Origin of the sequence: Ethanoligenens harbinense YUAN-3, assembly GCF_000178115.2 — a bacterium.
Classification (GTDB): domain Bacteria; phylum Bacillota; class Clostridia; order Oscillospirales; family Ethanoligenentaceae; genus Ethanoligenens; species Ethanoligenens harbinense.
The window spans coordinates 856684-913708 of record NC_014828.1; the positions used below are offsets into that span (position 1 = coordinate 856684).

54 protein-coding genes and 4 tRNA genes (2 of these 58 running past the window's edge) are annotated in these 57025 nt (G+C 54.9%); 24 read left to right on the top strand and 34 right to left on the bottom strand.

The window, feature by feature from the left end; all coding sequences use genetic code 11:
• The 7 genes from ETHHA_RS03980 to ETHHA_RS04010 all read left to right on the top strand — a co-directional run.
• Positions 1 to 1222, top strand: the 3' portion of a protein-coding gene (locus ETHHA_RS03980; RefSeq protein WP_013484721.1) for a cation-translocating P-type ATPase. 1301 nt of this gene lie to the left of the window's left edge; 1222 of the gene's 2523 nt are visible here — the last part of the coding sequence; its start codon lies off the left edge, out of view; it ends in the stop codon at positions 1220 to 1222.
• A gap of 203 nt (positions 1223 to 1425) precedes the next feature.
• Complete coding sequence (locus ETHHA_RS03985; RefSeq protein WP_013484722.1) at positions 1426 to 1728, top strand: autorepressor SdpR family transcription factor; 303 nt, start codon at positions 1426 to 1428, stop codon at positions 1726 to 1728.
• On the top strand, positions 1706 to 2359 hold the full coding sequence (locus tag ETHHA_RS03990) for an SdpI family protein (protein WP_013484723.1): 654 nt from the start codon (positions 1706 to 1708) through the stop codon (positions 2357 to 2359). The genes ETHHA_RS03985 and ETHHA_RS03990 overlap by 23 nt, the downstream gene beginning before the upstream one ends.
• A gap of 65 nt (positions 2360 to 2424) precedes the next feature.
• Positions 2425 to 3042, top strand: coding sequence for a GDSL-type esterase/lipase family protein (locus ETHHA_RS03995; RefSeq protein WP_013484724.1), 618 nt, complete (start codon positions 2425 to 2427; stop codon positions 3040 to 3042).
• A 283-nt stretch (positions 3043 to 3325) separates the two neighbouring features.
• Positions 3326 to 4303 (top strand): FAD:protein FMN transferase, encoded by a 978-nt coding sequence (locus tag ETHHA_RS04000; protein ID WP_013484725.1) that lies wholly within the window; start codon positions 3326 to 3328, stop codon positions 4301 to 4303.
• A complete protein-coding gene (locus tag ETHHA_RS04005; protein ID WP_013484726.1) occupies positions 4296 to 5570 on the top strand; it encodes a 4Fe-4S binding protein in 1275 nt (424 codons plus the stop codon). Before ETHHA_RS04000 ends, ETHHA_RS04005 begins: the two co-directional genes overlap by 8 nt.
• Positions 5571 to 5642: 72 nt before the next feature.
• A complete protein-coding gene (locus ETHHA_RS04010) occupies positions 5643 to 6212 on the top strand; it encodes a ferritin family protein (protein WP_013484727.1) in 570 nt (189 codons plus the stop codon).
• Between the two features lie 144 nt (positions 6213 to 6356).
• Here the strand turns inward: ETHHA_RS04010 and ETHHA_RS04015 are convergent, their stop codons facing one another.
• Complete coding sequence (locus ETHHA_RS04015; protein ID WP_013484728.1) at positions 6357 to 7493, bottom strand: ABC transporter ATP-binding protein; 1137 nt, start codon at positions 7491 to 7493, stop codon at positions 6357 to 6359.
• 431 nt (positions 7494 to 7924) lie between these two features.
• Here ETHHA_RS04015 and ETHHA_RS04020 point away from each other — a divergent pair, with 431 nt between their 5' ends.
• The 5 genes from ETHHA_RS04020 to ETHHA_RS04040 all read left to right on the top strand — a co-directional run bounded on the left by ETHHA_RS04020 (position 7925) and on the right by ETHHA_RS04040 (position 12662).
• Complete coding sequence (locus tag ETHHA_RS04020) at positions 7925 to 8683, top strand: prepilin peptidase (RefSeq protein WP_013484729.1); 759 nt, start codon at positions 7925 to 7927, stop codon at positions 8681 to 8683.
• Positions 8684 to 8724: 41 nt separating this feature from the next.
• A complete protein-coding gene (locus ETHHA_RS04025) occupies positions 8725 to 10407 on the top strand; it encodes a GspE/PulE family protein (RefSeq protein WP_013484730.1) in 1683 nt (560 codons plus the stop codon).
• 103 nt (positions 10408 to 10510) lie between these two features.
• Positions 10511 to 11572: a type IV pilus twitching motility protein PilT gene (locus ETHHA_RS04030; RefSeq protein WP_013484731.1), complete on the top strand. Its 1062-nt coding sequence runs from the start codon at positions 10511 to 10513 to the stop codon at positions 11570 to 11572.
• 114 nt (positions 11573 to 11686) lie between these two features.
• Positions 11687 to 12127 (top strand): type II secretion system protein, encoded by a 441-nt coding sequence (locus ETHHA_RS14395; RefSeq protein WP_013484732.1) that lies wholly within the window; start codon positions 11687 to 11689, stop codon positions 12125 to 12127.
• Between the two features lie 121 nt (positions 12128 to 12248).
• Positions 12249 to 12662, top strand: a complete 414-nt coding sequence (locus tag ETHHA_RS04040) for a type II secretion system protein (protein ID WP_013484733.1) — start codon at positions 12249 to 12251, stop codon at positions 12660 to 12662.
• Positions 12663 to 12717: 55 nt separating this feature from the next.
• Here ETHHA_RS04040 and ETHHA_RS04045 read toward each other — a convergent pair whose 3' ends face one another.
• The 11 genes from ETHHA_RS04045 to galE all read right to left on the bottom strand — a co-directional run bounded on the left by ETHHA_RS04045 (position 12718) and on the right by galE (position 22857).
• The gene (locus ETHHA_RS04045) at positions 12718 to 13488 is read right to left on the bottom strand and encodes a sigma-70 family RNA polymerase sigma factor (protein WP_013484734.1); all 771 of its coding nucleotides are present in this window, start codon (positions 13486 to 13488) and stop codon (positions 12718 to 12720) included.
• Positions 13489 to 13521: 33 nt separating this feature from the next.
• Complete coding sequence (locus ETHHA_RS04050) at positions 13522 to 14112, bottom strand: PulJ/GspJ family protein (protein WP_013484735.1); 591 nt, start codon at positions 14110 to 14112, stop codon at positions 13522 to 13524.
• Positions 14113 to 14130: 18 nt separating this feature from the next.
• Entirely contained in the window at positions 14131 to 14508 is a 378-nt protein-coding gene (locus tag ETHHA_RS04055; protein WP_013484736.1) for a type II secretion system protein, read from the bottom strand.
• Positions 14505 to 16133 (bottom strand): polymer-forming cytoskeletal protein, encoded by a 1629-nt coding sequence (locus tag ETHHA_RS04060; RefSeq protein ID WP_013484737.1) that lies wholly within the window; start codon positions 16131 to 16133, stop codon positions 14505 to 14507. Before ETHHA_RS04060 ends, ETHHA_RS04055 begins: the two co-directional genes overlap by 4 nt.
• Positions 16134 to 16168: 35 nt before the next feature.
• Positions 16169 to 16981, bottom strand: a complete 813-nt coding sequence (locus ETHHA_RS04065) for a hypothetical protein (RefSeq protein ID WP_013484738.1) — start codon at positions 16979 to 16981, stop codon at positions 16169 to 16171.
• On the bottom strand, positions 16978 to 17535 hold the full coding sequence (locus tag ETHHA_RS04070; protein ID WP_013484739.1) for a PilN domain-containing protein: 558 nt from the start codon (positions 17533 to 17535) through the stop codon (positions 16978 to 16980). Before ETHHA_RS04070 ends, ETHHA_RS04065 begins: the two co-directional genes overlap by 4 nt.
• Positions 17536 to 17546: 11 nt before the next feature.
• On the bottom strand, positions 17547 to 18557 hold the full coding sequence (gene pilM, locus ETHHA_RS04075; RefSeq protein WP_013484740.1) for a pilus assembly protein PilM: 1011 nt from the start codon (positions 18555 to 18557) through the stop codon (positions 17547 to 17549).
• Between the two features lie 35 nt (positions 18558 to 18592).
• Positions 18593 to 19804, bottom strand: a complete 1212-nt coding sequence (locus ETHHA_RS04080) for a type II secretion system F family protein (protein ID WP_013484741.1) — start codon at positions 19802 to 19804, stop codon at positions 18593 to 18595.
• 336 nt (positions 19805 to 20140) lie between these two features.
• Positions 20141 to 20905 (bottom strand): ABC transporter permease, encoded by a 765-nt coding sequence (locus tag ETHHA_RS04085; protein ID WP_013484742.1) that lies wholly within the window; start codon positions 20903 to 20905, stop codon positions 20141 to 20143.
• Positions 20902 to 21567 carry an ABC transporter ATP-binding protein gene (locus tag ETHHA_RS04090; protein WP_341349192.1) on the bottom strand — a complete coding sequence of 222 codons (666 nt, stop codon included), beginning with the start codon at positions 21565 to 21567 and terminating at the stop codon, positions 20902 to 20904. The genes ETHHA_RS04085 and ETHHA_RS04090 overlap by 4 nt, the downstream gene beginning before the upstream one ends.
• A gap of 267 nt (positions 21568 to 21834) precedes the next feature.
• The gene (galE, locus tag ETHHA_RS04095; RefSeq protein ID WP_013484744.1) at positions 21835 to 22857 is read right to left on the bottom strand and encodes a UDP-glucose 4-epimerase GalE; all 1023 of its coding nucleotides are present in this window, start codon (positions 22855 to 22857) and stop codon (positions 21835 to 21837) included.
• A gap of 512 nt (positions 22858 to 23369) precedes the next feature.
• Between galE and ETHHA_RS04100 the strand changes: the two genes are divergently transcribed.
• The 4 genes from ETHHA_RS04100 to ETHHA_RS04115 all read left to right on the top strand — a co-directional run bounded on the left by ETHHA_RS04100 (position 23370) and on the right by ETHHA_RS04115 (position 28109).
• The gene (locus ETHHA_RS04100; protein WP_013484745.1) at positions 23370 to 24476 is read left to right on the top strand and encodes a BMP family ABC transporter substrate-binding protein; all 1107 of its coding nucleotides are present in this window, start codon (positions 23370 to 23372) and stop codon (positions 24474 to 24476) included.
• A gap of 123 nt (positions 24477 to 24599) precedes the next feature.
• Positions 24600 to 26111 carry an ABC transporter ATP-binding protein gene (locus tag ETHHA_RS04105; RefSeq protein ID WP_013484746.1) on the top strand — a complete coding sequence of 504 codons (1512 nt, stop codon included), beginning with the start codon at positions 24600 to 24602 and terminating at the stop codon, positions 26109 to 26111.
• A complete protein-coding gene (locus ETHHA_RS04110) occupies positions 26101 to 27180 on the top strand; it encodes an ABC transporter permease (RefSeq protein ID WP_013484747.1) in 1080 nt (359 codons plus the stop codon). The genes ETHHA_RS04105 and ETHHA_RS04110 overlap by 11 nt, the downstream gene beginning before the upstream one ends.
• A complete protein-coding gene (locus ETHHA_RS04115) occupies positions 27177 to 28109 on the top strand; it encodes an ABC transporter permease (RefSeq protein WP_013484748.1) in 933 nt (310 codons plus the stop codon). Before ETHHA_RS04110 ends, ETHHA_RS04115 begins: the two co-directional genes overlap by 4 nt.
• Before the next feature lie 199 nt (positions 28110 to 28308).
• On the opposite strand, the gene ETHHA_RS16205 is transcribed toward ETHHA_RS04115, so the two are convergent.
• From ETHHA_RS16205 to ETHHA_RS04140, 5 genes are all read right to left on the bottom strand, one after another.
• The gene (locus ETHHA_RS16205; RefSeq protein WP_013484749.1) at positions 28309 to 28914 is read right to left on the bottom strand and encodes a CatB-related O-acetyltransferase; all 606 of its coding nucleotides are present in this window, start codon (positions 28912 to 28914) and stop codon (positions 28309 to 28311) included.
• Between the two features lie 496 nt (positions 28915 to 29410).
• Positions 29411 to 29501, bottom strand: a tRNA-Ser gene (locus ETHHA_RS04125).
• A gap of 64 nt (positions 29502 to 29565) precedes the next feature.
• Positions 29566 to 29641, bottom strand: a tRNA-Thr gene (locus ETHHA_RS04130).
• Between the two features lie 3 nt (positions 29642 to 29644).
• Positions 29645 to 29721: transfer RNA gene (locus ETHHA_RS04135), tRNA-Asp, on the bottom strand.
• 25 nt (positions 29722 to 29746) lie between these two features.
• Positions 29747 to 29822: transfer RNA gene (locus tag ETHHA_RS04140), tRNA-Trp, on the bottom strand.
• A 787-nt stretch (positions 29823 to 30609) separates the two neighbouring features.
• Between ETHHA_RS04140 and ETHHA_RS14400 the strand changes: the two genes are divergently transcribed.
• A complete protein-coding gene (locus tag ETHHA_RS14400) occupies positions 30610 to 33366 on the top strand; it encodes a methyl-accepting chemotaxis protein (RefSeq protein ID WP_013484751.1) in 2757 nt (918 codons plus the stop codon).
• 142 nt (positions 33367 to 33508) lie between these two features.
• On the opposite strand, the gene ETHHA_RS04150 is transcribed toward ETHHA_RS14400, so the two are convergent.
• Genes ETHHA_RS04150 through ETHHA_RS04175 form a run of 6 tightly spaced genes read right to left on the bottom strand, consistent with a single transcriptional unit; the run spans position 33509 to position 37407 of the window.
• Positions 33509 to 34297 carry a Cof-type HAD-IIB family hydrolase gene (locus ETHHA_RS04150; protein ID WP_159033352.1) on the bottom strand — a complete coding sequence of 263 codons (789 nt, stop codon included), beginning with the start codon at positions 34295 to 34297 and terminating at the stop codon, positions 33509 to 33511.
• A 21-nt stretch (positions 34298 to 34318) separates the two neighbouring features.
• Positions 34319 to 34639 carry a hypothetical protein gene (locus ETHHA_RS04155; RefSeq protein WP_013484753.1) on the bottom strand — a complete coding sequence of 107 codons (321 nt, stop codon included), beginning with the start codon at positions 34637 to 34639 and terminating at the stop codon, positions 34319 to 34321.
• 36 nt (positions 34640 to 34675) lie between these two features.
• A complete protein-coding gene (locus ETHHA_RS04160) occupies positions 34676 to 35536 on the bottom strand; it encodes a PTS system mannose/fructose/sorbose family transporter subunit IID (protein WP_013484754.1) in 861 nt (286 codons plus the stop codon).
• Between the two features lies 1 nt (position 35537).
• On the bottom strand, positions 35538 to 36404 hold the full coding sequence (locus ETHHA_RS04165) for a PTS mannose/fructose/sorbose/N-acetylgalactosamine transporter subunit IIC (RefSeq protein ID WP_013484755.1): 867 nt from the start codon (positions 36402 to 36404) through the stop codon (positions 35538 to 35540).
• A gap of 36 nt (positions 36405 to 36440) precedes the next feature.
• Positions 36441 to 36941 carry a PTS sugar transporter subunit IIB gene (locus ETHHA_RS04170; RefSeq protein WP_013484756.1) on the bottom strand — a complete coding sequence of 167 codons (501 nt, stop codon included), beginning with the start codon at positions 36939 to 36941 and terminating at the stop codon, positions 36441 to 36443.
• Positions 36942 to 36981: 40 nt separating this feature from the next.
• Positions 36982 to 37407: a PTS sugar transporter subunit IIA gene (locus tag ETHHA_RS04175; protein ID WP_013484757.1), complete on the bottom strand. Its 426-nt coding sequence runs from the start codon at positions 37405 to 37407 to the stop codon at positions 36982 to 36984.
• A gap of 215 nt (positions 37408 to 37622) precedes the next feature.
• On the opposite strand from ETHHA_RS04175, the gene ETHHA_RS04180 reads away from it, so the two are divergent.
• Positions 37623 to 39377: a class I mannose-6-phosphate isomerase gene (locus ETHHA_RS04180; protein ID WP_013484758.1), complete on the top strand. Its 1755-nt coding sequence runs from the start codon at positions 37623 to 37625 to the stop codon at positions 39375 to 39377.
• Positions 39378 to 39592: 215 nt separating this feature from the next.
• Here the strand turns inward: ETHHA_RS04180 and ETHHA_RS04185 are convergent, their stop codons facing one another.
• From ETHHA_RS04185 to ETHHA_RS04220, 8 genes are all read right to left on the bottom strand, one after another.
• Positions 39593 to 40900 (bottom strand): ABC transporter substrate-binding protein, encoded by a 1308-nt coding sequence (locus ETHHA_RS04185; protein ID WP_013484759.1) that lies wholly within the window; start codon positions 40898 to 40900, stop codon positions 39593 to 39595.
• A complete protein-coding gene (locus ETHHA_RS04190; RefSeq protein ID WP_013484760.1) occupies positions 40897 to 41574 on the bottom strand; it encodes a response regulator transcription factor in 678 nt (225 codons plus the stop codon). The genes ETHHA_RS04185 and ETHHA_RS04190 overlap by 4 nt, the downstream gene beginning before the upstream one ends.
• A 5-nt stretch (positions 41575 to 41579) precedes the next feature.
• A complete protein-coding gene (locus tag ETHHA_RS16020; protein ID WP_013484761.1) occupies positions 41580 to 42887 on the bottom strand; it encodes a sensor histidine kinase in 1308 nt (435 codons plus the stop codon).
• Between the two features lie 12 nt (positions 42888 to 42899).
• A complete protein-coding gene (locus ETHHA_RS04200) occupies positions 42900 to 43871 on the bottom strand; it encodes a sugar ABC transporter substrate-binding protein (RefSeq protein WP_013484762.1) in 972 nt (323 codons plus the stop codon).
• A 156-nt stretch (positions 43872 to 44027) separates the two neighbouring features.
• A complete protein-coding gene (locus ETHHA_RS04205) occupies positions 44028 to 44597 on the bottom strand; it encodes a manganese efflux pump MntP (RefSeq protein WP_013484763.1) in 570 nt (189 codons plus the stop codon).
• 96 nt (positions 44598 to 44693) lie between these two features.
• Positions 44694 to 45287: a P-loop nucleotide/nucleoside kinase family protein gene (locus ETHHA_RS04210; RefSeq protein ID WP_013484764.1), complete on the bottom strand. Its 594-nt coding sequence runs from the start codon at positions 45285 to 45287 to the stop codon at positions 44694 to 44696.
• Positions 45288 to 45551: 264 nt separating this feature from the next.
• Positions 45552 to 46964, bottom strand: a complete 1413-nt coding sequence (locus ETHHA_RS04215; protein ID WP_049776543.1) for a glycoside hydrolase family 32 protein — start codon at positions 46962 to 46964, stop codon at positions 45552 to 45554.
• Between the two features lie 44 nt (positions 46965 to 47008).
• Complete coding sequence (locus ETHHA_RS04220) at positions 47009 to 48436, bottom strand: sucrose-specific PTS transporter subunit IIBC (protein ID WP_013484766.1); 1428 nt, start codon at positions 48434 to 48436, stop codon at positions 47009 to 47011.
• Positions 48437 to 48779: 343 nt separating this feature from the next.
• On the opposite strand from ETHHA_RS04220, the gene ETHHA_RS04225 reads away from it, so the two are divergent.
• Positions 48780 to 49763 (top strand): LacI family DNA-binding transcriptional regulator, encoded by a 984-nt coding sequence (locus ETHHA_RS04225; protein WP_013484767.1) that lies wholly within the window; start codon positions 48780 to 48782, stop codon positions 49761 to 49763.
• A gap of 33 nt (positions 49764 to 49796) precedes the next feature.
• Here the strand turns inward: ETHHA_RS04225 and ETHHA_RS04230 are convergent, their stop codons facing one another.
• Positions 49797 to 50495 carry a tetratricopeptide repeat protein gene (locus ETHHA_RS04230; RefSeq protein WP_013484768.1) on the bottom strand — a complete coding sequence of 233 codons (699 nt, stop codon included), beginning with the start codon at positions 50493 to 50495 and terminating at the stop codon, positions 49797 to 49799.
• Positions 50496 to 50802: 307 nt separating this feature from the next.
• On the opposite strand from ETHHA_RS04230, the gene ETHHA_RS04235 reads away from it, so the two are divergent.
• Positions 50803 to 51375: a xanthine phosphoribosyltransferase gene (locus ETHHA_RS04235; RefSeq protein WP_013484769.1), complete on the top strand. Its 573-nt coding sequence runs from the start codon at positions 50803 to 50805 to the stop codon at positions 51373 to 51375.
• A 57-nt stretch (positions 51376 to 51432) separates the two neighbouring features.
• A complete protein-coding gene (locus ETHHA_RS04240; protein ID WP_013484770.1) occupies positions 51433 to 52095 on the top strand; it encodes an HAD family hydrolase in 663 nt (220 codons plus the stop codon).
• A 192-nt stretch (positions 52096 to 52287) separates the two neighbouring features.
• Here ETHHA_RS04240 and ETHHA_RS04245 read toward each other — a convergent pair whose 3' ends face one another.
• Positions 52288 to 52848, bottom strand: coding sequence for a helix-turn-helix domain-containing protein (locus ETHHA_RS04245; protein ID WP_013484771.1), 561 nt, complete (start codon positions 52846 to 52848; stop codon positions 52288 to 52290).
• A 152-nt stretch (positions 52849 to 53000) separates the two neighbouring features.
• Here ETHHA_RS04245 and ETHHA_RS04250 point away from each other — a divergent pair, with 152 nt between their 5' ends.
• Positions 53001 to 54758, top strand: a complete 1758-nt coding sequence (locus tag ETHHA_RS04250; protein ID WP_041687151.1) for an adenine deaminase — start codon at positions 53001 to 53003, stop codon at positions 54756 to 54758.
• A 293-nt stretch (positions 54759 to 55051) separates the two neighbouring features.
• Complete coding sequence (locus ETHHA_RS15790; protein ID WP_013484773.1) at positions 55052 to 55213, top strand: hypothetical protein; 162 nt, start codon at positions 55052 to 55054, stop codon at positions 55211 to 55213.
• Between the two features lie 531 nt (positions 55214 to 55744).
• Here ETHHA_RS15790 and ETHHA_RS15435 read toward each other — a convergent pair.
• Entirely contained in the window at positions 55745 to 56026 is a 282-nt protein-coding gene (locus ETHHA_RS15435) for a hypothetical protein (RefSeq protein ID WP_137143841.1), read from the bottom strand.
• 434 nt (positions 56027 to 56460) lie between these two features.
• Here ETHHA_RS15435 and ETHHA_RS04260 point away from each other — a divergent pair, with 434 nt between their 5' ends.
• Positions 56461 to 57025, top strand: partial view of an AGE family epimerase/isomerase gene (locus ETHHA_RS04260; protein WP_041686643.1) — the start only. Its footprint extends 644 nt past the window's final position; the window shows 565 of its 1209 coding nt (coding positions 1-565); the start codon lies at positions 56461 to 56463; its stop codon lies off the right edge, out of view.

The window sequence follows — 57025 nt, forward strand, 5'->3', positions numbered from 1 at the left end:
AAGCGAGGAAATGTCCCGTCGGGGCCTGCGCGTTATCGCGGTAGGCGCGGCGCATCCCCGTACGGAAAGCGAGATTCCGAACCGGCTGGCAGATTGCGCCCTCACATTCCTGGGGCTGGTCGGGCTCGCCGACCCGCCCCGGGAGAGTGTCCGGAAAGACATTGCCCGCTGCCGGAAAGCAGGTATCCGCGTCGTGATGATTACCGGGGACAACGGCATGACCGCGGCGGCCATAGCGGAAAAAGTCGGCATGCCGCACAACGGCAGAATGGTCACCGGCGATAGGCTGGAGGCGATGACGGACGGGGAACTGCAGGAAACGGTCCGGGAAGTCAGCATCTTTTCCCGCGTGGTGCCCGCGCACAAAATGCGCATCGTCAAAGCGTTCCGGGAAAACGGCGAAGTGGTCGCCATGACAGGGGACGGCGTGAACGACGCCCCTGCGCTGAAATACGCCGATATCGGCATCGCCATGGGCAAGCGCGGGAGCGAGGTCTCCCGCGAGGCTGCCGACCTGATCCTGATGGACGACAACTTTTCCACCATCGTAGATACCGTTGAGGACGGCCGCAGGATTTATGACAACATCCGCAAGGCGATGGGCTATGTATTCACCATCCATATTCCCATTGCGCTGGCATCTTTGCTTGCCCCCATGCTCAGCATCCCCGCGACCGGCCTGCTGTTGCTGCCGCTCCATGTGGTGCTGCTGGAACTCATCATCGACCCGACCTGTTCCGTCGTTCTGGAGCGCCAGCCTGCGGAAAACGATATCATGGAGCGCAGGCCGCGCGATCCCAAGGGAAAACTCATCGGCGCCGGGCTGCTGGCCAAAAGCATTCTGCAGGGGCTGGCAATTTTCGCCGCGTCTTTTGGCACCTACCTCACGGTGCTGGCACAGTCCCCACAAAACGTGCCGCTTGCCCGCACGATGGGGCTTGCGATTATCATGCTTGCCAATCTGTTCCTGGTGCAGGTGAACAGTTCGGAGCGGGAGCCTGTGTTCCGCTCGGCCAGGCGGCTCGCAAAAGACCGAGTGATGTGGATCGCAAACATTGCCGTTCTTGCCGGGCTGTTCGTCATCCTTTACACGCCGCTCCATGGTTTTTTGGAGCTTTCAGCCCTCTCGGCGGCGCAGTTTTTGATGGTCGTCGGTATCTCCGCCGTGTCCGTGCTGTGGTATGAAATCTGGAAAGGCATTCAACGGGTGCGCGGACGATAACGCTTTATGGAACGGTAACCATTTGCAGCCGCCGGTTTGAAAAAACCGGCGGTTGTTTTTGTTGTGAAGGTATGGGCCCGCACGGCCGGCGACTGCCCGGATGCGGGATGGAAAGGGCGTGTTCCCATTGACTTTTGGTGATACGAGGCATATACTTGAGAGAGTAATTAGAGTTTTTGCTAAATATAAAACAAAGGGGCAATATGTCGCTAAACACACTGTTTAAGGCGCTGGCAGACCCGACGAGGCGCAGGATCATTCTCCTGCTGCAGCAGGGCGACCTGAACGCGGGGGAGATTGCCGGTCATTTTGCAATCAGCAAACCGAGTATTTCCCGCCATCTGCACATTTTGAAAGAGGCGTCTCTGGTCTCCGATGAGCGCAGAGGCCAGAACGTGATCTACTCGCTCAACACAACGGTCTTTCAGGATGTCATCAACTGGCTCTTCAACGCGGCCAATATTCAGGAAAAGAGTGATAACCATGAAAAAGATCCTCAAAAGTGACTGGTATATCCTGCTGATCGTGGCGGTTGGGTTTCTGTTGGGCGCGATTTTCTACCAAAAGATGCCGGCCAGGGTGCCCGTTCACTGGGATGCCCAGGGGCATGTAAACGGATATGGAAGCCGGTTCATGGGCGCGTTCTTTTTGCCTCTGCTCAATCTGGGCGTCTACCTGCTGATGGCGGCGGCGCCGTATATCGACCCGCGCGGTTCCAATTACCGGAAGTTCAAAGGCAGCTACCAGGCCATCAAATGCCTGGTGATGGTGGCCCTGCTGTTCATTTATATCTGCACGTCCCTCGCCGCCATCGGCATGCGGATCAATATCGCGATGGTCGTCTCAGTTGCGATTGCGTTCCTGTTTATCGTGCTTGGCAACGTGATGGGGCGCATCCGATTCAATTACTTTGTGGGTATCCGGACACCGTGGACGCTGGCCAATGAGGAAGTCTGGCGCAAGACCCATCGCTTTGCTGCGCCTGTCTGGGTTTTGGGTGGCATTGCTATTCTGCTGTTTGCCATTTTGAGCGGAGGCATGGCCATCTGGTCCGTTATCGTGATTGCGTGTGCCGTTGCGCTCATCTGTGTTGTCTATTCCTATCTGGTGTTCCGGAAGATCGACAAGCACCGGTAAGTGCGCTTGGCCGGGGCAGAGGCAGCAAAACCGTTTTGTGTTTTGACCATATGGAGGACTTTTTTATGCCGCACGTTGAGAAAGGTTGCATCTCCGGGCAGCCGCAGGATGTGCCCGCCGTGGCGTTGGTCGGCGACTCGCTGGTGGAATATTTTCCTATAGATGAACTGTATCAGGGGCCTGTCCGTCTCTACAACCGCGGCGTTGCGGGGGACACCACGTATGATATTCTGGCGCGGTTGGATGGAGCGGTCGCTTCCCTCCGGCCGGACACCGTCATTATTCTGGCGGGGGTGAACGACCTGATGCCGTTTGTGCCGCATAATACCAAGGAGGAGATCGTGTCCCGCATCGTGGAGATCGGGAAACGGACCGTGGCGGCCATGCCGGGTGTGCGTATCTGTGTGCAGTCGCTCTACCCCGTGCATGAAGCGGATGGACAGGGACTCTTGAACGCCGCGGGCAACGCGGCTATCCGCGCCATCAACAGGCTGCTGCGGGAGCAATGCATCGCCAATGGGTTCACCTATATCGATGTCCACTCCCATCTGCTGGACAATGCCGGGCAGTTGGACGCGCACCTGACGCTGGACGGTCTCCACGTCAACAGGGGCGCCTATGAAATCATTCTGGAACTGCTCCGGCCGTATTTTGCCAACGTCGGGGACGAACCGGTGACATAAGTGACGTTCGGTTTTGTCTTTGAAGCACACCGGATCCGCGTTTTCGCGGGGCTGGTGTGCTTTTTTGCAGAGCGGGGAGACTGGAGAATATCCTGTAAGCGTTTTTGCCGGGCAGACATGAAATGTTTACGATTTGTCTATGGAATTCTCATGTGTTTTTGATAATTGTCGTTTATACTGATATCAAATCAATTGTTGAGCGGAGAAAAAGCGCTTCGCTTAGATGCTCCGATCGGAATAAAGATCCATTGCCATATACAGCATGCGGAAAGGGGGACTGACCATGCAGGGGTTTTCTCAACAAAGGGACGCGCTGCACTGCCGTTTCCTGTCACTGGGCACCCTGAATGAGATTGATTTGTTTGCGGAAGCGGCGGACGCACTGGCGATGGCGGAAAAACGGGTGCGGGAAATCGACGATTGCATGTCCGTTTTCAAGCCGGACAGCGACATCTTCCGATTGAATGCTTTTGCCGGACGCAAAGCGGTGGAGCTGCATCCGGAAACACTGGCGCTGCTCGCATTGGCCAAAACCATCCACGCAGAGTCGCGGGGGGCGTTTGACATCACGGTGCGCCCGCTGACGAAACTATGGGCGATTGAAAAAAACAGGGAGACCGTCCCGGCCGAGCGCGAAATCGCCCGTGCGCGGAAGCTGGTGGACAGCCGGAAGCTGGTCTGCGATGCAAAACATGCGCGCGCTTTTTTAAAGAGATCGGGGCAGGCGGTCGATCTTGGCGGTATCGCCAAAGGCTATGCCGCGGATGAAGTGAAGCGCATCCTGTCGGAAAACGGCGTGCAAAACGCGCTCATCAATCTGGGTGGAAACATCGCCGCTGTCGGCACGCGGCCTGATGGGAGCCCATGGCATATCGGCATACAGAATCCGGCGGCGGCGCGGGGCACCTATATAGCCGTGCTCTCCATTGCCGACTGCTCGGTCGTCACATCGGGCAGCAACGAGCGGTTTTTCATACGGGACGGCGTGCGATACCATCACATTCTTGACCCGCGCACCGGCTGGCCCGTGCAGAATGGGCTTTTGAGCGTCACCGTGGTGTGCAGGCGGTCTGTGATAGCGGACGCGCTGTCTACCGCCCTGTTCGCAGGGGGAATGCGGTATCTTCCGCTTTTGCGCCAATATGACGCCGAAGCGGTGATCGCCACCGAACGTGGAGAACTGTATGCTACGCCGGGGCTTTCCGGCCGGTTGGAGATCGTATCGGACCAAACAGAAAAAAGGAGTCAGCGTCATGCCTAATCGAATATCCAGAATCCCGGTCATCCGCATCGTTCGCGCCGTTTCACAGGTTTTGTTTTTCATATTCCTGCCGGGCGTTTATTTCAGTGCCTTCAGCGGCGTGCAGCAGATCGTTCAGAGCATTCTGAACCACAGCTTCAATCCGGCGGTTTTGCTGCCGCAGATCGTTGCCACGGTGGCCGTCATTCCGCTGACGATGGTGTTGGGGCGGTTCTTTTGCGGGTGGATGTGCGCGTTTGGTTCGATGGGTGACTTCATCTATGAGATTTCCTCAAAAATCTGGAAACGCAAACCCCGCATCAGCGAGCGGCTCGACCGTGTGCTCAAGCTGGTGAAGTATGTTTGGCTGGCGGTTCTGGTTGTGGTGGTGTGGGCGCTGGGCTCCAAACTGTTTGCGTCTGCCGACCCGTGGGATGCGTTCGGCATGCTGTTCACGTTCGGGAAAGCGCCGGCGCTTTCTCTGGTGCTTACCACGTTGCTGCCTGCGTTTTTCCTGCTGGTGGGGATCATGGTCGGCTCGGTGTTCGTCCACCGCTTTTTCTGCCGGTATCTTTGCCCGCTGGGCGCCATTTTTGCCATCGTATCCAAAGTACGGGTGACGCATATACAAAAAGAAAGGACATCCTGCGGCAAGTGCCGCGCATGCACCAACGCATGCCCCATGGGCATTGCGCTGTATCGCAGCGACAAGGTCCGGTCCGGGGAATGCATCGCATGCATGGCCTGTGTTGCCGTCTGCCCGCGCAAAAACGCCACGCTTGCCATTTCGGAGAGCAGTGTGCGGCCCGCGGCCGCCGGTGTGATGGCGGCCGCCGTGATGGCCGGCACGTATTATGCCGGCACGTTTTCCACCAATCTGCTGAGCAGCAATACCGCGACGGCGGCTGGTGCGGCATCTTCCGATCAGGGGAGTACCGCGGGCAGCGCGTCCCTGGAGGGTTCACAGACTGCACCGTCGTCTTCCTCCTCGGCAGCCGCGTCCTCCCAGACATCTTCCGGCTATAAAGATGGTGTCTATCAGGGCACGGGCACAGGCTTCCGCGGCGGCACCACGACGGTTTCCGTCACTGTGCAAGACGGCAGGATAATGAGTGTGAGCACGGTTTCCACACAGGATGACACGTCGTTCTACAGCCGCGCGTATCCGACCATCACGCAGGCGATCATCCGTTCACAGTCCGCGCAGGTCGATGCCGTTTCCGGCGCTACCTACAGCAGCCGCGGCATCATGGAGGCTGTTGCCAATGCGCTGAGCAAGGCGCTGTAAAAGCCGCCCGGTCTGAGCGGACACCGGGATGCGGGAGCGGGCATATACTGGAAGCGAAAGCGAGGAGAGTATATGATGGATTATCCGAATCCGTATGCCCCGTATCCGGGCGAACCATTTCCGGCCGATACGCAGGGAGGCACCATCCCGATCATTCCGGTTGTACAGCAGTATGCCGCACCCGTTCAGAACCAGCCGTTCGATCCGGTTTTTGTCTATCCGCAGAACCTGCCTGGCGCACTTTCGCTGATCGGGCAGGCGGTGGCGGGCGAATCGGAGGATGCACAGTTTTATGAATGGCTGCTCCAGCGTGCGCCTTCGCCCGAAGACCGGCAGATCATCACCGGCATCCGCAACGATGAGCTGCATCACAACGGCTGGTTCCGCCAGCTCTATCTGGAGCTGACCGGCAGGCCGGTGCCGTCTATGCCGGGTGAAACGTTCATGCCCCCCGCAAACTATTGCGACGGGCTCCGTCGGGCCATTCAGGGGGAGCAGCACGCCGTGCAGAACTACCGCAAGATCTTGTTTGCCCTGCAAAACCGCGTACATATCAATGTGTTGACAGAGATCATCACCGACGAGCTTCGTCACGCCGTTCTGTATAATTACCTGTATGCCAAAAACAGCTGCAAGGCATGATATACCGCATGCTCCGAAGGCCGCCCTTTCGGGCGGCCTTTTTTATGCCTGAAAACAGAAAAAACGGCATCAAAGCCGTTTTTTGATACAAGCCATATAAACCATACAAACGCGGGAGCCGGTGTGTATCTAATGTTGGGGCATTCAGTTGATGATGGTTTCTCCGCTCTCTTTATCAAACAGATGCACTCGGTTCGTATCGAGCGCGATCTTGATCGTGCTCCCGGTTTGGGCCGTTGTGCGGGAAGAAACGCGGGCGGTGGCGTTCTGGCCGACGACCGTCAGATACAGATACGTCTCGGCACCCATCATTTCGGTCAGATCGACATGCGCGTCCACAACCGCGTCTTTTGCCGCGGTGAGGAAGATTCCTTCTTCGTGCAGGTGTTCCGGACGAATGCCCAGGATAACTTCCTTCCCGATATAGGGCGCAAGATCGGTGCCTTTGATTTTTCCGTCGGGCAGCGGGATCGAATAATCGGGCTTGCCGCTTTCTGTCGAAGAACCCAGATTGACGTAAACATGCCCGTCTTTTTTCTCCAGAACAGCGTCGATAAAGTTCATTTGCGGCGAACCCATAAATCCGGCCACAAACAGATTCACCGGATTTTCATACAGATTGGCAGGAGTATCCACTTGCTGGATAACGCCGTCTTTCATTACGACGATGCGGTCCCCCATCGTCATGGCTTCGGTCTGGTCATGCGTTACGTAAATGAAGGTCGTGCCGAGACGTTTGTGCAGTTTGGAGAGCTCGGAGCGCATCTGTGTACGCAGTTTCGCATCCAGGTTGGAAAGGGGTTCATCCAGAAGAAAAACTTTCGGTTCGCGGACGATTGCGCGACCCAGCGCAACACGCTGCCGCTGGCCACCGGAAAGTGCTTTGGGTTTGCGGTCCAGCAAGTGCGAAATATCCAGCGCTTTTGCCACATCCTCGATCCGCGATCGGATCTGATCTTTGGGCATATGGCGCAGCTTCAGGCTGAACGCCATATTGTCATAAACGGTCATGTGGGGGTAAAGCGCGTAGTTCTGGAACACCATGGCAATATCACGGTCTTTCGGGGGGACATCGTTGACGAGCTTGTCACCGATATACAGTTCACCCTCCGAAATTTCTTCCAGACCGGCAATCATGCGCAGCGTGGTGGATTTGCCGCATCCTGAGGGGCCAACGAGAATGATGAATTCCTTGTCCTGGATCTCAAGGTTGAAATCATTGACGGCAACTACATTTCCGGCATATTTTTTATAAATGTGCTTTAACGATAAACTGGACATAACAAAACCTCCAATAATCTACACGAGTGAAATAAATGGTTGTTTGGAAAAGTTCAGCGTGTTTCGTGTATGAATATATGATAGCAAATATCCGGTCGGATAGGTAGATGTCATTTATCCAAACTTTATTTTTGGATTTATGAAAATTACACATCAAAAAACATAGACTTTATATAAAACATTTAAATAAATCAAGGAATATTTGGACATTTTCGTAGAAAGGCTTAGGAGTGGGCGCGCATGGCGATATGGACAAAGCACACGGTATGCGCCTGGTTTCCGGAAATCCAAACCCTTCGATTTGTTGCAAAATGAAATGAAGTGTAAAATAGATGTTGAAAGTTTTTTCAAAATGGGATACTATATGGTTGCATTCTATAAAAAAATTGTGGAATCTGGCAGAATTTTGCTGTTGACAGAAAGGGGCCGTGATGGCGGGCTTGCTTGCTGTTTTTATGTTTCTATTCGGGCTTTGCATCGGCAGCTTTTTGAATGTGTGCATCTACCGCATCCCCAAAGGAGAATCCATTGTATTCGGCCGGTCGCATTGCCCCGCTTGCGGTGCCGCCATCCAGAACCGCGACCTCGTTCCGGTTTTCAGCTGGCTGGCGCTTAAAGGCCGCTGCCGGAATTGCGGTGCGCGCATCCCCGTCCGCTACCCCGCGGTGGAGCTGCTGGGCGGGCTGCTCTTTCTGGCTGTTTATGGCGCGTATGGCTTGACACTTTCGGCGGCAGTCTATGCGGCTTTCATCTGCGCCCTTGTTGTGACCGCGTTCATTGATTACGACCAGTCCATTATACCGAACGGCATTGTGCTGTACATATTGGCGGTGGGCGTGCCGGCCATATTTTTTACGCAGGGCACGGGCCTAATTGATCGGGTCATCGGTTTTTTTGCGGCCAGCGTGCCGCTGCTCATCGCGTATTTTGTGACGCGGGGCGGACTGGGCCTCGGGGATGTCAAACTGATGGCGGCCGGGGGTTTTCTGCTGGGATGGAAGCTGATCCTGCTCTCGTTGGCGGTGGGAAGTATCGTGGGTGCGGTCGTGGGCGTTTCGCTTGTTTTGCGGGGACGAAAGTCCATGCGGTCGGCCGTCCCGTTCGGGCCGTTTCTGTCTTTGGGGATGTGCTTTTCCGCGCTTTACGGCAATGCGGCGCTGCATGCGTATATCGGTCTGTTTGTCCGGTAGCGGCACCCCCTGTTATTCTGGAAGTGTAAGGACGTGACAATATGGCGATGAAAAATCTGCGCATAGGTGAAATGCTGCTGGAAGAAAACCTGATCACACAGGCACAGCTCGATGCCGCACTTGCACGCAAAAAAGAAGGGGACCACAACAAGCTGGGCGACATTCTGGTGGAAATGGGCAGTGTTTCGGAAAAGGAACTGACCCGAATGCTGGGCACGCGGCTGAAAGTGCCGGTCGTAGACTTGGTGGAGACGGGCATCGACCAGCATGTTCCAGACCTGATACCCGAGGAACTGGCTAAAAAATACATGGTCATTCCCATCGCGCAGGACGGACAGATTCTCACGGTCGCCACCAGCGACCCGATGAATTTCTATGCCATCGATGACCTGCGGCTGGCCACTAATCTGGAAATCAAGCCGGTATTGGCCACATCCACAGACATCAAAAACGCCATCAGCCATTATTACAGCCGCAAGCTGGCGGAAGAAGCGGCCGAGGACGTCAACCGTGAATTCAACTTCAACAGTATGGTTGATGCGGGCAATCTTTTGGGGGAGAAAGTTGATAATGCGCCGGTCGTCCGTCTGGTGGCCTCCATCATCCAGCAGGGTATCAAGTTTGGAGCCAGCGATCTCCATATCGAGCCGTCGGAGACGGAAACCCGCATCCGCATGCGCGTGGACGGTGTGCTCAAGCCGCTGATGTCGCTGGCGGCCGCGGCGCATGCCTCGGTGGTGACCCGCATCAAGATCATGGGCAATATGAACATTGCCGAGCGGCGCGTGCCGCAGGACGGCAGGGTGGAGATCGTCATCGACGGCCGGCCGGTGGACATGCGCCTCTCCGTGCTGCCCACCGTGACGGGTGAAAAAGTCGTCATTCGTATTCTGGGCGGACAGGACGCGGTGCGCTCGGTCAATGATCTGGGTCTGTCGGCGGAAAACCGCGCGCTGTTTGAAAAAATCACCCGCAGCCCCAATGGTATTCTGCTCGTTTCCGGCCCCACCGGCAGCGGCAAATCCACCACCCTTTACTCCATCCTCAACCAGCTCAACCAGCCCGGCGTCAACATCATTACGGTCGAGGACCCGGTCGAGTACCGCATGCCCGGTGCCAACCAGGTGCAGGTCAACCCCAAAGCGGGCCTGACGTTTGCAAGCGGCCTGCGCTCCATCCTGCGGCAGGACCCCGATATCATCATGATCGGCGAGATCCGCGACGCCGAGACGGCGCAGATCGCCATCCGGGCGGCCATTACCGGCCATCTGGTGCTCTCCACCATCCACACCAACGACGCGGCCTCGACCGTTACCCGTCTGGTGGATATGGGCGTGGAGCCGTTTCTTGTGTCGTCCGCCGTCATCGGCATCATTGCGCAGCGGTTGGTGCGCAAGATCTGCCCACGCTGCAAGCAGCCGTATACTCCAAGCGACAGTGAGTGCCGGCTGCTGGGCATCCCCGTGCAGAGCACGCTTTACCGGGGGACGGGCTGCAATTACTGCGACCACACCGGCTATAAGGGCCGCACCGCCATCCATGAGATTATGGCAATCAGCCATGACGTGCGTGAACTCATCGACAATGAAGCCGCCACCGACGAGATCCGCGCGCAGATCGTCCGCGACGGCACCATCACGTTGCAGGAGTGCTGCAAGCAGCTGGTCTTAAACGGTGTGACCACCAGGGAAGAACTGCTGCGCGCCACCTACAGTATTGGGTGAGCGGTTTTCATACCCTCTCGTATCCAGTGTACGCGTCTGAAGCTCCGGAATGCCGGAGCGGGAAAAAGGAAACGACAGTGAAGAAGAGAAAGAGGAATGCAGCATGAAACGGGTCGATGAATTGCTTTTTAAAGCGATGGACTGCAAAAGCTCCGATCTGCACCTCACGGTGGGGGTGCCTCCCATGGTGCGGATCAACGGCCTGCTCCGGCCACTGGAAGGCTATGATGTTCTGCTGCCCGAAGACACGCAGGAAATTGCCGCTTCCATGCTTACGGAAGCGCAAAACCAAGAGGTGGAAACAAAAGGCCAAACGGATTTTTCGTATGTGATACAGGATGTCGGACGTTTCCGTGTCAATATCTACAAGCAGCGGCGCAGCTATTCCATCGCTATCCGCGTGCTGGCGGCAACGATGCCGACCATTGAAAGCCTGGGCCTGCCGGGCACGCTCAAGGAGCTGGCGCTCAGGCCGCGCGGCCTTGTGCTCGTTACCGGGCCGACGGGCAGCGGCAAGTCCACCACGCTGGCGGCCATGGTGGATTATATCAATATGAACCGGCGCTGCCATGTGCTGACCATCGAAGACCCGATCGAATACCTGCACAAGCACAAGAACAGCATCGTCAACCAGCGCGAGGTCGGCGACGATACCGATTCTTTTGCCGGGGCGCTGCGCTCCGCTTTGCGTGAGGACCCGGATGTCATTCTCGTGGGCGAGATGCGCGATCTGGAGACCATCTCCACTGCCATCTCCGCTGCCGAAACCGGCCACTTCGTGCTTTCCACGCTGCACACCAACGGCGCCGCGCAGACGGTCGACCGCATCATCGATATGTTTCCGCCCTTCCAGCAGCAACAGATACGCGTACAGCTTTCCTCGGTGCTGCAGGCGGTCATCACGCAGCAACTGCTGCCCAACGTGCTGCACGACGGGCGGGTGGTCGCCATGGAGCTGATGCTCTGCAACGACGCTGTGCGCAACATGATACGCGACAACAAGTGCCACCAGATCGTTACCGCGTTGCAGACCGGCATCAAGCAAGGCATGATGCCCATGGATTATTCGCTCAGCCGCTTGGTGAAAGCAAACCAGATCACGCAGGCGGAAGCGATGTCGCACAGCATGGATAAGGAAACGCTGCGTCGCTACCTGACCATGTGAATCGTTTCAAAAAAAAAATTTTGAAACGTGTCTGGAAATCCGGTTTGGCGGTATAAAGAAAACAGAAACATAAGAATTGTGCTGAAAACGGTCTATGAAATGGGAGGGTACCATATGATTAAGTCACTTGTGAAAACACGTGAAAAACTCCGTAAGAACAAAAAAGGCTTTACCCTGATCGAACTCCTCGTCGTCATCGCCATCCTCGCCGTCCTCGCGGCGATCCTCATCCCTGTCGTTGGTGGGTTCATTGGCAGTGCCCGGAAAAATGCCGCGACTGCGGATGCCCGTTCCGTTTATTCCGCAACCACCACTTATCTCGCGCAAAACACGGGAGATTTCAGCGGCGGTTATAATGCGACTACTAACGGCATCAGTGATGCTAATCTCGAACAGTATCTGGGTGGCACTCCGACTACTTGGAACTTCAAAATTACAGCTATCGATATAACATATGATTCCACAACGGGGACATCAACTGTGCATAGTGTCACTATCACAGAACCCCAAACTGGTGGTACTTCTTACACGTTTGATGGTGTGCACATCTCGTAATCTGAGGGTAGCTTTTAAAGTAAGTTTACAAAAACCGCCGGTTTGGCCGGCGGCTTTTTGTTACCATTTTGAGCGACTTCGTGCATTGAATTGGAATGGGATTGAAAGATGGGGGCTACATATGGTCAAGGCACTTGCGGAAACCCATGGAAAACTACGCAGGAGCAAAAAAGGTTTTACTCTCATCGAGCTTCTCGTCGTCCTCGCTATCCTCACCATTCTCGTGGCAATTTTGATTCCTGTTGTAGCTGGATTTATCCATAAAGCAAAGCAGAGCGCGTCTAACACTGATGCGCACACGGTTTTTACCGCTGCAGCAGCGTATGTGGCGCTTCACGATGATACGACCTTTACAAGTTTGGGTAGTGCCGCCTCGACGGGTAAAGTTCCGATCACCACCGCCGATCTTTCAAATTATATTGGAAGCAATTACAGCTTTACCATTACAAAAATCACGATTAACGGCGGCGTGGTGGCTGGCGTGCAAGTCTCGGAGTTTGGCGGGACATTCACCGGCACCTATGGAACCGTGTAGGGGACTGCCCTGCGGCGCAAAAACGAACCGGCTCCGCAACGCGGAGCCGGTTCGTTTATTTTCCCTTTATCATCTTGAATGATTTCGATGAATCAATAATATGGAAGCTTGGCCCGCCGAGCAGGGTGGCCAGCGATTTGAGCCCCGCTGATTTCACACGGCTGACCTTGCGCTGGTTCAGCCCCAGCTCGGCGGCGGTCTGTTCCTGCGTAAGCCCGCGGAAGAACAAGGCGGAAATCACGCGGCGCTGTAGTTCGTCGAGTTTTTCCATTGCCTGCGCGAGCGCCAGCCTGTCTTCCAGCGGCAGGTGAAATGGCTGCATCTGTGTGGAACTGATCTTCTCAATATCCAAGTCGGAAAAGGCGACCAGCCCCGCCCGCAGCACCTCTCGCACGCCCTCGGGCCGGATGCCGAGTTCGTCAGCCAGCTTGTCTTCTTCCGGCGGCGGTTCACCGTCCTCCGCCGTGCGTTCCAGCACTTTCTCCGCCTGTTCCTGCAATCGGTTGAGACAGCCCGGGCGACGATAGACCCGTTCCTTGCGCGCAAAATGCCGGATTTCCCCGATGATGCAATGGGACGCCCATGTGGAGAACAGCACACGCCCGTCATAACTTTTTATGGCTTTGACAAGGCCCAGCATGCCGGTTTGCGCCGTATCCTCAAGCGGGCAGCCCACGCCGTACAGCGCGGCAAAATGATAGACCAAGGGCCTGCCAGCCAAAACGACCGCCTCCAGCGCGGCGTCGCTGGGGGTGGCGGTATAGCAGGCGTAGGCTTCGTTGATATCGGGGCCGGATGAGGTTTGCAGTTTGGCTGTTTGTTCCATGTTATCACATCCCTGCTGTCAAAAAACGCGCTGTCATGGCGAGGTATAAGGCGTAAAACCGATCAAGGCGCCCCCGTTTGGATTGCCACCGGTGTTGTCCGTGATGGACGCGCTGGTGAACCCCCTGCCAATATTGTTGATGGGAATGTCGGTGTTGAGCGTGTAGTTGTCATTTGCGTTGGCATTGTTATAAATGGAAATTGTAACATGGAGCACGGCCGCTGAGGTTTCTTTGAAGCTCACGGTCACGGTGTATCCTTTAAAGTAGCCTTTTTGAAAAGCAATTTCCGGTGCGCCAGACTTTGGATTGATAATCAAGGCGGCGTTTGCGGTTCCGCCGGATGGCGTAGTGTCAAAATACAGGTAGCCATTCGTGCAACTGGAAAGGAATGAGGGGTCGTTATAAATGGTCAGGCTGGTGCTGTTCTGCACCGTGTTTTTGATTTTTTGCTCAAGCAGCAGCGCCATGGTGTGTTCATCAAACTTGTAGTTCGTGTTTTTGACGATATTGTTGCCGAACACCATGATGCCGCCGATGGCCACGAGCACAATGGAGGTGATGGCCAGCACGACCACCAGCTCAATCAGCGTAAACCCTTGCCTGTTTTTTAAGTGTTTTTTCATCACGCTCACACTTTCGGTTCAGTTGGGGGTGAAGTTCCAGTAGGTGACGGAGCCGCCCGGCGTGTCCGACGTCGTGCCGGTTTCGTAGGTGCCGGTCACGGTGGAGGCCGCGCCGCCGATGGTAACGATGACATCGCCGCCCGTACTGCTTACGGATGTGGTGGCCGCATCCCCTGCGGCGACACTCGCAGTGCCGGTTGCGCCCGCAGCCTTGAGTGAATTTTTGCTGCGCGGCATGGTCTTGCTCATGATGTTCAGCCCGACGACCAGCGCAGTGCCGATGAGCACTACCACGATGGTAAGCAGCGCTAAAGCTACGATGACCTCGACCAGCGTCATGCCCTTTTGTTCGCGCAGGCAAATGGGGTGCTTTTTCAAGTTATGCAGCTTTTTCATTTGTCAGCCCACCCATCCAAAGTCCATGAGCCAGTGCCACCACCGCCGGAACCGGAGCCTGATGCCATTCCATTTAGAGGTGTTCCACTTAAATCCGGGGGAGCAATGTATTGCAATTTGACATTATTGCTAATGATTATTGACTGCGCGCATACACTTCCAAAAAGTTTATAAGTGTATGTATTGGCCCCACCGGCTGTGAAGGTGCCATTTGGAAGATAAATATATCCGTCAAATCTTGTATCACTTGATAAAGTGACGCTCTGGCCGGAACTGCCGCTTTCGCCTATGATAAATATTTCCGGCTGTGCATTTGCATTATTATTACTGTCATTATTGCTCATTATCAATGCACAGTTTCCATTTGTAATGTTCAAAGAAGTGTTATTACCTCTTAAATATACAAAAAGTTTGTTAGGGCCTGTTACAATGAGGTGAATATTGCTGGGAACCGTTTGCGCTGAATTAATGACGACATTGATATCATGAGCAATAGTATTAAATTTTATAACATAGTTACTGTATCCCTTTATTTTTGAATCAAAACTGAGAACACAGTCATCATTTATGGAATAAGTGTTGCCTGAGCTAAATGTGCTCGTTCCAATATTTATTGAAGTATAACCAGATGGTGCGGCAATGCTGTTGAAAGTCGGGGTGTCAAAGTCAATAACTACCGGAGATACTGTCGCGTTTTCAGTTGCCATGCCACCAACGAAAGTGGAGATGTTGCCCCAAGTATAAGTGTAAGTTCCCCCGGTGGTCAGATTACCATTGATCCTATTCGATCCGCCGGAAAAACTGGCATTCCCACCAAAGGTCGCATTACCAGTTATATTGCCGTTGGAAAGTGTACCGCTTTGGCCAATGTACACGCTACCGTTTACCTTTCCACTTCCGGACATAATTAAATCATTTGTTGCATAGACATCCCCGTTTGTGATTCTACCGCTACCAGTTATTGTAACCGTACCCTTTGCCTTCACACCAGTTAATCCGCTCCCGTCACCATCTAAAGTGACGTCACCATTTGAGAGTAAGGTTCCGTTTATAACAGAACCATTCCCGTAGGAAAATGAACCGTTTGCCACAATATTACCCGTTAATTGACTTTGACCTAATGTGGCCGAGCCATTTACATAAATAAGATTATCAAATGGATATATAGGTAAAGGAGCACTACTTGATTTCATATATGCGATAGCGGTGGCTGTGATGCCATGGACGGTCGCGGTGGAGGCCACTTTCAGCGATGTCGCACTTATTTTCGTAATAGTAATGGGGCAGCTTTGCACATTTTTGAGAGCGGTGGCAGGAGTAGTGGTGGGTAATTTGAATGTGGGTGTGGCGCTTAGCGTGTTTCCAGTTGTCAAAGCATTGACACTATCCCGTAAGTTCGTGGTATTTGGATCGCTTATATATTTCATTGTAGCGCTCACGGCAGATTTTGCCGCAAAATACGCCTGTTGCTGGTAGATCTGCGCCTGTGTCTGGCTGCCGGATGCAAGCGAAAGGCTGATCACGGCGGCGCCGAGCACGACGAACACAACAAACACGATCAGCACGGCAATGAGCGCACTGCCGGTCTGCTCTCGATATTTCCGATACATTCGTTTGATGTTCATGGCTATCCGCCCCCTGGTCGAGGTCAACCCGATTGTCACATGATGTCGCTCTTGCCGGCGGGCGCAGGCAAGGTCCAGGCAAAAACGGTGTCCGTATCGTCCGGTTTTTCAGCGCCGTAGCACCGCAGCACCACCGTGGCGTTTTGCGGCGTGATATCCAGCTTTGTAACCTGCACGGTCTTGCCGCTGTTTTTGATGGTGTCGAGCAACGCCTTGAACCCGCCGTAGTTGCCGGTGAGCTGAAGTGTGACATCCTCACTCAGTAAAGAACCGGTGGCACTGGAGCTGGAACCGGTGCTTTTAGTGGTTTGCGATGCATTGCTGTTTTGCGCAGTGGCGGATGTGCTTTTCGATGCGGTGCTGTTGCCGGCTGTGCCGCTTGAAACCGTGTGGCCTTTAAATTCTTCGGCATAGGTCTTCAACAGATAGGTGAGCGTATTTGCCGTTGTCACCTGCGAGCCGCTGCCGGACGACTGCTGGGTTGTGGTCGTCTGGCCTATATCGGTGACGGCGGGGGTGGAAAATTTGATGGAATTTACGGACAATCCGTTTGCCGCAGTCAACCCGAGCAGCCAAAGGTTCAACTGCTCGTTGTCTACCGACGGCAGGATGCTCGCAGCCGCGGTATCGGCTGCCGTCGCCGCCTTTTTGACGGTGCTGTCCAGTTTGGATGCCGTCGCCAGGTTCGTCCGGGCAATGTCCTGCTTGGTCTGCATGTCGAGCAGGGTTTGGGTATGTACCGAGAGGGTTGTGAATGCCGGTGTGATCAGGAGCTTGATGCCCACGAACAGCACCACCACGATGCCCAGCAGAAACACCAGAATCTTCTCACGCAGATTCAGCGTCATTGCCCTCCGCCCCCTTTCAGCGTGCAGGTGATGGTAAAGCTGCAGGAAGTCCCGCCCTTTACCACGCCGTCGTAGGTGGCATAGTCAAATTTTCCGCTTGCTTTGAGTGCGTTGGTGAAGACGGCGGCCGATTTTTCATCGGTCGCGGCGCATGTCAGCTTGATGGCCATATCCGTGTAGTTCAGGTCGCTCACGGTCACATCCGCCGGCTGAGCTTTCGCAATGGCGCCAAGCAGATCGGAGTCCACGACCGGCAGGGAGGTGAACGCTTTGGCGTTTTTGGCCGCGAGCGCTTCATATTGTTTCAGATAGGCGGTTTTTCGGTTTGCCTCGCTCACGGCCGAGGCCACGGAGGTGACATTGCGCTGTGCCAGAAAACTGCTGATGGAGCGGTTCTGCGCCTGCACGGTGGCGTCGTCAATCTTGATGAACGCGAACACCCCGGCCATGACCACGACGCAGCTCAGGAGCACCGATAGCCCGGCAATGGTCGCCTTGTCATAGCCCGCGGCGCCGGAATGATAGACTGAGAAAAAATTGATGTCTCTTTGCATGTCCCGTCACCTCACAGTCTGATGAGTGCGCCAATCGCATTGGCGTATTCTGCTATATTGATGTCGCCCGCTTTCACCTTTGAGACGCTCCGCACGGTCTGAACCGGCAGTCCCGTTGTCGTGCCCAGAGCGTCTTCCAGCCCTTTGATTTCGGAAAGGCTGCCGTAGAGGTAAACGCAGGCAACTGGGTTTGCCGAGTTGCGGCGTAATTGGAACTGGTTCATTTTCTGCAATTCTTCGGCCAACTGGCCGACGTATTGGCGTGCCGCACCGCTGAGAATGGAGTCCAGCCGGATTTCATCCGCTGTGATGTCCAGCCCGCTGAGGGAATGGCTTTCGGTATTGCCCAGTCCGGCATTCTCCACGACGAGACGGAATTCCTCGGAAGAGACGGGAGCCAGGCGGGAAAATGCCCGCTGTCCTTCGCTGAAGAGATGGATCTCAGCCGTGTCGTGCTCAATGCCGACAAACAGCGCCGATTTTCCGCCGACGGCCGTGCCGTTTATATTCTCGCCGAGGAACAGTTTTTCCACCGAGTTGGCATGTGTGTCCAGCGCCACCGGCTTAAACCGGACGCTGCGGAAAATCGAATAGTATTCGTCCACCGTTTCTTTGGGAATGGCATATGCCCACACGTTGTTTATGGACGATTTGGCCTTGGCGTCGTCTCCTGTCAGGGAATATTCATAAACGAAATCGGTCGTGTCGCTCACGACCTGTTGCAATTCATTACGCACCATCAGGGTGAGTTCCCTTGGTTTGGCAGGCGGCAGTTCCAGCCTGCGCGACAGGATGGAACTGCTGCTGATGGTCATTACCATGTTGGTTGATCTGAAATTTTTCAGTGCGTGCAGTTTGCTGAGAGCCATTACAAAGGCGGCATGGTTTCTGACGATTCCGTCTTCCACGGTTCCTTCCGGAAGCCGCATTTTCCCGCTGTTGACAACGGTTACGGTCCCTCCGTTCGCGTTGCCCTCGACGGCATAAAGAAACTGGCTGCTCACATCCACTGAAAACAACATGGCCTCATCCCCCTCTTTTTTCTATCTCTGGATTGTCACGAAGTACTGCCGATTGAACCGTAAACGCTGTAGATGGGTGTGATGATGGAAACGATGATAAAGCCCACGATCAAAGCAAGCACCACGATCATGATGGGCTCGATAAGCGAAACCATTTGCTGGATGGCTGTATCCGCCTCGTCATCGTAAAAGGCGGCGGTTTTGTTCAAAATCTCATCCATATTACCGGATTCTTCGCCGATGTTCAGCATGGAACACAGCATCACAGGGAAAATCTCCAGTTTGCGTATGGAACCCGAAATGGAGACGCCCCGGCGCACATCTTCAGTCGCCTGTAACAGGCCGGCCTTTACATAGGTGTTTTTGATTACCCGCGTTACGATCTCGATAGACTGGATAATGGGCAGGCCGCTGCTGAACAGGGAAGCCAGCGTTCTGGCAAACCGCGCCGATTCCAGGGTGAGCAGGATTTTACCGAAAATGGGAAAACGCAGCTTCATGCGGTCCCAGCCCATGCGCGTTTTTTCATTTCTCATCAACAGCACCCACGCAAAGTAGACCGCAATGACCCCAATGATAAAAAGGTACCAATAGCCGGTCATCGCGTTGCTGATGCTTAACAGAATCTTGGTAGTGGTGGGAATTTTGCCGCCGAACTGATCGAACATTTTCAGAAAGGTCGGCATAATGAACGTGAGCAGGAAAATGACCACCGCGACCGACATGCAGACAAGAAAGATCGGATACACCATGGCCTGCTTCACCTTGTTCTGCAGCTTGTTGTCTTTTTCATACTGTGTGGCCATCCGGTTCATGACGGTGTCGAGCGTACCGCTGGCTTCGCCCGCCGCCACCATGTTGAGCAGCAGTTCCGGAAAGGCGTCCTGCAGAGCCATCGCCTTTGAAAGCGACTCGCCCCGCTGCACCGCTTCGTAGACACCCAGAACGATTGCCTTGATATTTTTTTTGGTCGTCTGCTGATAAAGAATATCCAGACATTTGATGACCGAAAGACCGGAGTTGAGCATGGTGCTGAACTGCCTGCAGAAAATGCTCAGATCCTTAAGCTTGATTTTTTTGCTGCCGAAACGGATCTCTTTCTGTTGCAGTCCGGTTTCATGCACGCTGACGCAAAATTGGCCGTGTGACCGGAGTGTGCGATAAAAGGACTCGATGTTGTCCGCTTCCAGAACGCCATTGAATGTTTTGCCGCTTATGTCTTTGGAAACATATTGGAATTCCGGCATTTTCTTCACCCTTTTCACTGAGGTCTCGTTAAAAACAGAACGGCACAATTATACTATAATTATATAGAATTCAAGGGAAATAGCAATAGATTATCAAAAACTTACAAAAATATATAAGAATATACAAAGCAGATTTGACAAAATGATGGTTCCAATAAGACGAATACATGGTTGGATTTGGATGACTCATCGGAACGCCTGTTTTGTTAACGGCGATGCGGTGGAGAACGGTGTGAGACCCGCTGCTTGGGCATCAATATGTATACAAGCGGGTTCGCCGGTAAAAAGGAGCGCGGCGGTTGCGGCAATCAGTCCATAGTGCTTCCACCGGTGCGTTCAAGGGATTGGGACCAGTTGTTTCCTTTTATTGAAGAATCCCCTGTAAGAGAGATAACAGGCGATGAACGAGGAGATGGCCGTGGTCGAAAGCAGCATGAACGTGACCATGATCTGGTACTTGATGGCCGTGAGCGGCGATATGCCGGCGAGGATGAGTCCGGTCATTGTTCCGGGGAGGGAAACGATGCCGAGGGTTTTGGCCGAGTCGATGGTGGGGAGCATGCCGGTGCGGATGCTTTCGCGGATGATGTTGATCGATGAGGGCAGCACGTCCGCTCCGAGCGCCAGCTTGGTTTCCACTTCGTTCCGCCTGTCTGCAAAATCCGCTTTCAAATGGCGGTAGCACAGGCCAAGGGCGACCATGGCGTTGCTGACGATCATGCCGCTGATGGGGATAATCTGATAAGCGGTATATTGAATGGCATTTGCCAGCACCAGCACGGCCAGCGTGGTGCATGTGCCGATGAAAATGGCCGCAAACGAGATCCAAAGGCCGCCCCGGATGCCTTTGCCGCGCCGGGAGGCGTTCCAGGCGGCGTTGAAGATCATAAAGAGCATCAGCAGCGTGGTGAACAAAGGACTTTTGAGGCCGAAAATATAGGTGAGCGCATACCCGACCGCGATGAGCTGCACGACGGCGCGCACCACACTGATGACGAGCTCTTTTTCAAGCCGGAGCTTTTGCACATAGGAGAACACCAGCGATACGCACACCAGAAGGGAAGACACCAAAAGCGAGGCCACGCTGACATCGGTTTTCATCGGAGTACCTCCAGCGACTGTAGTGTTCCGTCTGCCACGGTGAGCAGTTTACGGGCGTATTTCCTGCTTTGTTCGGGGTTGTGGGTTACCCACAGCACGGTGACGCCCCTGCTGTTGAGACCGGTAACGGCGTTTTCCACGATTTTGGTATTTTCTATGTCCAGCGCCGAGGTGATTTCGTCGAGCAGCAGGATTTCCGGCTGAAACAGAAGGGTGCGGATAAGGGCGATGCGCTGTTTTTCTCCACCCGAAAGATTGTGGACCGGCTGGTTGAGGAAGGTTTCGTTCATTTCAAACTGTTCGAACAGGCGCCGGATATGGTCAAAATCGGGGGGCAAGCGGCGGATCGCATAGGGAAAGCGCATGTTTTCTTCCACCGTCTTGCCAAACAGCACCGGTGTTTGAAAACAATAGGCCACCCGCCTGCGCAGCTCCGTAGGGTTTTGCTGCATTATGTCGGCGCCGTCCAGGAAAATGGAACCTTGCGTCGGGCTGATGAGATGACAGCAAAGTTTGAGCAGTGTGCTTTTGCCGCTGCCCGAGGGGCCCACAATGGAAACGAAATCGCCTGCTTCAAAGTCGATGGAAATGTCATGGAGGATCTCTCTATGGTCAGCCGTATAACAGACTCCCTGAAGCGCCAGATGAGCCAATTTCAGCACCCGCCTCCTGGTAATTTCATACCCGTGATTGCTTTCATTATATCGTGTTTGATTTTGGCGCGCAATGGCAGGATTGCCTCCCTGTTTGCAAGACGGAGACAAGCGGCCGCAGCGTGTGGGAAGTAGAAAATACAACAAGTATAAAAACCGATGTTTTCCCGATTGGCTTTGACACGAAACGGGCGCCATCCAGGCGCCCGTTCTTACGGTCTTTGTTCTATTGGCCGGCCGGTCTGCGGCTGCGGCAGGGGGTACGGACGTTTTTTATTAGCCGTTGGTTTCATCCGGATATCCGTCGGGGTTGTTGGATTGCCACGCCCACAGGTCGCGGCACATTTCGTCGATTCCCTTTTCGGTTTTCCAGCCCAGGTCGCGCAAGGCTTTGGAGGGGTCTGCATAGTTTTCAGCTACATCGCCGGCCCGGCGGGGTGCAAACGCATACGGGATAGTTTTGCCGCACGCCTTTTCAAACGCGGCGACCACCTGAAGGACACTGTAGCCCACACCCGTGCCGAGATTGTAGATATGCACACCGGATTCGATTGCTTTTTTCAGCGCGCAGACGTGCCCTTTCGCCAGATCGACCACGTGGATGTAATCCCGTACGCCGGTGCCGTCCGGGGTGGGGTAGTCGTTTCCGAACACCTTGAGTTCTTTCAGTTTGCCGGTGGCCACCTGCGCAATGTAGGGTGTGAGGTTGTTTGGAATGCCCTTGGGATATTCGCCGATCAGCCCGCTTTCATGCGCGCCGATGGGGTTGAAATACCGCAGCAGCACAACGCTCCAGCGTGCATCCGCGGTAAAGATATCCCGTAGGATCTCTTCGGTCATCAGTTTGGTGCGGCCATACGGGTTGGTGGCCGAAAGCGGAAAATCTTCCGTGATGGGCACTGTTTTGGGGACGCCGTATACGGTGGCGGAGGAACTGAAGATGATGCTGCGCACCCCTGCTTCCTGCATGGCCCGGCAAAGCGTTATTACCCCGCCGATGTTGTTTTCATAGTAGAGCAGCGGCTTCTGTACCGATTCGCCCACGGCTTTGAGGCCCGCGAAATGGATGACGACGTCGATGGAATGTTTCTCAAAGATGGATTTGAGCAGCGCGGCATCACGCACGTCGCCCTCGTAAAAGACCGGTTTTCGTCCGGTGATCTTTTCCACACGGTTCAGCGCTTCTTTTTTGCTGTTGTACAGATTGTCGATCACGACCACGTCGTGTCCGCTTTCCAAAAGCTCCACGCATGTATGGCTGCCGATGTATCCTGCGCCGCCGGTTACTAAAATAGTCATGAACATCCATTCCTTTCTTGTATGCAGGCCGCGGATGCGCCAAAAGGCGCCGTCCGGTCGACCATACACCATATTATACTTATACACAGAAGTTTTCAAGCGGTTCTGTGCCGGCACCCGCCGTCCCTAGACGAACCGGTATTTTCCAACGGCGATGCACCGCAACTTTGTGTGATGTGAAAAACGGCTTTCCACGGAGGCCTTTTTCAATGAAATCCGACGGAACTCGCGGCACAGCTCTTGTGTGGGGCGGACGAGTTGTGTATAATAGACGGAGCATGGCGTGTGTTCGCGGCAATGGAGCTGTACCGAATCGGTATGGCTCTTTTAGATGATAGAGAGAAATTGCCCTGCACCGGTTTTTGCCGTGCCCTGAAGCCAGGCCATGGAAACCCGCTTTTGAAATGTGGCGGGTGGGCCTTGTCGGATCGGCTGTATGGATTTTTTCAAGATACAGAAAGGAGCCGGAAAACGGCTCTGGGATGTTGCAGGAGTGGGAGGAAAAAAACAGCATGAAAAAAAGCAAACGCAGTGTGCTGCTGGCGCTCTGCCTGGCGGTCGCGGTTGTGGTCGCGTTTGCGGGGTGCAGCAAGAGCGGAAGCGGTTCGTCAGGCCAGAAGATCAAGGTCGCATTTGTATATGTAGGACCTACCGGCGATGCGGGCTACACCTACGCACAGGATCTCGGCCGCAAATATCTGGCCCAGAAAATGCCCAATGTGCAAACCAGCTATGTGGAAAACGTGCCGGAAACGGCCGACTGCGAGCGTGTGTTCACCCAACTGGCGCAGCAGGGCAACAAGGTCATTTTCGGCACCAGCTACGGGTATATGGATTACATGCTGGATGTCGCCAAAAAGTTCCCAAACGTCGTGTTTGAGCATTGCAGCGGCTATAAGACGTCCACCAACATGGGCACCTATTTCAACCGCGATTATCAGGCCAGATACCTGACCGGCATGGTGGCGGGGAAGTACTCCAAGAGCGGCGTGCTCGGCTTCGTGGCACCGTTCGGTACGCCGGAAGTCATCCGCAACATCGATGCGTTCACGCTCGGCGCACGGTCCGTCAACCCGAATATCAAGGTCAAGGTTGTCTGGACAAACTCCTGGAACGATCCGCCCACGGAAAAAACCGCTTCCAACAGCCTGATAGACGCGGGCGCGGATGTTCTGGCAATGCATGTCGATTCTCCGTCTTTCGCGGAGACGGCTCAGACGCGCGGTGTATTCTCCATTGGGCATGATTCCAATATGTCGAAATTTGCGCCGAAATCCATCCTGGTGGGCGACGTGTCCAACTGGGGCCCGTATTTTGTGAAGACGGTCCAGTCGGTGATCGCCGGCACGTGGAAATCCGAACAGTATTGGGGCGGCATCGCCGACGGCGGTGTCATCGACATCACGCCGTTCAGCTCGCAGGTCAGCAAAGACTTCCAGCAGCAGGTGCTTGCCAAGAAAAGCGATATCGTCAAAGGTACGTTTGATCCGTTCAGCGGCCCGGTCTATGACCAGAGCGGCGCGCTGAAGATCGCCCAAGGGCAGAAAGCTACCGACGATCAGTTGCTTTCGATCGACTGGTTCGTCAAAGGCGTGGAAGGCTCCATACCGAAATCGTAAGACAGATTCTTTACACAAAGACATGCAGCGAAACGCAAACCGGTCGACAGCTTGTTCGCCGGTTTGTGTTTTGTGCGGGCCTTTGTGCCGGTTGCGCGTGGGACGCGGAAGGAGAGAACGCCAATGGCACCCATGGCGGAAATGAAGAACATTACCAAGGACTTTCCCGGTGTGCGCGCCAACGACCGCGTGTCGTTCTCGGTGGAAGCCGGCGAGATACACGCTCTGCTGGGTGAAAACGGCGCGGGCAAAAGCACGCTGATGAGCGTGCTGACGGGATTGTATATGCCGGACGAAGGGGAAATCCGTCTGAACGGGAAACCGGTCTGTTTTTCCTCGCCGAAAGATGCGGTGAACCGCGGCATCGGCATGGTGCACCAGCACTTCAAACTGGTGCAGTCCTTTACCGTGGCTGAAAATGTGATGCTCAGCATGCCTGACCTGCCGCAGTTTTACAGCCCCAAAGAGATCGAACGGAAAGTGCGGGGCTATTCCGAGGCGTTTGGACTGTCCATTGACCCGCGTGCGAAGGTGTATCAGCTTTCGGTCGGCCAGCAGCAGCGTGTCGAGATCATCAAGCTTCTTTGCCGCGGCGCGAATCTGCTCATTCTCGACGAGCCGACGGCGGTTCTCACGCCGCAGGAGGCCGACCAGCTTTATGCCACGCTGCACAGGATGGCCGGGGACGGAAAAGCCGTGATCCTCATCTCACACAAGATGCGCGAGGTGATGGAGAATACCGACCGCATTACCGTGCTGCGGGATGGCAGGTCCATCGACACCGTGGTGACCAAAGAGACCAATGAGCAGGAACTGGTGCGGATGATGGTCGGGCGGGAGATTGCTAAAGTCGGGAAAAGAGAGACCGCCGTACGGTCGGAAACCGTACTGGAACTGCGGAATGTCTCCGTGAGCTGCGACGGCCCGGACAGACTGCACGCGGTTTCCATGGCGGTGCATGCCGGGGAAATTTTCGGCGTGGCAGGCGTGGACGGCAACGGGCAGAAGGAACTGGCCGACCTGGTCGCCGGTCTGGTGCGCGCCTCATCCGGCAGTGTATACATCGAGGGCAGGGATCACACCGAAGACACCCGCCGGCAGCGTATCGACGCGGGCGTGGCTTATGTGCCGGAAGACCGTATGACGACCGGGCTGGTCACCGACCTCGGCGCCTGCGAGAACATGGCACTGCTCGATTACCGCAAAGCCAAAGGCGGATGGATTCCCTGGCGGTCGGTGCGCAAGCGCACCGATCATCTGGTCGAGAAGTTTGACATTAAGCTGGCGTCGATCTCCAATCCGGTGAAAATGCTTTCCGGCGGCAATATCCAGAAGCTGCTGCTTGCCCGGGAGATCGAATCCCAGCCCAAACTCATCATTGCGGTCTACCCGATGCGCGGGCTGGATATCGGCGCGGCCGATACTGTCCGGCGCCTGCTCATCGAGCAAAGCCGACAAGGGCGTGCTATCCTGCTTATATCGGAAGATATGGAAGAACTGCTCACCATGTCCGACCGCATCGCGGTGCTGCATGGGGGCGAGATCATGGGGTGTGTCCGCCCGGATGAGGCCAGCCAGGAGGAGATCGGCCTGATGATGGCGGGCCGCAGAAAGGAGGGCGCGCATGCTTCCTGAATTTTTGCACGGGTGGCAGATAAAAAAAGTCAATGCCGGGTCTACCCGGAAACAGGTGCTTATTTCACTGATATCGATTGCGTTGGGGCTGTTGTTCTGCGGCGTACTGGTCTTTTTCAGCGGTGACGATCCCCTGAGCCTTTACCAGCAGATTTTTTCTTCCGCGTTCGGTTCGCTTTACGGTTTTTCCGAAACGGTCGTCGAGGCGATCCCGCTCGCCCTCTGCGCGCTGGGTGTGATGGTCGCGTTCCGCATGAAGCTGTGGAACATCGGCGCGGAAGGGCAGTTTTACATGGGCGCGTTCGGCGCCACATTCCTTGCGCTCACGTTTCCGCAGCTGCCGGCCATTCTCCTGCTGCCGCTGATGGCGCTGGCCGGACTGGTTTGCGGCGGTGTGTGGGCGCTGCTGCCCGCCATCCCCAAGGCGCTTTGGAACGTCAACGAGACCATCAGCACGCTGCTGATGAACTACATCGCCATTTTGTGGACCACTTACCTTGTGTTTGGCCCGTGGCGTGACCCCAAAGGAAAAAACTTTCCGCTCACCGTCGCTTTTTCATCCGGCGCCACGCTTCCCACGCTGGGCGGGACGCGTATCAGCATTTCGCTCATCGTTGCGGTGCTGCTGGCGGTCGGCCTGTTTTTTGTGTTCCGGTATTCCAAATGGGGATATGAGATTCGTGTGAGCGGCAGCAGCAGGAAAGCAGCCGATTATGCCGGTATGCATTACGTCAGAAACGTGCTGCTGGTGCTGTTTGTCAGCGGAGCGATTTCCGGTTTTGCCGGCATGGCGGAGGTTTCCGGTGTGATCCACCGCCTGCAGCAGAGCATTTCACCCGGATACGGCAACACGGCCATCATCATCGCACTGATCGCCCGGCTGAATCCGTTGAGCATCCTGCTCGTGTCGTTTTTGATGGGCGGCTTGTTGGTGGGCGGCTACAGTCTGCAGACGGCGGGCTTTCCGTCCAGTATGGTCGCCATGTTCCAGGGCGCTATCCTGTTCTTTGTGCTGGCGGGCGAGATGTTCAACAACTATCGTCTGGTCCGGAAGGAGGTGCGCGCATGACCCTGGCTTATATTGTCGCTATTTTGGCGGCGGGCGTGGTGGCGGGCACGCCCATTCTGTATGCGTCGCTTGGGGAAGTGATTGCGGAGCGCTCCGGCGTGATGAACCTGGGCGTGGAGGGCATGATGCTGGTGGGCGCGGTCACCGCGTTTTCGGTCTGCACGTCCACCGGTAGTCTGTGGCTCGGCCTGCTGGTCGCCATCATCGTCGGCGGCTTGATGGGCCTGCTGCATGCGTTGCTCACCATTACGTTCCGCGCCAATCAGGTGGCCTGCGGCGTGGCGCTCACCATTTTTGGCACCGGGCTGTCGGCTTATCTGGGCAAGTCGTTCGTCGGCGTGCCGTCCGTTGCCAGTTTCGGGACAGTGGCGGTGCCGGTGCTGTCGCAGATCCCGGTTGTTGGAAAGATTTTATTCCAGCAGGATCTGATGGTCTATATCAGTTATATCCTGGTGATCGCGGTGGCGTTTCTGCTTTATCGATCCAAAGCGGGGCTGCTGGTGCGCGCCGCGGGCGAAAACCCGTCGGCTGTGGATGCCCAGGGCCACAATGTGTTTTTGGTCCGGTATGCCTGCGTGGCAATCGGCGGAATGTTTGCCGGCGCGGCCGGCGCCTACCTTTCGCTGGCGTTCTCACCGTCGTGGACGGAAAATATGTCTTCCGGGCGCGGGTGGATTGCCATCGCGCTGGTGATCTTTGCCGTTTGGGACCCCGGGCGTGCGCTTGTGGGGGCTTATCTGTTCGGCATCATCAATTCGCTTGGTCTGCATCTGCAGGCGCTCGGCGTGATGATTCCTTCGTATTTCCTACAGATGCTCCCGTATGCGTTTACGCTGGTCGTACTGATTCTGACCACGGCACAGACTAGGCACCGGCGCGCGGGCACGCCGGCGGCTCTGGGCGTTCCGTATATCCGCGAAGAGCGGTAGCGTGCCTGCCCGTCGGGCGTACGGAGCGGCGACGCTGTGTGCAGATGCGTACCGCTCTATGCCCATGTGAAAATTTCGATAGGAAAAAGCCGAGGGCCCGACGGATTTGCGGGTCTGCGGCTTTTGATTTGCTGAAAAACTGCACCGCGTAAAGGCTCCGTGGAACGCACCGCGAGGCATTTTGTTTCGTGTTCTCCGTTCAATTTTTATGGGGCGCGACCTTTTCGGCATAATAATGAAGCAGTGCTTCCAGATCGCCGCTTTGCAGCAGCGGGATCGCATGGAAAAGGTTTGCATCGTCCCAGTTCCACCATGCCGCCGTCAGGAGTTTTTCAATGATATTGGGTGCAAACCGGTATCGGATCCATTTCGCCGGATTGCCGGCGGCCACGGCATAGGGCGGGACGTCTTTCGTGACGGTGGCGTTTGCGCCCACGACGGCACCGTCACCGATGCTGACGCCTGAAAGAATGGTGGCGCAGGACCCCAGCCAGACATCGTTGCCAATGGCCACATCCCCTTTGCTTTTCGGGTGCCCTTTCAAATAGGCAAATTCGCTCATCAGTGCGTTAAACGGATAGGTGGTGACCCAGTCGGGCCGATGCTCTCCACCGAGAAATATGGTGACACCCTTTGCAATGGAACAGAATTTTCCGATTTTCAGTACAGTGCCTTCGCCCCAACTGAAAACTTTCGGCTGGCCATAGGTAAAATCGCCGACTTGGATAAGGGGGCTGGCATAGAGTTTTTGCTCTTGCGCAATCCGCCTGCGCAAAGCGTCCAGCGCTTCGGATGATTCCGGCATCGTACTCAGACCTCCCTGTTTATGATGCTATTGTCTGCGGACAGCCGTTTCCTCTCAAAAGGCAGGACAAAAGCCACCCAATATCGAGCACAATACTGCATTTTCATTATATGCCGCATACGGCGTGATGCTTCCCCGTGTCGGATTGCCGGGCAAAATGGCTTGCAACAATGCGCAAGCTGAAAACAAATCGGAGCTTATACCTGACTGAGAAGAAATGATAAAATGAGAAGAAGGCGTCGTCATTCGTCACTTACAAATGGTCATGCAAAAAGGAAAAGATTGTTCCATGCTTTAAGTCTTTGAACAGGCCGCGCTGTAAATGTTCTTTTGCATCTGCCTGCTTTTGTGCGATGGTGTCTGTTCTCTGGTCTGTGGTCGCTATTTGGTCGCTTTTCCGGGCAAAACGTAGATAAAAGACCGGCGCAACGTTCCATCACCAGCAGCACGAAAAAGCCGCAAGTCCAGCAAAATACTGAACTTGCGGCTTCCTGTTTGGCGGAGAGACAGGGATTCGAACCCTGGGGAGCATTTCTGCCCCACACGATTTCCAGTCGTGCCCCTTAGACCAGCTCGGACATCTCTCCTTGTCCAAAACCAATGGAAAAAACAAACCGCTTAGACCCATTCACACGCATCCAAGCGGTTTGTTGGAGCTGATAACGCGATTCGAACGCGTGACCTCATCCTTACCAAGGATGTGCTCTGCCGACTGAGCTATATCAGCACATGGCGACCCGAAGGGGGCTCGAACCCCTGACCTCTAGCGTGACAGGCTAGCGTTCTAACCAACTGAACTACCGGGCCGTATCAAAGAAAAAGAAAGTCCATATGGCAGGGGTAGTAGGACTTGAACCCACGGCACGCGGTTTTGGAGACCGCTGCTCTACCAACTGAGCTATACCCCTAAATCGCAATTCGTGAGCCCAAAGGATCTAACCCCGATACCGAAAGCCGATAGGTCCAAAACCAGTTAAATCCCGCTATTTCCGCACAAAGTAACAAATTTCGTGAAGAAATTCCACACAAAAGCACGGCGGTTTTTCAGAGCGCTTGAACATAATAGCATATCCTACGGTGATTTGTCAAGAAAAAATAATGAATCTTCAAAAAAATAAGAGGCTTGGAATATGGCGCCGTGCGCAAAGGTCTGGGGCATGGGCAACACCTGTGCCTGCGCGGCGGTGTATGTTTAAACAGAGTAACCGCAGCGGGAGAACCAGGGGTTGCCGACACTGTTCCAAAACCCAGAAGTGCTATGAAGTGCTATATGGTTGGGATTCCGCCATAAGTGGCAGTTGACTTATCTGGTGTTTAGAGAAAATATGTATGTTGTTTACAATATATGTTGGGATATATTGTTCTTTTGCATGTGGATATTTTTTCTTTGTCAGTATATGATAGAATGGTTCGCCCCTCCACAGATTGAATAGTGGTTTCCGCATTGATATTCCTCCAACATTTTTATATTCCGCCAACCTTTTTAGCCCTGCGGCTGAGAACATAAACGAATGAAAAAAATTCCATAAACAGCGGGATGCCACAAGCGCCTGACGGCTTTGGAATGTTTATTGGCGTTGACTTTTTCTATACATTGTGCCACAGTGCGCTCCAAACAGACAGATCACCGGTTTGAAACAACTTATAACCGGATTCGGCAAGGGGGACGGGCAAAAAAATGAAGGAGAGTTGTCTGTGAAAAGGCCAAAAGAGCAGAGTATTTCTCAAAAAATAACAAGGGCGGTCGTTTTTGTTGCGCTGTTGAGCAATGTTATTCTTGGTTTGGCGGGTATCATCAGTCTGGTGGTCGTCAACCATACGGCGCAGGAGATTTACGCGCAAAATCTCGTCCCGCTGAATCCTCTGTATTTAGCTTCGAGTGACCTCGCTTCGATACGAGTCGATTGCCGCACACTTCTTACGAGTACGGGCGACCCCAGCGCGACCATACATACAATCAATACAACATTTGACGATATGAAAAAGCAGGCTTCCATTTATCATGACAATATCTCTTCCGGAGTAGAAACGGAAAATTATCGTATTATTGAAAAGGGACTTTCCGACTTTTCAGCATTCCTCGGTAGTTATGAAGCGGCCATCAGCGCGGGTGATAAGGCACAGGCGCAGACATTGCTTACCGATTCGGTCAGTAAAAGCATAAATGACGCGATGACAAAGGCGTTTACACTCAATGTCAATCAGGCGCATGACCGCTATCAATCCGAAATGATCCTGTTTTGGTGTGTTCTTGCGGGCATCATCACGGTCATTGCCGCGTTTATGCTGATCGCGCTCAGAATCGGTAGGCGTGTGGCGCATGTTATCAGCGAGCCGGTTGTGAAAATGGCCGATGTGGCCACCGCGATTGCCAAAGGCGACTTGGAGGTGGATCTGGATATTTCCACGGGAGATGAAACCGAGGTGCTGGCGGAGGCTTGCCGCAGCATCGTCGAGTCGCTCCGCCGCCTGAAAACGGACATACAGATGCTTATCTCGGAGACGCTGGAGGGCAGACTGGACACCCGTGCGGACAGCACGGCACATGAAGGCGGTTACCGTGAAATCATCGACGGCGTGAACACGATGCTCAATACGATCAAAGAACCGTTGGATACGGCATCCGGGTTCCTTGACAGATTGGCTGAGGGGATACATCAGGACGATATCCGGCAAAGCTGCAAGGGGTATTTCGCGACCCTGACCGACAATCTGAACCGCGTCCGGCATTCTGTTGCCATCCTTACCGAAGAAGCCAATAAACTGGCGGAGGCCGGTCTGAACGGCGATCTGGAGACGCGGGGCGATGAAAGCAGGCTGAAAGGCATCTATGCTCAGGTTATTCATGGCGTAAACAAAACGTTTGATGCCTTTAAGGACCCGCTGGATGTTGCCGCTGTGTTTATTTCCAGCCTGGCTGCCGGAGAGCATCAGGAGCCTATCCAGAACCAGTATAAAGGGTATTATGCCGCGCTGGTGGACAACCTGAATGATGTCCGGGCTTCGCTGAATTACCTGGTGGAGGAGTCTTCCAAGCTGACGCAGGCCGGATCACAGGGTGATTTTACAGCGCGAGGGAATGCGGGCACCTTGCGGGGATCTTATGCCCATATCATCAACGGCGTGAACCAAACACTCGACGCTGTCGTCGTGCCGCTTCGTGAATCGGGCGTTGTATTGGGCAAAATGGCGATCAACGATTATTCATCCCAGATGTCGGAAGACTATCCTGGCCTACTGCACGATTTTTCCGTCTCCATCAACGCTGTGCGTGAGCGTCTGCTGGCTATCGAAAAAATTTGCGTGGGCGTCTCGGACGGCGATATGTCTTCCTTGGCAGGTTTGAAAAAGATCGGCAAGCGTTCGGAAAACGACCGGTTGATGCCGGCGCTCATTCGGATGATGCAGACGATTCAGGATCTGATAGAAGACACCAACCGGCAGGCGGAAGCGGCTGTTGCGGGGGATTTGCATATTCGCGGAGACGCCGATAAATTCAAAGGCGAATATCGCAAGATCATTGACGGAATGAACCGGACGATGGCGGCGGTCGCAGCCCCCATCGAAGAATCCTCTACGGTGCTGCAGCAGTTGGCACAGGGCAATCTGACGGTTGAGATGGCAGGAGATTACGCGGGCGAATACAACCGGATCAAGGCATCGCTGAATCAGGCGGTCCAGGCATTCCGCGAGCTGCTGAATGCCGTTGTGATCTCAGCGGATGAGGTCGCCGCGGGCGCGGCACAAGTTTCCGACGCGAGCCAGTCGCTGTCCCAAGGAGCCACCGAGCAGGCAAGCTCGGTTGAGGAACTGACGGCTTCCGTAACGGAGATCGCCTCGCAGACCAGGCAGAATGCTCTGGACGCGGCGCAGGCCAGCGAGCTTGCTTCGGCCACAAGCCAGGAAGCGGAGCAGGGCAATGAAAAGATGCACCGTATGTTGGAAGCCATGCAGGACATCAACACATCGTCCGCCAGCATCTCCAAAATCATCAAGGTGATCGACGACATCGCGTTCCAAACCAATATTCTGGCGCTGAACGCGGCGGTGGAGGCCGCGCGGGCGGGCCAATATGGAAAAGGATTTGCCGTGGTTGCCGAAGAAGTGCGTAACCTCGCGGGAAAAAGCGCGGAGGCCGCCAAGGAAACCACCACGCTGATCGAGAGTTCGGTTGAAAAGGTGAAAGCCGGAACCGAAATGGCGGACGACACGGCTCAGATGTTAAGCGAGATAGCGGAAAGTGTCCAAAAGGCAGCCGTTTTGGTCGGCAGCATCGCCACCGCCTCTAACGAGCAGGCGACGGCCATCGCGCAGATCGACCAGGGCCTGTCGCAGGTTTCCGGCGTGGTGCAAAACAACTCGGCTACGGCCGAGGAGAGCGCCGCATCCAGCGAAGAACTTTCCGGGCAGGCCGACATGCTCAAACAGATGGTCGGCCGGTTCAGCCTGTAAACGGACAAAATACTTGTGCCGACGGATGACCGCGGCGAACGCGACAAACAGGCATGAACAAAACGTTCACGCCTGTTTGTTTATACCTGTTTGATAAAATACCCGATGTATTGTCCCTGCACAGCGCCGCCATTCGGCGGGCTTATAGATCGTTTTGCACGGCAAACGCCCAACCGTCCTCGTCGTTTGTGCGGGTGACAAAATCGGCGGTGTTTTTGACCGATGCCGGCGCATTGCCCATGGCCACGCCAATGCCGGCAAATTCGATCATATCGAGGTCGTTTTCCCCGTCTCCGATAGCCAGTATGTCTTCCCGTGGGATGCCGTAGCGCTTGCACAGGAACGAAACGGCCAGCCGTTTGCTGCTCTCCGGAGGAATGACCTCCAGATAGGTGGGCTTGGAGCGGCAGAAGGTCAGATCGGTGTGTACTTCATGCTCCAGCGCCTGCTTGAGGGCCGTGATCCGATCCGGTTTCGCCATGAACAGGATCTTGTTGGGGCCGGTTCGGGCATCCTCCCATTGTTGAAAGATGTCGGGAAACGGACAGATGTCCGGTGTCAGGCTGGTGATATCCGATTCCTGCCCGGCCCATTCGTCCGGCTGGCCGATGATCCAGCGATCCTGCCGGTACAGGCTGATGTGTATGCCTATCCGCCCGGCGGTTTCAGCGATCTTCCTGGTTTCCGAAAGCGGAAGGAAGCGGCTGAACACAGCCTTGCCGTCCTCCATGATCAGCGCCCCGCCGTAGCAGATGAGGATATCCGGCAGAGCCAGCTCTTTTCGAATGGGCTCCATGCCCTGTGGCATCCGGGCGGATACCAGCACGATCCTCACGCCTTTTCCCAGTGCTTTGGCTACGGCTTGCCGTGTTGCTTCCGTCAGTTGGTGCCTGGTGTTTAGAATCGTGCCGTCGATATCCGAAAAGATCATCCTGCATCCCATGACGTACATTCACTTCGATTCCGCAATGTTGTTCAGATGCGCTACGTTCTTTTTCCCATGACAGATGCTCAGGTGCACCAGCAGCGCGCCGGCTGCGAACAATCCGGTAGCTACCAGGCCGATCACGCCTACGGCGAACGGAAGCATTTTGTTAACCAGCCCGCAATAGGCAAGAATCAGACCGAAAGCTGAAAAGATGGAGGCGTTCAGCCGCCATTTTGCCAACTGTTCCAGCGCGTGCGTCTGCATGTCGGCTTCTTTCCGCAGCTGCTTACGCGCCGCCTGCCCGCTCAGGGGCGGATGGCTTTCGCCCGTTTTTACGTTATTCATGCTGTATCGCTCCCATTCTCCGCAGACGGGTTGTTTTTAGTATTTGAGGCCCGGGTTGAAGAAGCCCACAAGGCAACCGAAAAAGGCGACGGCTACGAGGATGAGCATCACAATGACCGGGGAGAGGTTCTTTTTGGTCATCAGCCACCAGCAGAAGATAACGGTGGCGGCGGTCAGCAGACCGGGGTAGATATTGTTGAGCGTTTTTTGCAGGTCGAGGATGGTCACTTTGCCGTTCATAATCGTCAGCGCGGTGGTGACATGGATCCAGGAGGCCGACACGCCGCCGATAACGATGGTGCCGATCATGGTGATGGCTTCGCGCATGGCGTTGGCTTTTTCACCGACGAGGATCTCCACGGCGCGGCCGCCGAGACGGTAGCCGAGGTTGAACAGGAAGCGCATGCCGAAGATGGCGATGAGGTTCCAGACCACCATGTAGAAGATCGGACCGAGCGGGGAACCGCCGCCGGACATACCCAGCGAAACGCCCAACAGGATCGGGATGAGTGTGCCGACTACCAGCGAGTCGCCGATGCCGGCGAGCGGGCCCATGAGACCGGCGCGGATGGCGTTGATCGCTTCGCTGTCGATCGGCTCACCGTTTGCTTTGGCTTCTTCCATGCCGACCGTCATGCCTACCACCACGGAACCGACCTGCGGCTCGGTGTTGAAGAATACACGGTAGGTCTCCATAGCCTCGATCTGCTCTTCCTTGGTGTCATAGAGCTCTTCGATGACCGGCAACATGGCGCACATATAGCCGAAGGTCTGCATATGCTCCTGGGAGAAACAGGTGAGGTTGCCGTAAAACCATTCGCGGAAGGATTTTTTCAAGGTCTTTTGCGATACCTTTTTTACAGGCGTTTGGATCGTCTTTTCAGCAGTAGCAGCCATTTCAGATATCCTCCTCATCATCGTCAGTTGTGGACAATTCGCCCGACGAGGTAGCAATCGCCGCCTTTTTGCTTGCTTTCAAGGCGACCATCTGGATGTTGTAGGTGATGACGGCGAAGAACCCGGCGACCAGCGCGGCCGAAACAAGGTTCAGGCCCATGATGGCGCAGAGGGTGAAGCCGAAGAAGAAACTGAGAAAATGAACTGGTTTGGTGATGACCTGTTTGAGCAGGATCGCAATACCGACGGCAGGAAGCAGGCTGCCCAGAGTGAACAGTGTCTTCATGGCGATGCCGTCCATCGGCAGGTAGGTTTTGATGGCGCTGACCATGGAGGAACCGACCAGGTTGATGGCAAACGCGGGGATAAAGCTGCAGATGATGTGCGAGATCCACGGCAGGCCTTTATTGACCAGGTAGACCCTGTGCAGATTGCCCTCCTCGATGGCTTTCCAACCGATGTGCTGCCACACCAGGTTGATGGTGGCGGTCAAGTAGAAGAGCACGGTGCCCACGGTGCCCACGGCGGCGCCCAAGCTGGTGGCCAGCTGCTGTGCCTGCGTGGTGGCTGGGGAGATGCCCAGGCCTTTGATGGCCATGATGGCGAGCGGGATGCCGATGTAGCTGACGGCACGCACGTCGGCCGAAACGGTGCCGCCCGGCGTGACCAGTGCGATGTACACGATCTGGATCGCCGCGCCGACGATGACGCCGGTGGTCACATCCCCCATGATGAGACCGACGATCAGGCCCGCAACCAGCGGACGGCCGAGCGTGTAGTTGCCGATGGTGGTACCGCCCATACCGGGGAGACTGGCCAAGCATGCAAACAGGCCCAGCAGGGCTGCCTGCAGAATGTTGATTGACATGGGATCACCCATCCTTTCCAATTACCCTCAGGTTTGTTAATCTTTATATCCAAACTGGCCGCGGAATTTTTCCCATGGCCCGATGGCGGCTTCTTTGATCAGGGCGAAATTGATTTTATACCCGGCTTTGTAGATACGTTCCAGCGCCTCCGCTTCTTCTTTCGTGATGGACTGGTTGTTGCCGAGTTTGACGGTGCCGGGGCGGTCGTTGCACGGCCCGATGATGACTTCCTTGATGCCGGGCTGGAATTTGTCATCCGCCAGAATCTTGGCCATGGTGAGCGGCTCTTTGGTGATGAGGAAATACCGGCTGTCGGAATCCAGCACCTTCTGGCATTTTGTTTTCCATTCCTCATAGGTCCAGACGAAGGTTTTTTTGCCGGCTGCGGCGTTTTTGTATGCCGCCTTGAGCACCGGCGTGCTCGCCGCCTTGTCGTTAACGGCCACGATGCCGTCACACGGATATTCCAGTGCCCAACGGGTGCAGGTCTGTCCGTGCACCATGCGGTCGTCTACGCGGATAAAAGAAATGGACATATTCAGTTTCCTCCCTTATACAGATACATTACGGACTGGTTCAGATCTCGTCCTCTTCACCGATTTCCAACTGCATGGCCCGAAGTTGGCTGTGTGCCTCCTCCAGAATGGCTTCACGGACCGCGTCTTTGTCACTCAGGGTTTCGTCCAGCATGGCGGCTGTGATCACCATCGGCAGGTTCATGCCGGCGAGCGCGACGGTGTTGCCCAACAGGCCCGCTTCGGAAAGGGTGTTCAGCGCGTTGGTCATGGGCGAACCCTCGGCCAGGTCGGCCAGCAGAATGACATGGTCTTCGGCTGTGATCCCTTTGATGCGTTCGCGGAAGTTTTCCACGTAGACATCCGCGCCCATGCCGTCGAGCATGCTGTTGACCAGCAGGTTGTTCTGCGGCCCGATGAGCATGGAGGTCGCGTTCGCCAGACCGGGAGCAAATTCCCCGTGGCTGACTAGTATAATATATCTCAAAACCGTCAACTCCTTTAAATAATTTTGTTTGTTTTGACAATACACAGTTTAACAAAAAGTTCACACAGTTTCATCTGTATTTTGTCATTAGTTTTACATGACAATTGTCATGTTTCGGTTTCTGTACTTGATTTATAAAAAAATGCGACATATTATATGATTGTTGGACAATGTGCATAACCGAAAATAAGACAGCTTTTTGAGGAAGTGTAGCGATGCAGAAGACCAGTTTGTATGACAAAACGCCCCGCCTGTGCATAGAAGGTGTGCAACACGTTGCGTGGAGGGGATATGAGGACATTGCGGTGGAGCTGACGGCGGCTGTGCGACGGCACGGCCGGCAAAAGACGATTCTTGCCGTTGACTGTTATGAGGGCGTGCGGGAACGGGAAGTGCTGCCCGCCCTTATCAACGGGCTTGCTCCGGCGGCGGTGGTGCGGACGGACGACGCCCTGCCCGATGCCGAGACGATTGAGAGGATGCTCCGCCTGCATCTCACCGACGACAGGGTGTTTGGCATCCTGTGCCATTATCCCATCGAATCGTTTTTCGACCCGCACAAATGGCGGCGGTTGCAGGAGGAGGTACGGGAATGTCCGGAAGGGCTCGTGCTGGTGTACGGCCCGGGGGCGGCCCTGTTGACACATCCGGATATTCTGGTCTATGCCGATATGGCGCGCTGGGAGATCCAGCAGCGCTTCCGTGGCGGTGAACTGGCCAACTGGTGCGCCGACAACCGTGGGCAGGACCCGCAGTTACAATATAAGCGGTCCTTTTTTGTCAACTGGCGGGTGCTGGACCGTTATAAGAAGACCCTGCTGCCCGGCCTGGATTATCTGCTGGATACCAACGCCAGAGACGATCCCAGGCTGCTGACCGGCGCCGCCCTGCGCGAGGGCTGGCGACAGGCGGTGCGCCGCCCATTCCGGTTGGTGCCGTATTTTGACCCTGGCGTGTGGGGCGGGCAATGGATGAAGCGGGTCTGCGGCCTCGACCCGGATAAGCCCAATTATGCCTGGTGCTTTGACTGCGTGCCGGAGGAAAATAGTTTGCTGTTTGAGGTGGATGGCGTCACGGTGGAAACGCCCGCCATCGATCTGGTGTTTGCGCAACCCAAAGCACTGTTGGGCGAGCGGGTGCACGCGCGCTTCGGCGCGGAATTTCCCATCCGTTTCGATTTGCTGGACACGATGGGCGGCGGCAATCTGAGCCTGCAGGTACATCCGCTCACCGAATACATCCAGGATGCGTTCGGCATGCATTACACGCAGGACGAGAGTTATTACATCTTGGATGCAGAGAAAAATGCCTCGGTTTACCTCGGCGTGAAAGAGAAAACCCGGCCGGCACAACTGATCTCGGCGCTAAAGCAGGCACAGAAAACCGGGCGGTTCGACGCGGAGCGGTTCGTCAACCGGCTGCCTGCCAAAAAGCATGACCACTTTCTTATACCCGGCGGCACCATTCATTGTTCCGGTGCGGGCACCGTGGTGCTGGAGATCAGCGCCACGCCGTATATTTTCACATTTAAGCTATGGGACTGGGGACGTCTGGGCATGGACGGCCGCCCGCGTCCGGTGCACCTCGGGCACGGTGCGAAAAACATCCAGTTTGACCGGGACACCGCATTTGTCCGCTCACAGCTGGCCGGGCAGGCCGGACAGGTTGCCTCCGGAGATGGCTGGACAGAGGAAGCCACCGGTCTGCACGAGCGGGAGTTCATCGAAACGCGCCGCCACCGGTTTTGCAGGACGGTTGCACACGACACGGGCGGCGGTGTCAATGTACTCAACTTGGTCGAGGGAGAGGAAGCGGTGGTGGAAAGCCCGGAGAGCGCGTTTGCGCCGTTCACGGTGCATTTTGCCGAGACGTTCATTGTGCCGGCGCAGGTCGGCGCGTACACTGTCACGCCCGTGGGGCGCAGTGCGGGACGGGAAATCGTTACCATCAAAGCTTATGTACGCACATAATGTGCCATAGCCATAAAGGAAGGGCGACATGTTTGCCCGGACATTGCCGGAATTCCCACCGCGGAGCCAATGGGTTTCGCAAACTGGGGTTTCGGCCCTGTGCCGGAGATGCGCAGGCTGAAGGCGTAAAAATTGGTTGCTCCCTGCGTGAAAACGAACAAAAAGCGGGCGGATGCATTGCATCCGCCCGCTTTTCCGTGTGGCGTGGTCAGCCGTTATTGCTCCATATAATTCAGGATATCCAGCCGCAGGGTGGCAAGTGCCGGTTCGATATCCCCGCCGTTGGAGATCAGAGTGTCGATGCGGCTGTCCGCCATCTGGATAACGCTGCTGTATTTGCGGAATTTGGGCGCGGTCACGGCGCTTTTCATGATTTCATCCAGTGTGGTGGTATCAATGGCCTGCCCGTCCAGATCGCTTTGCGAGAGCAGCGCCTGCGTCTGTGCCGACTCCGTGACTTGTTTCAAGACGGAAACGCCAGGCGAATACTGGAAAATCTGTTGTTGGGTCACAGGGTCCGCGGTGAGCATTTTCAAAAATTCCCACGCCAGCCGGCTGTGCTGCGTTTTGGAGCTGATGCCCATCAGCAGGGTGTTCAGCTCCGAGACATTGCCGCCGCTTGGCCCGGCAGGCATCTTGATGCAGTTCCAGTCGAACCCGGTGTATTTTTTGATACTCCATGGATAAGGCTTGTAGGTGCGGTAATCGGAAAACAAAAACGGGCGGAACGCGACCTGTCCCAGATCGAATTCACGCGACGTGGGTTCCGTGTTGCCTGAAAGCGCCGCGAGGTTTTTGACAAACTGTACCGCGCTCACCACCTTGGCGTTGTTGATATAACAGGCGGTGCCGTTTGCATTGAACAGCGAAGCCCCGTTGGAATAGGCCGCTTCTTGCCAGGTGTAGTCGTAATAGCCAAAGAGGTCCGGGCGGCCGTCGCCGTTGGTGTCGCACGTCACCTGTTTGCAGATGCTGTAGAAATCGTCCCATGTCCAGTTGTTGGAGGGCATGGAGATGCCCGCCTGCTGCAGCAGTGTTTTATTGACGAACATCATCACCGGCACGCTCTCATAGGGCAGGGCGTATTGGCTGCCCTGATACTGCCCGGCGTCGTAGGACGCCTTATAAAAGCTGCCGGGCTTGAAGGAAGAGTCCCCCGCGATGAGGTCGTTGAGAGATTTGAGCGCGCCGATGGAGGAAAAGGTGTTGAAATCGTCCGGTTGCACCATGAACACGTCGGGTGCCTGCCCGAGCAGCATCTGTTCCGACAGCCACTCCGAATAATCGCGTTTCAGGATGCCGCTGGTGTATTTCACCACCACACCCGGGTGGCTTTTTTCAAACCGCTGGATGGTCTGGTCGATGATGCGGTAGCAGTTGCCGTTGGGCACGTCCCAATAGCTGCCGGCCATCATGCCGAACGTGAGCACGGTCTGCTTGGGCCAGAATGTCCAGATGAAAAAGCCCCCCACGGCAAGAGCCGCCGCAATGACCGCCGCAATCAGCCGCCTTTTGTGCTTCATGGCGTTTCTCCTGTTTCCTGGACCAAAATGCCGCTCTGCGTGGCCCAGATGGCCAACTGGGTGCGGTCACGCAGTTCCAGTTTGCTCAGAATGGTGCTGAGATAGTTGCGTACCGTGCCCTCGGACAGATTCAGCTTCCGGGCAATCTCTTTGTTGGAAAGGCCGCGGCCGACTTCCCGCACCACTTGTTTTTCTGTGCGGCTGAGCAGCTCCAGCGTTTTGCCGGCCGTCGGGGAAGTCAGGCTGCTCTGCGCCATTTTGGAAAACATGTGGACGACCTTGGTGGCGACCTCCGCGTTGATGATGGCCTGCCCGGCCGACACTTTGCGGATGGCGCCGGACAGTTCCTCCATCGACACGCCCTTGAGCAGATAACCGCTCGCGCCGTATTTGAGTGCGCTGAAGATATAATCGTCCTCATCGAAAGTTGTCAGGACGATGATCTTGATCTGCGGATACTGCTCCTTGATGATCTTGGTGCACTGCACGCCGTCCACTTCCGGCATGCGGATGTCCATCAGGATCACATCCGGTTGGTCTTTCCGCACGCTGCGCAGCACGTCGCGGCCATCTGCGGCCGTGCCGGTCACCTCCATGTCCGCGTTGGCTCCCAGCACGATCTGCAGGCTTTGCCGGATCAGTTCCTGGTCATCGGCAATGAAAACTCGGATCATCCACTTTACCCCCAACGGATCGGAATTCTGGCAGAAACGGTAAACCCGCTGCCGTTGTCGTAAGAGACGCTGCCGCCCAGCAGACCGACGCGTTCTTCCATATGCTGCAGCCCAAACCCTTTCTGGATGCCGGAGCAGCCGCGGCCCGTGTCGCGGATGGTGAGCAGCAGCCATTTCTCTTTGCGTCCCAGTGTGACGTAGATGCGCTTTGCCTTGCCGTGCCGGATGGCGTTGGTGATGCTTTCCTGCACCACACGGTAGACCGTGTCCTCCTCGTCGGGATCGAAATGCAGCGGCCCGGCCTGGTTGTCATAGGTGATCGCCGTCTGGGTGGCGGTGCCGGCCGCTTCGATCATCTGGCGAAGCGCATCATCCAGAGGCATGTTTTCCAGCATGTCCGGCCGGAGCTTGCTCACGGAACGGCGCACGTCCTTGATACCCTGCCGGGCTACGGTCGAGATGCGCGCCAACTGCTCTTTGGTGCTTTCGGGAGAAAGGTCGATCATGGTTATGCAGGCGTCGATACCGGCGGAAATGCCGGTGAGCGAATGGCCGATGGTGTCGTGTATTTCCCGGGCGAGGCGGTTGCGTTCACGCACCTCGGCAATCTTTTCGGTCTTCTGCGCGTAATCCACCAATTTGGTATTCATCTGCTTGAGCTTCTCATTTGCCCGGTTGACGCGCTCGTTGAGCTGGCGGATGCGCTGGGTCTCTTTCTGCTGTGTGCGCATGAGAATGAGCACATAGAGCAGGAACAGGATGATGTTGACGGAGGAGAAGACGCTGCGGATACCAAGCAGCAGGTTTTGCAGCGCGGTGGAGTAGCCGGTGAGGTATTGCTGGAACGATACCATGGGGATCTGGAGGGAAATAATGTTGTAATCCGCGAAGATGTAGAGGATCAGGGAAATGGCCAGCAGCGCCAGCCGCCGCTCATGCGCTTGGATTCCCGTCATCAGGTCGATGATGATCAGCAGCAGGATGCCGCTGTAGCTCAAATTCAGCGCCAGCGAGACAAGGACGGCCAGCAGTGCTTCAAAGGCAACGGCGATCCATTTGAGGTTGGCGTGCTGCGGCAGATGCGCGCGTTTGTAAAACAGCACGGCGATGAGCGCAAGATAACCGCCGAGCGCCAGCGCGGCCGACCACCAAGGCGAATTGGGCACCACGGAAACCTGATTGAGGAACGCGCGGGCGGTTCCGGTATCGCAGGTGAGATAAGACGCGTGGATGGTGACGATGCAGAGGAATACAATCGCCCCCAGGTTCCAGACGCACATGAGGACATATATCGAAAAAAGACGTTTATACATACGGTTCTCGCCTCACTGCCAGCCGTCCGTTCCAAAATCGCGCACGTTATCCTTTGTAATCAACTGTACCGGTACGGTGACGGCCCGTTCGTGCGGTTTTCCCTCGATGATGAGATTCATTTCCTGCGCGGCCGCTTTTCCAATTTTGGAAGGAAACTGCGCGGCGGTGGCCGTCATGTTGCCTTCTTCGATCATGCCCTTTGCCTCCGGCGAACCGTCTACGCTGTAGACGAGCACTTTGGAGAGCAGACCGTGGTCTTTCAGGGCCGCCATGGCGCCCAGCGCGCTGGGATCGTTCAGTGCCATCACCACATCGGGCTGGGGCGCCTGTTTCAACAGCGTTTCCATCGCGGGCATGGCTTTTTCAAGTTGCCCCATGCAGTCGGCCCGCCCTACGATGTGGAACGTGCCGTGCCCCTTGAGGGTGTCTTCAAAGCCGCGGATGCGGTCTTGGGCCGACTGCGCGCTTTGCTGCTCCAGAATCAGGATATTGCCCCCGGTGCGGGTCCCCAGCAGATTCTGCGCGCAGAGCACGCCCGCGCCGTAGTTGTCGGATGTGACGGTGGAGGCTACAAGCGTCTGATCCGATACCTGCGAATCCACCACCACTACCGGAATACCTGCCTGCCGGGCTTCCAGCAGCACGGGGTGGAGTTTGTTCACATCCACCGGCGTCAGAAAAATGCCGCGCACGTGCATGTGGATGAAGTCTTCGATTTGCTCAATCTGTTTCTGTACGTCCAGTGCCGGGTCGCGGCTGACCAGTGTGTCGCCCCTGGACTCCAGTTCCGCGCGAATCTCATCGTCGATGATCGTATAAAACGGATTGTTTAACGTCATGTAGGTCGCACCGAATTTTTCTCCCTGCGCAGGTGTGGCAACGGATTGGTTGCTGCGGAGAAAGGCGGTGACGGTCATAACCAGCAGCACCAGAATCAGACAGGCGGAAATGAAGATCAAGCGTTTGGAAAAAATGCGGCGCATAGTGGTTTATCTCCCTGACGGCCGGATGGCGTTTGTAGAAAACGACAGTTTCTTCCGAACACACGATGCTGTTTCTGTTTAGAAATATCAATGTTTCCAGTATAGCAAACTCCGCGCGCCTTTACAATTGCAGGGCGCCATTTTATCCGTAAGACGTTACAGGATGCCCAGATGGCTCAGAAGGATTCTGACACCGATGACGATGAGAATCACGCCGCCCGCAATCTCGGCCTTTTTCCGGAAAAACGCGCCGAACCGGTGACCGACGAACACGCCCAACCAGGAAAGTGCGAACGTAACACACCCGATGAGCGTGACCGACGGCACGATCGAACTGTGCAGGAAGGAGAACGTGACGCCTACGGCCAGTGCGTCCAGGCTGGTGGCAATCGCCAGCAGGAACAGCTCTTTCAGGTCGAGCGGGGCATACTTATTCTGGCAGATGACTTCCTTGTCGTGCAGGGCCTCCCAAAGCATTTTTCCACCGATGAACGTGAGCAGCCCGAACGCGATCCAGTGATCCCATTGGGAGATGTAGCGCGAGAACTGCTGCCCCAGCACCCACCCCAGAAACGGCATGAGCGCCTGGAACCCCCCGAAAAACAGGGCAATCACTGCCGCGCGGCGGGGCATGAAGCGCTGCATGCACAGCCCTTTGCAGACCGACACCGCGAAAGCGTCCATCGAAAGCCCGACGGCGATCAGCAACAGTTCCCAGATCCCCATGATATATCCTCCAATAAAACGGCCCGGTCCGCATGGACCGGGGCCGTTTCCATACTTCCGTTATTTTTGTTTTGAGGCTGCGGTATGTGTCCGCGATCAGGCGTTGGTTTCTTCCAAAATGCCCAGCACGCGTTTCATCGAGGCTTGAAATTCCTCCTCGGAGGAATTCTGGAAGAGCAGCAGGTCATCCTTGACGGCTGGATTGTCCAGATTGGACGGGATGCTGAAATTGCAGCCGGCGATATATTCGTCCCAGTGTGCGATCTTCCAGGTGTCGCGGTCGGAGTTGCGGGCGATCATCCGCTGTTTTACGACCTCGATGTCCGTCATCACCCAGATAACGACCAGAGACGCCCCCTTTTCCTTCAGCCGGGCCTTCAGGCTGCCGATATAGGTGTTGTCACGGATCTCGCGTGTGAACGGCGCGTTGATGAGCACGGTATGGTCGTAGTCAAGCGCCTCCAGAGCAAGATCAACGATCGTTTCGTATTCGTAGTCCCGGATATATTTGTTGAAGAAATCCGAGCTGCGGTTGTATTCCTGTTCGGCGACCACGAAGATCTGCTTGGAAAGCGGGATGAGCGTGTCTTTATCCAGATAGACCACATGGCTCAGCGCCTTGGCCAGCTGTTTGGATACATACGTTTTGCCGCTGGCAGGCGGCGATGTGACCAAAATCAGTTTTTTCATACACTTCTCCAGTCCATACAGGCATATCGAAACAAAAATATTATACTGCCGCCGCGCCGAGATTACAATGAGGCTGCCGTGTAAATCGACAGGCCATCCGTCCCGTGAGGTGCCCTGTCTGCCAGGGGTTCTCCGAGGGGGGTGCGCCGCTCCCGCTTTGCTTTCCAAACAAAGAGCCGGCAGCCCGTACCGGAACGGGCCTGCCGGCTCTTATGACGTGTGCCGCAGATGGTACGATTACGGCGGCCGTTTCGGGTGCGCCTGTCAGGCATGCATGGGGTAAAACTCCCCTTTGGTCAAAACAGCTTTGCCCTGTATGCCGACGTGTGTATGGACGGCGTCTTCCTCCAGATAACACCGCAGGGAGAAGACTTCTTCGCCGCCGTTGACGTATATCTCCATAGCCGAGCGGTCGGACAGGATGCGCAGGTCCAGCTTTTCGGGGTGCCGCAGGCGCACCTCACGGACGGGATCGCCGGGCGCGTAAGCGGAGCGGCTGCGGTCGATGCGGAGGACGCTGTCGGCAAATGTGATGCGGATCTCCTGCTGTTCACTCTGCCGGAGGGATAGAGTGAGTGACTGCGCCCGGGTGGTGTCGAATGTCAGCCGCATGTCATAGCAGGCACCGGAAAAGTCCGGCAGTTTGGCGGCTTCGTTTTCCAGCGGCAGAAGCGAGATGCTCTGCTTTTCGCCGTGCAGTCCATCCAGTTCTTCCACCGGCCACTGGAAAAGTTTCCGGTTTTCCATCCATACGGTGCGCGGCACGGTGAGGCAGTGCATCCAGTTTTCTTGCGCGGAGGGTTGGTCTTCTTCTTCCGGCATGCCCATCCAGCCGATCATCAGTGTGCGTTTGCCGGCGGAAAATATTTGCGGCGCGTAGAATTCGAACCCGCGGTCGATCTCTTCAAACGCCGAGCCGCCGATGAACGCACCGGTGCCGTTGAATGTCCGGGGGGCCACGATGTATCCGCACTGATACCGGTTGCGAAACCGCATGCCCCAGGGCTTCAGCCCCTGCGGGCAAAACAGCAGAACGGCGTGCTTTTGGAGCGTGGCCGCGTCGGGCAGTTCAAAGAGGTTCGGACATTCCCACATATAGCCGAAATCGTCCAGTTCCGGGTCGTCGAATTGCAGGGCGCCGTCCAATTTCCAAGAGAGCAGGTCGGGGGAACGATAAAGCAGCGCGCGACCGTGTTCGTCCGTTGTCTGCGCGCCTAAAACGAATGCATAACCGTTTTGATCCGCAAAGACTTTGGGGTCGCGGAAATGTGCGGTATAGCCTGCGGCCGGGCCGGAGAGCAGCGGGTTTCCGGCATATTTGGTAAAATGCTCGCCGTCGTCCGATGCTGCCAGGCACTGATAGGTTTCGCGCTCGCAGCCGTCGTCACGCACATTGCCGGTGTAAAGCAGATGAATCTTGCCGTCCTTCATGACGGCGCTGCCGGAATAACAGCCGCAGCGGTCATACCAGTTGTCCGGCAGCAGGGCGGGGGGCAGCTCTGTCCAGTGGATGAGGTCGGTCGAGCAGCGGTGTGCCCAGCCTACCCGCTTGCCGCCCGGATAGGACGGATTCCATTGGTAAAACACGTGATACTGCCCGTTCTCGTATAGCAGCCCGTTGGGGTCGTTGAGGAACGCGCCGTCTGAAAAGATGTGGTAAAGCGGTTTATAGCTCATAAGCAACTCCTTTTTGGGGAAAGAACGGGGGAGTGTACGGGAGCTCATGCCTGCTGCCCTGCCGGCGTCTGAACCAGCGGAGCAGGTGTATCGTCGTCGGCGTCGAGGTCTTTATCCTGGAAAATCAAGGCCGTGACCAGGAACGCGACGCCGGCCGCGATGCCCATGCCGATGGTATAGTTGACCATGCTCCAGCCGCTGGTGATTGCGATGCCCGGGATGCCGGTGACACCAAGGCCGTTCATGCCGACTTTCATCAGGCCCATGTAGAGACCGCCGATTGCACCACCGATGGCACCGCCGATGAACGGACGGCCGTAACGCAGGTTTACCCCGAAGATGGCCGGCTCAGTGATGCCGAGGAAGCAGCTGAGAGCGGACGGAGGGGCAAGGGCCTTAATTTTTTTATTGGAGGTGCGGAAGTAAACAGCCAGCGCCGCGCCGCCCTGCGCAACGTTGGCCATGGCCCAGATGGGCAGCAGAAAGTTGATCTTGATGGCGGGGTTGGCGAGCAGCCCGGCCTCGATGGCGTGGAAGCTGTGATGGATGCCCGTGATGACAATGGCCGAATAGAAGCCGCCGAAGATCAGGCCGGCGATCGGACCCGCCGCGATGTAGAAGTCTTTGAGGCCGAAGGAGATGCCGTCGCCGATCAGGCGGCCGACCGGACCGATGAACGCCAGTGTGATGAAGCCGGTGAGCAGGACGGTGATAAACGGTGTCAGCAGGATATCCAGCACATTCGGTACAATCTTATGCACAAAATGCTCGATTTTGGACATTACCCAGACCGCGATGAGCACCGGGATGACGGTGCCCTGATAGCCGACCATGGCGATGTGCAGGCCGAAAACATTCAGCGTGGTTGCTTTTTGCAGGCCGAGGTTCCATGCGTTGAGCAGATCCGGGTGGATCATGATGGCGCCGATGACCGCGGCAAGGAATGGATTGGTTTTGAAGGTTTTGGCCGCGCTGAACGCGATGATCATCGGCAGGAAGACGAACGCCGCGTTGGAGAACATATTCAGAAGCTGGTAGAGACCGCTGGTGGTGCCGATGACCTTGAAGCTGGTCAGGGTGTTCAGCAGGCCCATCAGCAGGCCACAGGCCACGATGGCCGGGATGATCGGCACGAAGATGCCCGAGAGCATCCGGCAGAAACGCTGTACGATGTTCAGCTTCTGGGCGGCCGCTACCTTCTGCTCATCCACAGAGGATTCCGTGATATGGGCCCGGTTCACCAGCGCATCATATGCGTCGTTCACCGCGCCTTGGCCAATGATGACCTGGTATTGCCCCGCGCTGGAAAACGCGCCCTTCACGCCGTCGAGCGCGGCGATCTTTTTGGTCTGCGCTTTTGCGTCGTCTTTTAGAACGAAGCGCAGGCGGGTGGCGCAATGTGCGACACTGGAGATGTTTTCTTCTCCGCCGACGAGATCGAGCAGCTCTTCGGCTAGTTTGTTGTAATTCATGATAGTTCCTCCTTCAACCCTCAGGTGACGGTGATGTTGTTGGACATGGTATCGATTACATATCAAGTACGATTGAGTGCGTGGACAAATGCAGGAAAGCAAATATGGAATCGATACCATCATCGATGTATATAGTATACCTGATGCAGATATTATGGTAAATGCCCATAATACACAAATATAATTCTGGTTTTATATGCACATTGCATATGCTCGTTATGATTTTTGGAACGGGAATTTTGACATTTCCGCGTGCGTTTGCTATGCTATATACACTTGAGTACACCTGTTTTCACAGTGCCGAGGGGCCGGCCGCAAAACGGGTATGAAGGGAAAGACCGCCTTGAATATCCATGATATCGCCAAGCTTGCCGGAGTTTCCAGCACGACCGTGTCCCGTTTTTTGAACAACGGATATGTGAGCCAGAGCAAACGCGAACAGATTCAGAAAGTGATCGAAAAAACAGGGTATGCCCCTCTGCTTGGCGCCCAAACTATGCGGACCAAACGGAAAAAGCTGATCGGGGTAATCATTCCCAAAATCAGTTCGGAATCCGTCAGCCGGACGGTGGACGGCATCAGCGAAGCAATCGCTGAGCAGGAATATCAGATCTTGCTGGGCAACACGAGCAACGATCCGGAAAAGGAGCTGCAGTACCTTTCCATTTTCCAAACCAATACCGACGGTATTTTGTTCATGGCGACGATCCTGACCGAAAAGCACCGCCAGATGCTGCGCGGTATGAAAATCCCCGTGGTGCTGATCGGGCAGCGGCTGGAAGGCTTTGACTGCGCGTATTACGACGACTTCGGCGCGGCCGGAGAGCTGGCCTCTCTGCTGATCCGTTCGGGCTGCCGGCGGCCGGGGTTCATCGGCGTCACGCTTGAAGACCGCGCCGCGGGCCTTGCAAGGCAAAACGGCTTTCTGGAAGCCATGCGGGAAGCGTCGGTGGATGTCCCGAACGAGCGCATGTGCTACGGCCCGTTCACGATGGAGTCGGGCAGGCGGAGCATGGAAAAGCTGCTGGCCGTTTGCCCGGATCTGGACGGCGTGTTCTGCGCCACGGATTCCATTGCAGTAGGCGCCATGCAGACTCTCCGCGCGGCGGGGCGAAAGATCCCGCAGCACGTCGCGGTGGTCGGCGTGGGCGACAGCCAGATCTCCGGCATCATCGAACCGGCGTTGACGACCGTCCACTACCACTACAAGACCAGCGGGGCGAAAGCGGCCGGCATGCTGCTGGACAGGCTGGAACACAATCCCCATAGTCCGCAGCAGGTCTCTCTGGGATTTGAAGTGGTGATGCGCGGCAGCTGCCGCTGCTGACCGTCCGCGCGGCACGGCTGTGTCTGGGAACGTTCAGGAACCCACGAGCGCCTGGAAACGGGGGTCGTCCTTCAAACGTGAAAAATGCCGGTTCATATCGTCCTGAACTTGTGCCTTGACGCCGGACGGGTCGGTGTCGATCGCAAGCTTCAGGTATTGGAGCGCCTGGTCGGTTTGATCGGTATCGGCGTAGACCGTCGCGATCCCGTAGTAGGACCATGTATCGCCCGGCTTGAGCGCAAGCACTTTGTTGAAATTGGCGAGGGAGTCGTTCCAGTCCTTCAGTCCTTTTTGGATCAGCGCTTTGTTGAAATAGCCATAGCTGTAATCCGGATCAATCGTCGTGGATTTGTCGATCAGGTTCAGGCACGAAGCGGCCGCCGAGTTTCCATTTGCGAAATAGGTCGCGATGCCCTTGACGTTGTATGCCCAAAAACAATTTGGATTTGCAGCCAGTGCCTGGTTGCAGACGCTGATTGCGTCGTCGTACCGGTCGGCGGCATAGTACCCGTATGCCTTGACATAAAGCGGGTCGGATTCCGGAGCTGGAAAAGAGGACGCGGAAGAAGACGCGGCGGCGGATGAAGTGGAGGACGAGACGGCGCTTGCCGCGCTCCGGCTTGCCGTATTGGACGGCGCGGAGGTTTTTTGGGGTGTTTGTTTCTGGCAGGCGGCAAAAATGGCTGCCGTGGCCACAGCCAGAATGCAAAGGGCGGTGCTTTTTTTGAACATCTTGTTGTACCTCGTCGGATGGGGTTTTATAAAACCGTTCTCCCGGTGCATCTTTTAGGATGCTGCACGCGGGTGTTCTATATACGTCCGGGCCGGATCGTATCCGGCAGACGCGGCCGGTGGCCACGCCTGTTTTCGGGTCCATTCTATCATAGCAGCCGGGGGTTGACAAGGACGGGCGGGTTTCAACACCAAACCGGCATGCGGGAGCGGTGCGTGCTCGCCTTGCAAATGTCCTCGCAACGGTCTATAATTGTGTATCGCTTCGTATTGCAGAACAAGCAACATTTTTCGGTGGGGAAATAGAATGGAACGGTTAAAAGAACGCATTCTCCGGGACGGCAGAGTCAAAGAGGGCAATATCATCAAGGTGGACAGCTTTTTAAATCATCAGATTGATATTGCTTTGTTAAATGAAATCGGGCGGGAATTCAAGCGGCTGTTCGACGGGGAAAAGATCACTAAAATCCTTACGATCGAAGCAAGCGGCATCGCCATTGCCTGTATTACGGCGCAGTATTTCCATGTGCCGGTGGTCTTTGCAAAAAAAGCGGCAAGCCAAAACATCGACGGGGATGTTTACACCTCCGCAATCATGAGTTTTACCCACGGGAACGAATACACCGCGATACTCGAAAAACGCTTTCTGACGCCCGAGGATCGGGTGCTGATCCTGGATGATTTTCTCGCCACCGGCAAAGCCCAGCTTGGTATGCTGGATATTGCCGGGCAGGCGGGCGCTTCTGTTGCCGGCATCGGCATCGTAATCGAGAAAGGGTTCCAGGGAGGCGGCGATAAGCTGCGTGCGGCGGGGTACAATCTGCAAAGCCTCGCAATCATAGACGGCATGGAAAACTGCACGATTCGGTTCCGGGATTGAACGGATCGCGGATCGTGCGGTGTGAAGCGCCGGTTTTACCAAATGGGAAGGGATGGAATGAAACAGTTCGAGTATATCCTGTTCGATCTGGATGGAACGGTTACGGATCCGAAAACGGGGATAACCAAATCGATTGCGTATGCGCTTGAACATTTTGGCATAACCGTGGAAGATTTGGACGAGGTGACAAAATGCATAGGCCCGCCGCTCAAAGAATCTTTTATGCAATATTATGGATTCAACGAACTGGAAGCAGACCGGGCGATTGCAAAGTACAGGGAATATTTTGGAACGACCGGGCTTTATGAAAACGCTGTTTATGCCGGGATGGAGCATCTTCTGAAAACGCTTGCGGATAGGGACAAGACGCTGATGATTGCGACATCAAAGCCAACGGTCTATGCCGTGAAGATCCTTGAGCATTTCGGTTTGATGCGCTATTTTCAGTTCATTTCCGGCAGTGAACTCGACGGAACAAGGACAAAAAAGAGCGAGGTGATCGCGCATGCGCTGGAGCAGAATGCAGTCACCGATCTTTCGGGCGTTGTGATGGTCGGTGACCGCAAGCATGATATTCTCGGGGCAAAAGAGATCGGCATTGCGTCGGTCGGTGTTTTATATGGTTATGGCAGCTTGTCAGAGCTCCAAAACAGCGGCGCGGATTTTATCGCGGAAGGGGTTGGTGATCTGCACCGGTTCTTTATGGGCGGGCGGCTTTGAAGACGGAAGCGTCGAGTCCCGCCGGGCGGTTTTGGAGGACAGAGCGGACACAATCGCTGAAGATTTTAAACGAGCGCCCATCTGGATGGATGGGCGCATTTGTTTTGCCTTTTTGTGGAGAAAGCGGATTTTGTACATGCATGTGCTTGCCGGAAGCCGCATGATGAAATGACAACGTACCGCAGTTCGGAATCAAAATTTGTATGGAGAGGTTGAAACCAACAGGATTTCGACCTCTTCGTCCGTATTGTTTTCCCAACGATGCCCGATATAATTGGGATAATATAATGTATCGTATGCGCTCAGCTCATATTTTCGTTTTCCCTGCAGGTCATACGTTGCGGTTCCCTTTAAAACGAAAACAAACTCCTCACCGCCATGGTGCGCATAGTCGCCGGAATCGGTGTGTGGCGGAACACTTATCGTTGCGGCAAACATTTCGTTCTTTCCCTGTATAATCAAACGCTCCACCAGGGACTGTCCGTTGCTTGCATTGCGGATAAAGGTGATTTGGTTGCTTCTGCGCACAAGCCGTATCCGGTCTTCGTCTTCGTCCAGCAACAGAGAAAAGACCGGGATGTTCAATGCATCACATACCGCTTTCAGTGTCAGGAGATTGGGCGATGTTTTCCCGTTTTCTATCATGCTGATCGTGCTTGGCGATATCTCACAGGCGCTTGCAATTTCCCGGATTGATTTCCCCATTTTGATGCGTCTGTCCTTGATGGTCTGCCCAATCAGTGCCAAATCCATAATAATGCAGCCTTCTTTCTGTATATAACTGTAATTTCAGTATAACATAGTCAGGTAATGATTGACAAATCGAACAACGTACAATATAATGAAATCAAGGAATAAAAATGGAAAATATGTCGGATTTGGTGTTTGTCAGAAAGGTGGACGTTATGGACAAGAAGCTGCTGGATGTTGCGGTCGGTAGGCAAAAAGCGGATTTGGTCATTAAAAACGGACAATTGGTCAATGTGTTCACCAAGGAAATCTATCGGGGCGGAGTCGCCGTGGCCGGCGAAAAAATAGCGGCAGTGGGCGACATTGATTACACGATCGGCGAAAACACCCGGATCATTGATGCGCAGGGGAACTATATCACACCGGGCTTTATTGACGGGCATATTCATCCAGAGAGCAGCAATTTGTCCATTCGGTCCTTTGCGGAAGCGGTGCTTCGGCATGGGACGACGACCATTATGACCGATTTGCATGAATTGGGTGTGGTGGGCGGCTTAGAAGCCATCGAGGCGGTGCTCAAAGAAAATACGACTGATCTGAAAATTTATTTTGTTGTTCCCTCCCATGTGCCGTTTTCACCATTTTTGGAGACGAGCGGCGGGAAGTTTGATTTGCAGATCGTTCAGAAGGCATTGAGCAGGCCGGATGCGGTTGGATTATCCGAATGCGTGGGACAATACATAACGCGCGGGTTTCCTGGTTTGATGGAATCCATTGAATATGCCAAAGCCCATGGAAAATCGATCCATGGGCATCTCCCGGATATAAAAGGACCGGAGCTGAATATGTGTGTGGCGGCAGGTGTGCGCACGGATCACGAGTCGCTTAGCGGGGACGATGCGGTCGAACGTCTCCGGGCGGGCTGCCACCTGATGATTCGTGAAGGCTCCGCTGCCAAAAATCTGAAAGATTGCCTGCAGGGCATTTTGAAAAATAAGATGGATACGTCGCGTGTCAGCATAATCACCGATGATCTGCATACGATTGATCTGGTGGACAAAGGGCATCTGGATCAAGCGGTGAGAGAGGCTCTGGCGGACGGCGTTGATTTTGCGACCGCGATCCAGATGGTCACCCTGAACGCGGCAAGGGCGTATGAACTGGACGACCAGCTCGGCGGATTGGCGCCGGGACGATGGGCAGATATCAATATCACGTCTGGTCCGGAGGATTTTCAAGTGGAAACGGTTATCAGCAACGGGAAGCTGATCGCCCTGTATGATCAAATGCAAGTCCATTACCCAAAGGCTGTGCATGATTCGCGCCTGCTGCACACGGTGACCTTGAAAAACCCCATTACACCAGAAAGTTTTGCAATAAAAGCCCCTGACGGAGCAAACAAGGTAAACGTTCAGGTCATGGATACGCTCCCCTTTATACCGATTACAGTGGGCAGAGAAGCAGCCTTGGATGTAAAAGACGGCGTCGTCCAGTGCGACGTTGCACAGGATGTCCTGTATATCGCGCAAGTAGAGCGATATGGAAAAAACGGGAACATCGGCAAAGCGTTTATGGGCGGTTTTCATCTGACCCGCGGGGCAATCGCTTCTTCGGTCGGCCATGATAATCATAACATCATCGTCTTGGGCACGAATTTTGAGGATATGGCACTGGCGGTCAACCGGGTTGCCGAGTTGAACGGCGGGCAAGTGGTGGCGGATGGCGGACAAATCCGGGCGGAACTTGCATATGAAATATGCGGCCTGCTGAGTGATTTGCCTGCTGATGAGCTGGCAGATAAAAAGAGGGAATTGAATCGGGTGATCCATGACATGGGTTGCCCCATTTCGATTCCCTTTATGTTTTTGTCATTTATTTGTCTGGCCGCTATCCCGTCTTTTGCGGTGACGGATCATGGTTTTATTGATGTTTTGCAACAAAAGGTTATCGATCCGATCATCAGTTATTCATAAGTACCACGGGACGAAGGATTGTAACGGCACCGCAATCCCCACAGAATGCATGTATGAGTTGTGCATCTTCCAGATAAGCGACGGTGGCTTTATCGTATGCCGGGCATATGAACGCGGTTTTTCGTTGCTTTTCTGTTTCATAGCGGCCTTTGTGCGGCTATTTTAAACAAGTTGATTTTCGCTGTGATGGATTTTTCGAGTTTTGACATTGGAATTCTCCGGTCATTGATGATGGGTTTGTTATAACTTGTAATGGATGTTCTTCGCATTTGTGTAAGATGGGAGACGTTGGAATGGCCGATTATCGAAAAATGTATTTGACGCTTTTTAATAAAATTACGGATGTGATTGAAGAACTTGAGGAAGTGCAGCAGATGGCGGAAGAAATGTATATAAATGAGGAAACCGTCCATCTTTCTCCATTGCCAAATCAGAACAATCGAATGAGCAGGTAAAACCGCCTGTGGATGCCGGTTGACAGCCTGGAAGCTTTGCAATCTGCGAATGACGATGGTGTTTGATGCAAGCAATTCGTTGGAAAGCGTTGGGGCAGTTGTTTTCCAGGATGATGGGCTTATGCTTTGCAATGGTGCCCGTCGGGTGTTCCGGTCTAATTGTTTTCTGGTCAAAAACCCATACGATTCAAAAAGCTGCGATGAGGGACGTTAAAAAGGACGTTCCTTTTTTGCGCTCATAATCAACGAACCGCTCTTCTCAATATAGTCGCGGGGGGCAGTTGAATCAACAATCCCCGTTTTCCCATAAATCAAAACCATATAAGGGCCTGTTTCCTGTGGCGGCGCCTTTAAGGGTGTACCGGATGGATCTGTTGCCACGAGCCTCTATTCGGGGGCATTTTTATGTCTCCTGCCTCTTTCGGTCCGCAAACGAAAAAAAATACATCGCTTAAAAATCCAATATTTTGTTTACTCTAAGCATATTGTTAGATTATTTTTCCAATACGTAAACAAATATCTTGCCCCAGTCTATACCAGGCTACGTGATGGATAGGCGATTGTTTCGGTCACCAATCCAGATGTCAAGCCGATTGGTATTGCAATCGCCCCCGTTTTTGTTGCCTTATCCGGTTGTGTGTCCATTGAGGACTTGATTTTAATAAGCGCACTGAGACCGGAAAGCACAAGTACGCAGAAGATCGTTGCCAATTCATTCATGTGATTCGGTATCCGATTTCCGAGAGTTGCACCAATTACATCTAAAATGGCAAGCGATACAAAATAGCCATTCGCACCTGCTGTTTTTTCCAATTATTGAATTGCGGCGCCACTTAGCGTGATGGTGGAAAGTACAAGCGCTGTCGTTGCGGACGTTTTGCCAACAAGATGGAGCAGACTGTCCAGCAGACATACATGCAAAGGGATGCCCAAAGCCTCTTTGATTATCCGGACGGCGGGTAACGCTTTCTTGCCCGGCAGGGGAATCAATACGGCTATCCAAACAGATGGAAATTTGTCGGAAATGATGAAAGCCATCCGCTGGTTGATTTAAGAACGGTGCAGTGCAAGTCCGTCAAGATGCGTGTCCACTTCGGTTCGGCATATACTGAAAAAGAAATGATACGGGAGGTAGCATCATGGATATGCAATACCCACAGTCAAGGTACCGGGAAATGTGTGAGCAGACACAAGGTGGATTCTCCGCGTGGGCAACGCTCCCATGCAGCCATAAGAGAGGCAATGGCATGGAAACCATATTGGCCCCGGACTGTTTTCAAAACCCGGCGTGGTTGAAAAGCCAAGTTTTCAGTATTCTGAATTTTTATTATCCCCGCTGCATGGACGATGCAAATGAAGGCTATTATAACTGTTTTCTGGATGACGGAACCATCTGCGATCCGTATAATAAGCATCTCGTCAGCACCACTCGGTTTATCTATGACTTCAGCATCGGATTGATATTGGGCCGGCAACCTGCCTGGTATAAGCGCGGGTTGGAAAGGGGCATCCACTACCTGCAGCGGTATCATCTCGATCCGGTGAACGGCGGGTATTACTGGATGCTCCGGAACCGGCAGGTGACGGATGCAACCAAATTCGCATATGGCCACGCTTTTGTGCTGCTCGCGGCGGCGCGGGCGGCAAGTGCGGGCTTTCTGCAGGCGGAGCGGATCGTTTCCTATACCTACGACGTGCTGGAGGAGCATTTCTGGGAGCCGCGCTATGGCCTGTACCGGGATCAGATGAGCGCGGACTGGTCGAAAGTATCCCCCTACCGCGGGCAGAACGCAAACATGCATCTGTGCGAAG

Excerpts from the sequence above, each read along its gene's own strand:
- ETHHA_RS15790 (WP_013484773.1), top strand. The coding sequence starts at position 55,052 with ATGGCCGATTATCGAAAAATGTATTTGACGCTTTTTAATAAAATTACG.
- ETHHA_RS04250 (WP_041687151.1), top strand. The coding sequence starts at position 53,001 with ATGGACAAGAAGCTGCTGGATGTTGCGGTCGGTAGGCAAAAAGCGGAT.
- ETHHA_RS03995 (WP_013484724.1), top strand. The coding sequence starts at position 2,425 with ATGCCGCACGTTGAGAAAGGTTGCATCTCCGGGCAGCCGCAGGATGTG.
- ETHHA_RS04205 (WP_013484763.1), bottom strand. The coding sequence starts at position 44,597 with ATGGGGATCTGGGAACTGTTGCTGATCGCCGTCGGGCTTTCGATGGAC.
- ETHHA_RS04020 (WP_013484729.1), top strand. The coding sequence starts at position 7,925 with ATGGCGGGCTTGCTTGCTGTTTTTATGTTTCTATTCGGGCTTTGCATC.
- ETHHA_RS04215 (WP_049776543.1), bottom strand. The coding sequence starts at position 46,964 with ATGAGCTATAAACCGCTTTACCACATCTTTTCAGACGGCGCGTTCCTC.
- ETHHA_RS04055 (WP_013484736.1), bottom strand. The coding sequence starts at position 14,508 with ATGAAAAAGCTGCATAACTTGAAAAAGCACCCCATTTGCCTGCGCGAA.
- ETHHA_RS04070 (WP_013484739.1), bottom strand. The coding sequence starts at position 17,535 with ATGCAAAGAGACATCAATTTTTTCTCAGTCTATCATTCCGGCGCCGCG.
- ETHHA_RS04240 (WP_013484770.1), top strand. The coding sequence starts at position 51,433 with ATGAAACAGTTCGAGTATATCCTGTTCGATCTGGATGGAACGGTTACG.
- ETHHA_RS04015 (WP_013484728.1), bottom strand. The coding sequence starts at position 7,493 with ATGTCCAGTTTATCGTTAAAGCACATTTATAAAAAATATGCCGGAAAT.
- ETHHA_RS04235 (WP_013484769.1), top strand. The coding sequence starts at position 50,803 with ATGGAACGGTTAAAAGAACGCATTCTCCGGGACGGCAGAGTCAAAGAG.
- ETHHA_RS04000 (WP_013484725.1), top strand. The coding sequence starts at position 3,326 with ATGCAGGGGTTTTCTCAACAAAGGGACGCGCTGCACTGCCGTTTCCTG.
- ETHHA_RS04010 (WP_013484727.1), top strand. The coding sequence starts at position 5,643 with ATGATGGATTATCCGAATCCGTATGCCCCGTATCCGGGCGAACCATTT.
- ETHHA_RS04040 (WP_013484733.1), top strand. The coding sequence starts at position 12,249 with ATGGTCAAGGCACTTGCGGAAACCCATGGAAAACTACGCAGGAGCAAA.
- ETHHA_RS04100 (WP_013484745.1), top strand. The coding sequence starts at position 23,370 with ATGAAAAAAAGCAAACGCAGTGTGCTGCTGGCGCTCTGCCTGGCGGTC.
- ETHHA_RS14395 (WP_013484732.1), top strand. The coding sequence starts at position 11,687 with ATGATTAAGTCACTTGTGAAAACACGTGAAAAACTCCGTAAGAACAAA.
- ETHHA_RS04165 (WP_013484755.1), bottom strand. The coding sequence starts at position 36,404 with ATGTCAATCAACATTCTGCAGGCAGCCCTGCTGGGCCTGTTTGCATGC.
- ETHHA_RS04185 (WP_013484759.1), bottom strand. The coding sequence starts at position 40,900 with ATGAAGCACAAAAGGCGGCTGATTGCGGCGGTCATTGCGGCGGCTCTT.
- ETHHA_RS04155 (WP_013484753.1), bottom strand. The coding sequence starts at position 34,639 with ATGAATAACGTAAAAACGGGCGAAAGCCATCCGCCCCTGAGCGGGCAG.
- ETHHA_RS04030 (WP_013484731.1), top strand. The coding sequence starts at position 10,511 with ATGAAACGGGTCGATGAATTGCTTTTTAAAGCGATGGACTGCAAAAGC.
- ETHHA_RS16020 (WP_013484761.1), bottom strand. The coding sequence starts at position 42,887 with ATGTATAAACGTCTTTTTTCGATATATGTCCTCATGTGCGTCTGGAAC.
- ETHHA_RS03990 (WP_013484723.1), top strand. The coding sequence starts at position 1,706 with ATGAAAAAGATCCTCAAAAGTGACTGGTATATCCTGCTGATCGTGGCG.
- ETHHA_RS04160 (WP_013484754.1), bottom strand. The coding sequence starts at position 35,536 with ATGGCTGCTACTGCTGAAAAGACGATCCAAACGCCTGTAAAAAAGGTA.
- ETHHA_RS04245 (WP_013484771.1), bottom strand. The coding sequence starts at position 52,848 with ATGGATTTGGCACTGATTGGGCAGACCATCAAGGACAGACGCATCAAA.
- ETHHA_RS04190 (WP_013484760.1), bottom strand. The coding sequence starts at position 41,574 with ATGATCCGAGTTTTCATTGCCGATGACCAGGAACTGATCCGGCAAAGC.
- ETHHA_RS04045 (WP_013484734.1), bottom strand. The coding sequence starts at position 13,488 with ATGGAACAAACAGCCAAACTGCAAACCTCATCCGGCCCCGATATCAAC.
- ETHHA_RS04050 (WP_013484735.1), bottom strand. The coding sequence starts at position 14,112 with ATGAAAAAACACTTAAAAAACAGGCAAGGGTTTACGCTGATTGAGCTG.
- galE (WP_013484744.1), bottom strand. The coding sequence starts at position 22,857 with ATGACTATTTTAGTAACCGGCGGCGCAGGATACATCGGCAGCCATACA.
- ETHHA_RS04085 (WP_013484742.1), bottom strand. The coding sequence starts at position 20,905 with ATGAAAACCGATGTCAGCGTGGCCTCGCTTTTGGTGTCTTCCCTTCTG.
- ETHHA_RS04060 (WP_013484737.1), bottom strand. The coding sequence starts at position 16,133 with ATGAACATCAAACGAATGTATCGGAAATATCGAGAGCAGACCGGCAGT.
- ETHHA_RS04115 (WP_013484748.1), top strand. The coding sequence starts at position 27,177 with ATGACCCTGGCTTATATTGTCGCTATTTTGGCGGCGGGCGTGGTGGCG.
- ETHHA_RS04080 (WP_013484741.1), bottom strand. The coding sequence starts at position 19,804 with ATGCCGGAATTCCAATATGTTTCCAAAGACATAAGCGGCAAAACATTC.
- ETHHA_RS04170 (WP_013484756.1), bottom strand. The coding sequence starts at position 36,941 with ATGTCCATTTCTTTTATCCGCGTAGACGACCGCATGGTGCACGGACAG.
- ETHHA_RS03985 (WP_013484722.1), top strand. The coding sequence starts at position 1,426 with ATGTCGCTAAACACACTGTTTAAGGCGCTGGCAGACCCGACGAGGCGC.
- ETHHA_RS04065 (WP_013484738.1), bottom strand. The coding sequence starts at position 16,981 with ATGACGCTGAATCTGCGTGAGAAGATTCTGGTGTTTCTGCTGGGCATC.
- ETHHA_RS04150 (WP_159033352.1), bottom strand. The coding sequence starts at position 34,297 with ATGATCTTTTCGGATATCGACGGCACGATTCTAAACACCAGGCACCAA.
- ETHHA_RS16205 (WP_013484749.1), bottom strand. The coding sequence starts at position 28,914 with ATGCCGGAATCATCCGAAGCGCTGGACGCTTTGCGCAGGCGGATTGCG.
- ETHHA_RS04105 (WP_013484746.1), top strand. The coding sequence starts at position 24,600 with ATGGCACCCATGGCGGAAATGAAGAACATTACCAAGGACTTTCCCGGT.
- ETHHA_RS04180 (WP_013484758.1), top strand. The coding sequence starts at position 37,623 with ATGCAGAAGACCAGTTTGTATGACAAAACGCCCCGCCTGTGCATAGAA.
- ETHHA_RS04210 (WP_013484764.1), bottom strand. The coding sequence starts at position 45,287 with ATGAAAAAACTGATTTTGGTCACATCGCCGCCTGCCAGCGGCAAAACG.
- ETHHA_RS04025 (WP_013484730.1), top strand. The coding sequence starts at position 8,725 with ATGGCGATGAAAAATCTGCGCATAGGTGAAATGCTGCTGGAAGAAAAC.
- ETHHA_RS04200 (WP_013484762.1), bottom strand. The coding sequence starts at position 43,871 with ATGCGCCGCATTTTTTCCAAACGCTTGATCTTCATTTCCGCCTGTCTG.
- ETHHA_RS04220 (WP_013484766.1), bottom strand. The coding sequence starts at position 48,436 with ATGAATTACAACAAACTAGCCGAAGAGCTGCTCGATCTCGTCGGCGGA.
- ETHHA_RS04230 (WP_013484768.1), bottom strand. The coding sequence starts at position 50,495 with ATGTTCAAAAAAAGCACCGCCCTTTGCATTCTGGCTGTGGCCACGGCA.
- pilM (WP_013484740.1), bottom strand. The coding sequence starts at position 18,557 with ATGTTGTTTTCAGTGGATGTGAGCAGCCAGTTTCTTTATGCCGTCGAG.
- ETHHA_RS04110 (WP_013484747.1), top strand. The coding sequence starts at position 26,101 with ATGCTTCCTGAATTTTTGCACGGGTGGCAGATAAAAAAAGTCAATGCC.
- ETHHA_RS04005 (WP_013484726.1), top strand. The coding sequence starts at position 4,296 with ATGCCTAATCGAATATCCAGAATCCCGGTCATCCGCATCGTTCGCGCC.